At 32.1% G+C, this 44,832-nt stretch carries 37 protein-coding genes, 2 tRNA genes, 3 rRNA genes and 1 pseudogene; 27 read left to right on the forward strand and 16 right to left on the reverse strand.

Annotated elements, in window-relative coordinates:
• Positions 1-568: 568 nt before the first annotated feature.
• The 11 genes from AJ887_RS02240 (at position 569) to AJ887_RS02290 (ending at position 13,166) form a co-directional block, all read left to right on the forward strand.
• Positions 569-2,081: ribosomal RNA gene (locus tag AJ887_RS02240) — 16S ribosomal RNA — on the forward strand.
• A gap of 102 nt (positions 2,082-2,183) precedes the next feature.
• Positions 2,184-2,259 (forward strand) — tRNA-Ala (locus AJ887_RS02245).
• A gap of 8 nt (positions 2,260-2,267) precedes the next feature.
• Positions 2,268-2,344 (forward strand) — tRNA-Ile (locus AJ887_RS02250).
• 726 nt (positions 2,345-3,070) lie between these two features.
• Positions 3,071-6,128: ribosomal RNA gene (locus AJ887_RS02255) — 23S ribosomal RNA — on the forward strand.
• 294 nt (positions 6,129-6,422) lie between these two features.
• Positions 6,423-6,539, forward strand: a 5S ribosomal RNA gene (rrf, locus tag AJ887_RS02260).
• Together the 16S, 23S and 5S rRNA genes with 2 tRNA genes alongside form the textbook arrangement of a ribosomal RNA operon.
• 246 nt (positions 6,540-6,785) lie before the next feature.
• Entirely contained in the window at positions 6,786-7,967 is a 1,182-nt protein-coding gene (locus AJ887_RS02265; protein ID WP_070240439.1) for a hypothetical protein, read from the forward strand.
• 208 nt (positions 7,968-8,175) lie between these two features.
• A complete protein-coding gene (locus AJ887_RS02270; RefSeq protein ID WP_002856966.1) occupies positions 8,176-8,967 on the forward strand; it encodes an HrcA family transcriptional regulator in 792 nt (263 codons plus the stop codon).
• Complete coding sequence (gene grpE / locus AJ887_RS02275) at positions 8,964-9,494, forward strand: nucleotide exchange factor GrpE (protein WP_002790452.1); 531 nt, start codon at positions 8,964-8,966, stop codon at positions 9,492-9,494. Before AJ887_RS02270 ends, grpE begins: the two co-directional genes overlap by 4 nt.
• A 22-nt stretch (positions 9,495-9,516) precedes the next feature.
• Entirely contained in the window at positions 9,517-11,388 is a 1,872-nt protein-coding gene (gene dnaK, locus AJ887_RS02280) for a molecular chaperone DnaK (RefSeq protein WP_002871433.1), read from the forward strand.
• Positions 11,389-11,732: 344 nt separating this feature from the next.
• Positions 11,733-12,743 carry an MBL fold metallo-hydrolase gene (locus AJ887_RS02285; RefSeq protein WP_070284757.1) on the forward strand — a complete coding sequence of 337 codons (1,011 nt, stop codon included), beginning with the start codon at positions 11,733-11,735 and terminating at the stop codon, positions 12,741-12,743.
• A gap of 81 nt (positions 12,744-12,824) precedes the next feature.
• Complete coding sequence (locus AJ887_RS02290; protein ID WP_070284759.1) at positions 12,825-13,166, forward strand: cupin domain-containing protein; 342 nt, start codon at positions 12,825-12,827, stop codon at positions 13,164-13,166.
• Positions 13,167-13,188: 22 nt separating this feature from the next.
• On the opposite strand, the gene AJ887_RS02295 is transcribed toward AJ887_RS02290, so the two are convergent.
• From AJ887_RS02295 to AJ887_RS02365, 15 genes are all read right to left on the reverse strand, one after another.
• On the reverse strand, positions 13,189-14,355 hold the full coding sequence (locus AJ887_RS02295) for a pyridoxal phosphate-dependent aminotransferase (protein ID WP_070284761.1): 1,167 nt from the start codon (positions 14,353-14,355) through the stop codon (positions 13,189-13,191).
• Positions 14,356-14,525: 170 nt separating this feature from the next.
• Positions 14,526-15,164: a serine O-acetyltransferase gene (gene cysE, locus AJ887_RS02300; RefSeq protein WP_070233306.1), complete on the reverse strand. Its 639-nt coding sequence runs from the start codon at positions 15,162-15,164 to the stop codon at positions 14,526-14,528.
• Positions 15,165-17,000, reverse strand: coding sequence for a biosynthetic arginine decarboxylase (speA, locus tag AJ887_RS02305; RefSeq protein ID WP_032595244.1), 1,836 nt, complete (start codon positions 16,998-17,000; stop codon positions 15,165-15,167).
• Positions 16,997-18,223, reverse strand: coding sequence for a histidine--tRNA ligase (gene hisS, locus AJ887_RS02310; protein ID WP_070233307.1), 1,227 nt, complete (start codon positions 18,221-18,223; stop codon positions 16,997-16,999). The genes speA and hisS overlap by 4 nt, the downstream gene beginning before the upstream one ends.
• Positions 18,220-18,798, reverse strand: a complete 579-nt coding sequence (gene tmk / locus AJ887_RS02315) for a dTMP kinase (RefSeq protein ID WP_070233308.1) — start codon at positions 18,796-18,798, stop codon at positions 18,220-18,222. The genes hisS and tmk overlap by 4 nt, the downstream gene beginning before the upstream one ends.
• Entirely contained in the window at positions 18,789-19,265 is a 477-nt protein-coding gene (gene coaD, locus AJ887_RS02320; protein ID WP_002852633.1) for a pantetheine-phosphate adenylyltransferase, read from the reverse strand. The genes tmk and coaD overlap by 10 nt, the downstream gene beginning before the upstream one ends.
• A gap of 39 nt (positions 19,266-19,304) precedes the next feature.
• Positions 19,305-19,868: a UbiX family flavin prenyltransferase gene (locus tag AJ887_RS02325; RefSeq protein ID WP_002871446.1), complete on the reverse strand. Its 564-nt coding sequence runs from the start codon at positions 19,866-19,868 to the stop codon at positions 19,305-19,307.
• On the reverse strand, positions 19,865-20,527 hold the full coding sequence (gene flgA, locus AJ887_RS02330; protein ID WP_002852578.1) for a flagellar basal body P-ring formation chaperone FlgA: 663 nt from the start codon (positions 20,525-20,527) through the stop codon (positions 19,865-19,867). The genes AJ887_RS02325 and flgA overlap by 4 nt, the downstream gene beginning before the upstream one ends.
• A gap of 83 nt (positions 20,528-20,610) precedes the next feature.
• Positions 20,611-21,387: a MetQ/NlpA family ABC transporter substrate-binding protein gene (locus AJ887_RS02335; protein WP_070252903.1), complete on the reverse strand. Its 777-nt coding sequence runs from the start codon at positions 21,385-21,387 to the stop codon at positions 20,611-20,613.
• A 9-nt stretch (positions 21,388-21,396) separates the two neighbouring features.
• Positions 21,397-22,167 carry a MetQ/NlpA family ABC transporter substrate-binding protein gene (locus AJ887_RS02340; protein WP_070284762.1) on the reverse strand — a complete coding sequence of 257 codons (771 nt, stop codon included), beginning with the start codon at positions 22,165-22,167 and terminating at the stop codon, positions 21,397-21,399.
• A 47-nt stretch (positions 22,168-22,214) separates the two neighbouring features.
• Positions 22,215-22,988, reverse strand: a complete 774-nt coding sequence (locus AJ887_RS02345) for a MetQ/NlpA family ABC transporter substrate-binding protein (protein ID WP_070284763.1) — start codon at positions 22,986-22,988, stop codon at positions 22,215-22,217.
• A gap of 191 nt (positions 22,989-23,179) precedes the next feature.
• Entirely contained in the window at positions 23,180-24,091 is a 912-nt protein-coding gene (locus AJ887_RS02350) for a methionine ABC transporter permease (protein WP_070240452.1), read from the reverse strand.
• Positions 24,088-25,098, reverse strand: coding sequence for a methionine ABC transporter ATP-binding protein (locus AJ887_RS02355; RefSeq protein ID WP_070275167.1), 1,011 nt, complete (start codon positions 25,096-25,098; stop codon positions 24,088-24,090). The genes AJ887_RS02350 and AJ887_RS02355 overlap by 4 nt, the downstream gene beginning before the upstream one ends.
• 4 nt (positions 25,099-25,102) lie before the next feature.
• Positions 25,103-27,715 (reverse strand): valine--tRNA ligase, encoded by a 2,613-nt coding sequence (locus AJ887_RS02360; RefSeq protein WP_070252905.1) that lies wholly within the window; start codon positions 27,713-27,715, stop codon positions 25,103-25,105.
• Between the two features lie 22 nt (positions 27,716-27,737).
• A complete protein-coding gene (locus AJ887_RS02365) occupies positions 27,738-28,757 on the reverse strand; it encodes a coiled-coil domain-containing protein (protein ID WP_070240456.1) in 1,020 nt (339 codons plus the stop codon).
• Positions 28,758-28,885: 128 nt separating this feature from the next.
• Here AJ887_RS02365 and AJ887_RS02370 point away from each other — a divergent pair, with 128 nt between their 5' ends.
• The 14 genes and pseudogenes from AJ887_RS02370 (at position 28,886) to purU (ending at position 41,546) form a co-directional block, all read left to right on the forward strand.
• Positions 28,886-30,916 (forward strand): ATP-dependent helicase, encoded by a 2,031-nt coding sequence (locus AJ887_RS02370; RefSeq protein ID WP_070275165.1) that lies wholly within the window; start codon positions 28,886-28,888, stop codon positions 30,914-30,916.
• A gap of 23 nt (positions 30,917-30,939) precedes the next feature.
• A pseudogene (gene peb2 / locus AJ887_RS02375) lies at positions 30,940-31,706 on the forward strand (AcfC family adhesin PEB2).
• Between the two features lie 97 nt (positions 31,707-31,803).
• Positions 31,804-32,331 carry a thiol peroxidase gene (tpx, locus tag AJ887_RS02380; protein WP_070276072.1) on the forward strand — a complete coding sequence of 176 codons (528 nt, stop codon included), beginning with the start codon at positions 31,804-31,806 and terminating at the stop codon, positions 32,329-32,331.
• A 223-nt stretch (positions 32,332-32,554) separates the two neighbouring features.
• Positions 32,555-35,329 carry a periplasmic nitrate reductase subunit alpha gene (gene napA / locus AJ887_RS02385; RefSeq protein WP_070275163.1) on the forward strand — a complete coding sequence of 925 codons (2,775 nt, stop codon included), beginning with the start codon at positions 32,555-32,557 and terminating at the stop codon, positions 35,327-35,329.
• A 17-nt stretch (positions 35,330-35,346) separates the two neighbouring features.
• Positions 35,347-36,087 carry a ferredoxin-type protein NapG gene (napG, locus tag AJ887_RS02390; RefSeq protein ID WP_070284764.1) on the forward strand — a complete coding sequence of 247 codons (741 nt, stop codon included), beginning with the start codon at positions 35,347-35,349 and terminating at the stop codon, positions 36,085-36,087.
• Positions 36,084-36,866, forward strand: coding sequence for a quinol dehydrogenase ferredoxin subunit NapH (gene napH / locus AJ887_RS02395; RefSeq protein WP_079264427.1), 783 nt, complete (start codon positions 36,084-36,086; stop codon positions 36,864-36,866). The genes napG and napH overlap by 4 nt, the downstream gene beginning before the upstream one ends.
• Positions 36,863-37,387, forward strand: coding sequence for a nitrate reductase cytochrome c-type subunit (locus AJ887_RS02400; protein ID WP_072227270.1), 525 nt, complete (start codon positions 36,863-36,865; stop codon positions 37,385-37,387). The genes napH and AJ887_RS02400 overlap by 4 nt, the downstream gene beginning before the upstream one ends.
• A 4-nt stretch (positions 37,388-37,391) precedes the next feature.
• The gene (locus AJ887_RS02405; RefSeq protein WP_052859197.1) at positions 37,392-38,306 is read left to right on the forward strand and encodes a WD40 repeat domain-containing protein; all 915 of its coding nucleotides are present in this window, start codon (positions 37,392-37,394) and stop codon (positions 38,304-38,306) included.
• Complete coding sequence (locus tag AJ887_RS02410; protein ID WP_061210770.1) at positions 38,299-38,637, forward strand: chaperone NapD; 339 nt, start codon at positions 38,299-38,301, stop codon at positions 38,635-38,637. The genes AJ887_RS02405 and AJ887_RS02410 overlap by 8 nt, the downstream gene beginning before the upstream one ends.
• Before the next feature lie 12 nt (positions 38,638-38,649).
• Entirely contained in the window at positions 38,650-38,823 is a 174-nt protein-coding gene (tatA2, locus tag AJ887_RS02415) for a Sec-independent protein translocase subunit TatA2 (RefSeq protein WP_002876097.1), read from the forward strand.
• Between the two features lie 78 nt (positions 38,824-38,901).
• On the forward strand, positions 38,902-39,150 hold the full coding sequence (locus AJ887_RS02420) for a tetratricopeptide repeat protein (protein ID WP_002859818.1): 249 nt from the start codon (positions 38,902-38,904) through the stop codon (positions 39,148-39,150).
• Positions 39,147-39,638 (forward strand): CiaD-like domain-containing protein, encoded by a 492-nt coding sequence (locus AJ887_RS02425; protein ID WP_070209828.1) that lies wholly within the window; start codon positions 39,147-39,149, stop codon positions 39,636-39,638. Before AJ887_RS02420 ends, AJ887_RS02425 begins: the two co-directional genes overlap by 4 nt.
• Positions 39,607-40,725, forward strand: a complete 1,119-nt coding sequence (locus AJ887_RS02430) for a CCA tRNA nucleotidyltransferase (RefSeq protein ID WP_032599965.1) — start codon at positions 39,607-39,609, stop codon at positions 40,723-40,725. The genes AJ887_RS02425 and AJ887_RS02430 overlap by 32 nt, the downstream gene beginning before the upstream one ends.
• Complete coding sequence (gene purU, locus AJ887_RS02435; protein ID WP_070284766.1) at positions 40,722-41,546, forward strand: formyltetrahydrofolate deformylase; 825 nt, start codon at positions 40,722-40,724, stop codon at positions 41,544-41,546. Before AJ887_RS02430 ends, purU begins: the two co-directional genes overlap by 4 nt.
• Here purU and AJ887_RS02440 read toward each other — a convergent pair.
• Positions 41,543-42,817, reverse strand: a complete 1,275-nt coding sequence (locus AJ887_RS02440) for an aminotransferase class V-fold PLP-dependent enzyme (RefSeq protein WP_083262106.1) — start codon at positions 42,815-42,817, stop codon at positions 41,543-41,545. The two genes, purU and AJ887_RS02440, sit on opposite strands and share 4 nt — an antisense overlap.
• A 35-nt stretch (positions 42,818-42,852) precedes the next feature.
• Between AJ887_RS02440 and AJ887_RS02445 the strand changes: the two genes are divergently transcribed.
• Both AJ887_RS02445 and flgS read left to right on the forward strand, forming a co-directional pair.
• Positions 42,853-43,725 (forward strand): DUF234 domain-containing protein, encoded by an 873-nt coding sequence (locus AJ887_RS02445; RefSeq protein WP_070284770.1) that lies wholly within the window; start codon positions 42,853-42,855, stop codon positions 43,723-43,725.
• A 9-nt stretch (positions 43,726-43,734) separates the two neighbouring features.
• Positions 43,735-44,754, forward strand: a complete 1,020-nt coding sequence (gene flgS / locus AJ887_RS02450; RefSeq protein ID WP_044794323.1) for a fla regulon two-component system sensor histidine kinase FlgS — start codon at positions 43,735-43,737, stop codon at positions 44,752-44,754.
• Positions 44,755-44,832 lie beyond the last annotated feature (78 nt).

Genomic DNA, 44,832 nt, shown 5'->3' on the forward strand with positions numbered 1-44,832 from the left:
TTATTTAATCCCCTTTTAAGTTTAATTGGTTATACTTTCATTTCCTTTTTTTGAAAAAAGGACTTAAAATCTTTTAAATTATAAAGTTTCACTAACTGAGTAGATTTTATAAATTAACTTTATTTTAGATTTTTTAAGTTTTTAAATTATTTAAGTTTTTAACTTTCTTAATTTTTTAATTTAAAACTAAAAGCTTTTTTATAAATCTTGTTTTTTAATTTAAAAACTTTTCATTTAAAAATGATTTTTTGTTTTGTTCTTTTAACTTAGTATTGTTATTCAAATCTTATTAGTCAATCTTTGAAATCTAAATAAGTGATCGATTGAGCCAGAAAGATTTAGGCATAAGTAATTATGTAAAATCTATTCAATCTAATTTAAAAAGATTAAAAGCTTTTCTTTTAATCTTTTATAGCTTTTTCTTTGAAGAAAAAGATTAAACTATCTATAAAAGTAATAAGGTTTATCTCTTTAATGTAATCTAAGTAGTTTATCTATATTAGGTTGGCGGGGTAGGCCTTTAGCTTGCTTCTTAGTCAAGGCTTTGCCTTGATGCTAAAGAAGGTTTATTATGGAGAGTTTGATCCTGGCTCAGAGTGAACGCTGGCGGCGTGCCTAATACATGCAAGTCGAACGATGAAGCTTTTAGCTTGCTAGAAGTGGATTAGTGGCGCACGGGTGAGTAAGGTATAGTTAATCTGCCCTACACAAGAGGACAACAGTTGGAAACGACTGCTAATACTCTATACTCCTGCTTAACACAAGTTGAGTAGGGAAAGTTTTTCGGTGTAGGATGAGACTATATAGTATCAGCTAGTTGGTAAGGTAATGGCTTACCAAGGCTATGACGCTTAACTGGTCTGAGAGGATGATCAGTCACACTGGAACTGAGACACGGTCCAGACTCCTACGGGAGGCAGCAGTAGGGAATATTGCGCAATGGGGGAAACCCTGACGCAGCAACGCCGCGTGGAGGATGACACTTTTCGGAGCGTAAACTCCTTTTCTTAGGGAAGAATTCTGACGGTACCTAAGGAATAAGCACCGGCTAACTCCGTGCCAGCAGCCGCGGTAATACGGAGGGTGCAAGCGTTACTCGGAATCACTGGGCGTAAAGGGCGCGTAGGCGGATTATCAAGTCTCTTGTGAAATCTAATGGCTTAACCATTAAACTGCTTGGGAAACTGATAGTCTAGAGTGAGGGAGAGGCAGATGGAATTGGTGGTGTAGGGGTAAAATCCGTAGATATCACCAAGAATACCCATTGCGAAGGCGATCTGCTGGAACTCAACTGACGCTAAGGCGCGAAAGCGTGGGGAGCAAACAGGATTAGATACCCTGGTAGTCCACGCCCTAAACGATGTACACTAGTTGTTGGGATGCTAGTCATCTCAGTAATGCAGCTAACGCATTAAGTGTACCGCCTGGGGAGTACGGTCGCAAGATTAAAACTCAAAGGAATAGACGGGGACCCGCACAAGCGGTGGAGCATGTGGTTTAATTCGAAGATACGCGAAGAACCTTACCTGGGCTTGATATCCTAAGAACCTTATAGAGATATGAGGGTGCTAGCTTGCTAGAACTTAGAGACAGGTGCTGCACGGCTGTCGTCAGCTCGTGTCGTGAGATGTTGGGTTAAGTCCCGCAACGAGCGCAACCCACGTATTTAGTTGCTAACGGTTCGGCCGAGCACTCTAAATAGACTGCCTTCGTAAGGAGGAGGAAGGTGTGGACGACGTCAAGTCATCATGGCCCTTATGCCCAGGGCGACACACGTGCTACAATGGCATATACAATGAGACGCAATACCGCGAGGTGGAGCAAATCTATAAAATATGTCCCAGTTCGGATTGTTCTCTGCAACTCGAGAGCATGAAGCCGGAATCGCTAGTAATCGTAGATCAGCCATGCTACGGTGAATACGTTCCCGGGTCTTGTACTCACCGCCCGTCACACCATGGGAGTTGATTTCACTCGAAGCCGGAATACTAAACTAGTTACCGTCCACAGTGGAATCAGCGACTGGGGTGAAGTCGTAACAAGGTAACCGTAGGAGAACCTGCGGTTGGATCACCTCCTTTCTAGAGTACAAAGTAATAAGTCTCACCACTATTACTTCAATATATAAACTCAATTGATTCTTGTTTAGATTTCAAAGATTGATGATAAAGCTAATTGTTTATGGGGAATTAGCTCAGCTGGGAGAGCGCCTGCTTTGCACGCAGGAGGTCAGCGGTTCGATCCCGCTATTCTCCACCATTTATTAAGGGCCTATAGCTCAGCTGGTTAGAGTGCACCCCTGATAAGGGTGAGGTCACAAGTTCAAGTCTTGTTAGGCCCACCATAAAAAAGATTTGAATAAAAAAGCTTTAAAATCTAAAGCAAGTATATAAAGTAGATTAAATATAAAATATAAACTCTATACTTAGATTTATTTTTTTATCTTTAACTATAAAAGAATATACTTTAATAGATATAAATAGCATATACATTATGTATTTATATTTATAATGATTATATTAATATATATACTTCCTTTAGGTTTTAAACCTAAATGTTCTTTTTAATTATCATTGTTAAGAGTCACAAGCAAGTTTTAATAAAAACAATTTTACAGGACTTGTTAAAGGATAAAACCTATTTATCTTTTCTTTGGTTTAACTTATATCTTTTAATTATCTTTATCTTTAAAATAAAGAGAATATTAGATTTAAGATTTATAAATTAAAGACAAGTTTCAAACTCACAGCTTAGTTAAGACTAAATCATTTAGTTTCTATATTAAGGTTTGAATGCTTTCCGTCTTAAGATAAAGAAGTCTTATCATAAAAACTTTAACAAGGAAGTGATGCGTTTTAGAATCAATAAAAAAGGTAGAAGTTAGGTTATATCTAACTTTTATGCAAATTGTTTTTTTAGTGATTAAGAATTGAAGCTTTATCTACATTAATTTTTTAATGAATGTTTAGTTTATTTCGTTTTAAGCCTAATATCTTTTAGGTTGGCGGGGTAGGCCTTTAGCTTTGGTTCTTTAAGATGAGCTTTGCTCATCTGCTAAAAGAACATCAAAAGGTAAGCTACTAAGAGCGAATGGTGGATGCCTTGACTGGTAAAGGCGATGAAGGACGTACTAGACTGCGATAAGCTACGGGGAGCTGTCAAGAAGCTTTGATCCGTAGATTTCCGAATGGGGCAACCCAATGTATAGAGATATACATTACCTATATAGGAGCGAACGAGGGGAATTGAAACATCTTAGTACCCTCAGGAAAAGAAATCAATAGAGATTGCGTCAGTAGCGGCGAGCGAAAGCGCAAGAGGGCAAACCCAGTGCTTGCACTGGGGGTTGTAGGACTGCAATGTGCAAGAGCTGAGTTTAGCAGAACATTCTGGAAAGTATAGCCATAGAGGGTGATAGTCCCGTATGCGAAAAACAAAGCTTAGCTAGCAGTATCCTGAGTAGGGCGGGACACGAGGAATCCTGTCTGAATCTGGGTCGACCACGATCCAACCCTAAATACTAATACCAGATCGATAGTGCACAAGTACCGTGAGGGAAAGGTGAAAAGAACTGAGGTGATCAGAGTGAAATAGAACCTGAAACCATTTGCTTACAATCATTCAGAGCACTATGTAGCAATACAGTGTGATGGACTGCCTTTTGCATAATGAGCCTGCGAGTTGTGGTGTCTGGCAAGGTTAAGCAAACGCGAAGCCGTAGCGAAAGCGAGTCTGAATAGGGCGCTTAGTCAGATGCTGCAGACCCGAAACGAAGTGATCTATCCATGAGCAAGTTGAAGCTAGTGTAAGAACTAGTGGAGGACTGAACCCATAGGCGTTGAAAAGCCCCGGGATGACTTGTGGATAGGGGTGAAAGGCCAATCAAACTTCGTGATAGCTGGTTCTCTCCGAAATATATTTAGGTATAGCGTTGTGTCGTAATATAAGGGGGTAGAGCACTGAATGGGCTAGGGCATACACCAATGTACCAAACCCTATCAAACTCCGAATACCTTATATGTAATCACAGCAGTCAGGCGGCGAGTGATAAAATCCGTCGTCAAGAGGGAAACAACCCAGACTACCAGCTAAGGTCCCTAAATCTTACTTAAGTGGAAAACGATGTGAAGTTACTTAAACAACCAGGAGGTTGGCTTAGAAGCAGCCATCCTTTAAAGAAAGCGTAATAGCTCACTGGTCTAGTGATTTTGCGCGGAAAATATAACGGGGCTAAAGTAAGTACCGAAGCTGTAGACTTGCACACAACTTAGATTATTTAAGTTGAGAATATAAAAAACTAAGTTATATGTTTTAAGTTATATTTTTACTGATTTTTATAGAGTAAAGATAGAAATAAAACTTAGTAAAATCAATAAAAATATTCTTAGGCTAAAGTTAAGTAGTTTAAGTTGTGTGCAAGTGGTAGGAGAGCGTTCTATTTGCGTCGAAGGTATACCGGTAAGGAGTGCTGGAGCGAATAGAAGTGAGCATGCAGGCATGAGTAGCGATAATTAATGTGAGAATCATTAACGCCGTAAACCCAAGGTTTCCTACGCGATGCTCGTCATCGTAGGGTTAGTCGGGTCCTAAGTCGAGTCCGAAAGGGGTAGACGATGGCAAATTGGTTAATATTCCAATACCAACATTAGTGTGCGATGGAAGGACGCTTAGGGCTAAGGGGGCTAGCGGATGGAAGTGCTAGTCTAAGGTTGTAGGAGCTTATACAGGCAAATCCGTATAAGAACACTCCGAGAACTGAAAGGCTTTTTGAAGTCTTCGGATGGATAGAAGAACCCCTGATGCCGTCGAGCCAAGAAAAGTTTCTAAGTTTAGCTAATGTTGCCCGTACCGTAAACCGACACAGGTGGGTGGGATGAGTATTCTAAGGCGCGTGGAAGAACTCTCTTTAAGGAACTCTGCAAAATAGCACCGTATCTTCGGTATAAGGTGTGGTTAGCTTTGTATTAGGATTTACTCCGAAAGCAAGGAAACTTACAACAAAGAGTCCCTCCCGACTGTTTACCAAAAACACAGCACTCTGCTAACTCGTAAGAGGATGTATAGGGTGTGACGCCTGCCCGGTGCTCGAAGGTTAATTGATGGGGTTAGCATTAGCGAAGCTCTTGATCGAAGCCCGAGTAAACGGCGGCCGTAACTATAACGGTCCTAAGGTAGCGAAATTCCTTGTCGGTTAAATACCGACCTGCATGAATGGCGTAACGAGATGGGAGCTGTCTCAAAGAGGGATCCAGTGAAATTGTAGTGGAGGTGAAAATTCCTCCTACCCGCGGCAAGACGGAAAGACCCCGTGGACCTTTACTACAGCTTGACACTGCTACTTGGATAAGAATGTGCAGGATAGGTGGGAGGCTTTGAGTATATGACGCCAGTTGTATATGAGCCATTGTTGAGATACCACTCTTTCTTATTTGGGTAGCTAACCAGCTTGAGTTATCCTCAAGTGGGACAATGTCTGGTGGGTAGTTTGACTGGGGCGGTCGCCTCCCAAATAATAACGGAGGCTTACAAAGGTTGGCTCAGAACGGTTGGAAATCGTTCGTAGAGTATAAAGGTATAAGCCAGCTTAACTGCAAGACATACAAGTCAAGCAGAGACGAAAGTCGGTCTTAGTGATCCGGTGGTTCTGTGTGGAAGGGCCATCGCTCAAAGGATAAAAGGTACCCCGGGGATAACAGGCTGATCTCCCCCAAGAGCTCACATCGACGGGGAGGTTTGGCACCTCGATGTCGGCTCATCGCATCCTGGGGCTGGAGCAGGTCCCAAGGGTATGGCTGTTCGCCATTTAAAGCGGTACGCGAGCTGGGTTCAGAACGTCGTGAGACAGTTCGGTCCCTATCTGCCGTGGGCGTAAGAAGATTGAAGAGATTTGACCCTAGTACGAGAGGACCGGGTTGAACAAACCACTGGTGTAGCTGTTGTTCTGCCAAGAGCATCGCAGCGTAGCTAAGTTTGGAAAGGATAAACGCTGAAAGCATCTAAGCGTGAAGCCAACTCTAAGATGAATCTTCTCTAAGCTCTCTAGAAGACTACTAGTTTGATAGGCTGGGTGTGTAATGGATGAAAGTCCTTTAGCTGACCAGTACTAATAGAGCGTTTGGCTTATCTTTAATAAAGCATCACTTCCTTGTTAAGGTTTTTATAAAGCTTTGAATGTTTTATATGAAATATTTATATAAACATTATGTTTTTAAGCTAATAAAATCTTTCAAGTAGAGTTTGTATTAGAACTTGCTCTTAACATTGTTTTTTAAGTATTCTATATAAAAACTTATCAAAGATAAAAGATAAGTAAAGAAGAAAGAAAAACAAAAGAAGAAAGAGAATAAAGAAAAAAGTAAAGAAATGAAAGATTAAGCTTTATTTTTTAAATTCAATCTTTCAAAGAATATTTAAATAACAATGTCCGTGATTATACAGATGTGGAAACGCCTTGCTCCATCCCGAACCAAGAAGCTAAGCACATCGTGGGTGATGATACTACGCCTTACTGGCAGGGGGAAAGTAGCTCATTGCGGACTTGTTAAATATCTTCATTACTTACTTTATATATAAATCCTATGTTTATTTTTATTGTTGTTTTAGATGATGCTTAGAATTGTGTTTAAAAAAGAGTTTGTTGCTGGTTAGGGTTTTTAAGAGAATAGGGTGTTTTTAGGGGTTTGGAAGGTAATAGAGGATAAAAATTTAAAATTTTCTAAGTTAAAATTACGTAAAATATATTAGCAATATTTTTGAAAAGATGTCGAAAATTTGAAGGCATCAAAATGGATTTTATAAAATTTCTTAATCATTTTCAACCCATATCTAAATCTTCTCAGCAAGCTAGTGTATATAAATCTTTTAAGTTGAATTTAAAACCAAAGATTCTTAATGAAAAAGACGAAAATTCCTCTTCATTTCAAGATCAAAAAACAGATGTAGCTCAAACTATGCTTCAAAGATTAGAAGATGAAAAAGTTTTCAATCAAAAGGTAAGTGATAAAGTGAAAAAAGCTGAAAGAGGTATGACTACTATATATTTTAGAGATCCTATTACAAATAAACTCGTTCGTAGTGCTTTAAGTTCAACAGCCATCAATAAAATGGGGATTGAATTTGACAAAGAAGATATGACTAAAAGACTTGATGGATCATATATATTAAGTGGAAAAGCTGAAAATTTCGTGGCTGGATGGTATGCTGATATAGCATATACTAGAGCTTATGTGGCTAGCGATAGAAATAATGATGGATATTTAGAAGATTATGAGCTTGAAGATACGAAAAGTGGTTTTGTAGCACAGGAAACAAATTTAGGACTTTTTGTGCAATCTTATACACAATTAAATGGTAGCGTGGATACTCTATTTGGTTTTGAAAAAGATTTTAGAGAAATGCGTCCAGATGATACTAAAGATACAGATTATGCTGGTAGAACTATAGGTTTAGAGCTTGATAAAATGATAAGACAAGATGGAGATTTTAATGGAGAGCTTAGTTTTAGCGAAACTGGCATGCAAGCAGTAAAAACCAAAGCTCCAAATTCTGGATGGACTGAAAGCGTAGGTATGTTAACTTTAACTAAATTTAATCAAACCAATACAATAGAAATTAAAGATATCTTGGATAAATTAGGTAAAGGTGTAAAATATGATGATTTAAGTGAAGATGAAAAATCTTTACTTAAAATGCAATTATCTGATAAAATTTTTGATGAAGTTAAAGATAAAGAAACTGGGGGTAAAAAACTTGTTTTTAATCCGGATAAATTTAAAATTTTCTATGAAGGTTTTGTGGATTTATTCAAACAAAGAAGTGCAAAAATGCTAGGTTTAAAACCTGAAGATGCAACTAAACTTAATTATGACAATCTTGGTGAAATTGTCAACGAAATGAAGCAAACTTATTTTGATACAAATTCTACAAGTTATGGAAAAATATCTGATTTGATTAAAATTTGGGCTTAGTTTTTATAATTATCTTATAAAGTGTATTGTTATTTTTATTTTGATATATTGTATTCTTATAAAAAAGTAACTAATAAAAGTTTAGTCATATAGACTAAATAAAATTAAGTATATTTTTTTATATTTATACTTGACAAAATAACACTCAATGTTGTATAATACTTCTAGCAATCAAAAAATAGAGTGCTAAAAATTTAAGGAAAGAGCTATGAAAAGCCGAGATAAAAAGGATTTGATTTTAGATTCCATCATCCAAACTTATCTTTTAGATAATGTTCCTATTGGTTCAAATGAATTGAATTTAAATCTTTGCATCCCTGCTTCAACTATACGCGTTTATCTTAAAAGGCTTAGCGACGAGGGTTTGATCACTCAGCTTCATATAAGTAGTGGTAGAATTCCTACTATTTTGACAATGCAAAATTACTGGCAAAGTTTTTGGAAAAAAGAACAAGATCAAGATATCAATATCAAAAGTGAGAATTTTTTAAAAGAGTTGAGCAAAGAATTTGAAATTTATTGTCTTGTTTATGGTGGTAGAAGCTTAGTACTTAAAGAAGTGCTTGATCTAAATGCTAAGTTTATAGTGCTTGATTTTAAAGAAGAAGAGCTCGTTTTAAAATATGAAAAAGAAGCATGGAATTTTTTACAAAGTCTTATAGGATTAGATCTTTTTAGTATAGAAAAAATAGCTTTGAGAGTTCATTTTATGGATCTTGTAGAAAAAATAGCTAGCTTAAGACAAAATTTGATTTGCTATAGAAGTAATGAAGAAAGAGCTTATCAAATTTATCAAAATGATGAATTTGTTAAGCTCTTAGATTGTGGAGTTCATCGTTATTTTAAAGAAAGTCTTGAATTTGAACCTTTATTTAAAGAAGGTTTTATGGGGCTTAAGGTGGATGCGCAGTTTTTGGGCGAAGATGTAAATATTATCTTAGCAGGTAGTGTTTATACGGATTATAAAAAAATATTACAATACATAAAGGAGGCGGCGTGAGCGAGCAAAAGCAAGAATTTGAAAACGAAAACGCAGAAAATTCTGAACATTTGCAAGATGAGAATTTGCAAAATATCGAAGATGTTGAGCAAAACAAATTGCAAAAAGACTATGATGAATTAAAAGACAAATATATGCGTGCAAACGCTGAATTTGAAAATATTAAAAAAAGAATGGAAAAAGAAAAGCTAAGCGCTATGGCTTATGCAAATGAAAGTTTTGCAAAGGATTTGCTTGATGTTTTAGATGCTTTAGAAGCAGCTATCAATGTCGAATGCCATGATGAAATTAGCTTAAAAATCAAAGAAGGAGTGCAAAACACTTTAGATTTGTTTCTTAAAAAACTTGAAAAGCATGGAGTGGCTCTTATTAAAGAAGAAAAAGAGTTTGATCCAAATTTACATGAGGCAATGTTTCATGTAGATAGTGAAAATCATCAAAGTGGTGAAGTGGTTACCGTGCTTCAAAAAGGCTATAAAATAGCCGATCGCGTAATCCGCCCAACTAAAGTTAGTGTAGCAAAATAAATTTCAATAAAAAGGATAAAAAATGAGTAAAGTTATAGGTATAGATTTAGGAACAACCAATTCTTGTGTTGCTGTGTATGAACGCGGCGAGAGTAAAGTAATCCCAAATAAAGAAGGTAAAAATACAACTCCTTCTGTGGTAGCTTTTACAGATAAAGGCGAGGTTTTAGTAGGAGATAGTGCAAAACGCCAAGCGGTGACTAACCCTGAAAAAACTATTTATTCTATTAAAAGAATTATGGGTTTGATGATCAATGAAGACGCGGCTAAAGAAGCTAAAAACAGACTTCCTTATCATATCACTGAAAGAAATGGCGCTTGTGCTATTGAGATCGCAGGTAAAATTTATACTCCGCAAGAAATTTCAGCAAAAGTTTTAATGAAACTAAAAGAAGATGCTGAGGCTTTCTTAGGCGAGAGTGTTGTAGATGCGGTTATTACTGTACCTGCATATTTTAACGATGCGCAAAGAAAAGCGACAAAAGAAGCAGGAACGATAGCAGGACTTAATGTATTAAGAATTATCAATGAACCTACTTCAGCAGCTCTAGCTTATGGACTTGATAAAAAAGATAGTGAAAAAATCGTGGTTTATGATCTAGGTGGGGGAACTTTTGACGTTACTGTGCTTGAAACGGGCGATAATGTAGTAGAAGTTTTAGCAACAGGTGGTAACGCTTTCTTAGGTGGTGATGATTTTGATAATAAACTTATAGATTTTCTAGCTAATGAATTTAAAGATGAAACAGGCATAGATCTTAAAAATGATGTTATGGCTTTGCAACGCTTGAAAGAAGCAGCAGAAAATGCTAAAAAAGAATTAAGCTCAGCTAATGAAACTGAAATTAATTTACCATTTATCACAGCAGATGCAAGTGGGCCAAAACATTTGGTTAAAAAACTTACTAGAGCTAAATTTGAAGGTATGATTGATTCTTTAGTGGCTGAAACCATCACTAAAATCAATGAAGTAGTAAGCGATGCAGGGCTTAAAAAAGATGAGATCAAAGAAATCGTTATGGTAGGGGGTTCTACTCGTGTTCCTTTAGTGCAAGAAGAAGTGAAAAAAGCCTTTAATAAAGATCTTAATAAGTCTGTAAATCCTGATGAAGTTGTGGCTATCGGTGCGGCGATTCAAGGTGCGGTTATAAAAGGTGATGTAAAAGATGTGCTTTTACTTGATGTTACTCCGCTCTCTTTGGGTATAGAAACTCTAGGCGGGGTAATGACTAAGATTATCGAAAAAGGTACAACTATTCCAACTAAAAAAGAGCAAGTTTTCTCAACCGCTGAAGATAATCAAAGTGCTGTAACTATCAATGTTTTACAAGGGGAAAGAGAATTTAGTCGTGATAATAAATCTTTAGGAAATTTTAATCTTGAAGGAATTCCACCAGCACCACGCGGTATGCCACAAATCGAAGTTACTTTTGATATCGATGCAAATGGTATTTTAACTGTTAGTGCAAAAGATAAAGCAACAGGTAAGGCTCAAGAGATCAAAATCACAGGTTCAAGCGGACTTAGCGAAGAAGAAATTAACAACATGGTAAAAGATGCTGAACTTCACAAAGAAGAAGATAAAAAACGCAAAGAAGCTGTAGATGCTAGAAATGCAGCTGATAGCTTGGCTCATCAAGTAGAAAAATCTTTAAGTGAGTTGGGTGAAAAAGTTGCCACTGCTGATAAAGAAAATATCCAAAAGGCTCTTGATGATTTGCGCGAGACCTTGAAAAATCAAAATGCAAGCAAAGAAGAGATTGAAAGCAAAATGAAAGCTTTAAGTGAAGTTTCTCATAAGTTAGCTGAAAATATGTATAAAAAAGATGAGCCAAATGCAGCGAACGATAAAAAGAAAAAAGATGACGATGTAATCGACGCTGAAGTTGAGTAATCTTTCAAAATCTTCATTCAAGCCTTTTTAAAAGGCTTGAAAATTTTTTAAAAATTTTTAGGAAATGACAAAATCTGTAAAATATAAGCTTGCTACCTAATTTTTTATTGATTTTTTAACCAATTCTTTTTGAAGTTTTAGTTTAAAATCAGACAATTCATTTTCTTGTATTTCTTTTGCTAAAATGGTTTGAATAATGTAGGTGAAATTTTTGTAAAATCTTCTAAAGAAAATTTGATTTCATCCAAGTCATTTTAGTGTAAGCAAACTAAAAACTTAGCAATAAAATAAAATTAGTCTAAAAACTTTTTAGATATAATCTTGATAAACATAAAAGGAAAAATTTGAATTTATCATTTAAAACCTTTGATATTTCAAATAATGAAAGATTAAAAGCTAAAAAAATACAGGGTAAAAAATATGAAATTTTTCTTAATGAAAATGAGCAAAGTCTTATAACTCCTAAAGTGTCTTTTAAAGAAATTTTGAGGTATTATTATCTTTATCCAAAAAATGCCATTCCTTCTTTTAAATTACCTTTTTTCAAGCCTGATTTGAGTGGTTTTAGCACCCCGCATATTACTTGGCTTGGACATTCTTCGCTTTTTATAAGTTTTAAAGAATATAAAATTTTGATTGATCCTGTTTTTAACACTCATGCTTCGCCTATTTCTTTTATCAATAAGGCTTTTAAAAATGCTCCTGTTTATAATGTAAATGATTTTAATGAAATTTTTGCTGTGATTATCACGCATTCGCATTTTGATCATTTAGATGCTAAGAGTGTAAAAGCTTTAAAAGATAAGGCTAAATTTTTTATTACACCTTTAAAAGTGGGAAATTATCTAAAAAGCTATGGGGTGAGTGAGAAAAAAATCATAGAGCTTGATTGGTGGAGTGGAATAGAATTTGATGATTTAAAAATCATTGCAACACCTGCACAACACAGTTCAAGTAGGGGAGATGGTAAAAACAAAACCCTTTGGGCTTCTTTTGTGATGGAATTTTTAAGTGTAGGTAAGAGAGTGTTTTTTAGTGCAGATGGAGGGTATTTTACACATTTTAAAAAAATAGGTGAGTATTTTGGAGGTTTTGACTTAGCTTGTCTTGAAAGTGGACAGTTTAATATCGCTTGGCCATATTCGCACTCTTTTCCTGAGCAAATTTTAAAAGAAGCAAAAGATCTTAATGCAAAAGCTGTCATGCCTATACATTGGGGGAGATTTTTAGCAGGAACTCACGCGTGGAATGAAGTAGTAAAATTTCTTTATAAAAATTTAGATTTACCCCTTATCACACCAAAAATGGGCGAGGCTTATGAAATAAGGGCTAAATTTAAACAGGATTTTTGGTGAAAAGAAGGATAAATTAACACAAGTTTATAATCTATATTTTGGTTTTTGCTATAGTTTTATAAAACTAAAAAAGGAGATTTTGTGAAAATTATTCAATGGAATAGGGCGGAATTTAGCCCAAAAGAAGTAAAAATCAATGTTTTAATTGACAATGAAAAAGGTAAAGAAATTCAAATTTTATTAGCTAAAGATAGTGTGATGAAAGAGCATAAAGCTCCTTTTGCTATACATATTCAAGTTTTAAGCGGTAAAATTTGGTTTGAAGTGGAAAAGGAAAAATTTGAATTAAATGCTTTAGATATGATAAACCTAGAGGCAAATGTAGCGCATTCTTTAGGTGGATTAGAAAATTCTATAATAAGATTGAGTTTAAATAAATCAGATAGTATTCAAAGAGTAAATGCTGTGCTTAAAAAGCCTTAAAGTAATTTTAAGGCTTTAGGGCTTAATAAGAAGCAATGAAATTTGCTATTCTTTCTAAACCTTTTTCGATGAGTTCATCGCTTGTGGCATAAGAAAGTCTAAAGTATCCATCCGTGCCAAAACCTATACCTGGAATAACGGCAACTTTTTCTTGTTCAAGTAATTTTTGGCAAAATTTCATAGAATCTTTTTCTATTTTTTGTATATTTACAAAAAGATAAAAAGCACCTTCTGGTTTATAAACACTGATATTTGGGATTTGTTTAAGCATATCTAAGGCTAAGTTACGGCGTTTTTCAAAAGCTTGACGCATTTTTTCTATATCTTCATCACATTCTCCATTTAAAGCAGGAATGGCTGCATGTTGAGTGATGGAACAAATATTTGAAGTGCTTTGTCCTTGAAGTCTTTTAACGGCTGAAATTAGGGCTTTATTTTTGCTTGCCATATAGCCAAAACGCCATCCTGGCATAGCTCCACATTTGCTAAGTCCGTTAATACTCACAGTGCGTTTTAAAGCATCTTCGCTTACACTTGCAAAAGCTACAAAATCAAAACCATCATAGCGAAGTTTTTCATACATTTCATCACTTAAAACAGTAATTTGCGTTCCTTCTAAAACTTTAGCAATTTGAGTTAATTCTTCTTTAGAGTAAATCGATCCCACAGGATTTGAAGGAGAATTTAACATCAAAACCTTGGTTTTAGCTGTGATAGCTTTTTTTAGTTGTTCAGTGGTAATTTTAAAGCCATTTTCTTCCAAGCCTTCTATAAATACAGGTTTTCCACCTGCAAATTTTACCATTTCAGGATAGCTTACCCAGTAAGGACTAGGGATAATGACTTCATCATCTTTTTCTACTAAACATTCTATACATTCAAAAAGAGAGTGTTTTGCACCTACATTGGTGATGATTTCATTTGTTTCGTAATCAAGATTATTATCTTTTTTAAATTTGGTTTGAATAGCTTTTAATACTTCAGGAATTCCCGCAACAGCAGTGTATTTTCCACATCCTTTTTCAATAGCACTTATAGCGGCATTTTTGATGGTTTGCGGTGTGTCAAAATCAGGTTCGCCTGCTGAAAAACTAATGATATCCTCGCCTTTAGCTTTAAGTTCATTGGCAAGTGCGGTGATAGCTAAAGTGATAGATTCTTCTAAAACTTGAGATCTTTTTGTAAGCATTTTTCAATCCTTAATAATTTTTGTTTAATTTTAGCAGAAAATTGCATTTTTGTAATAAATTTAATTTAAAAATGAGTTATAAAATTCAATAAATGTGAAAATTTGTATTAATTTTTAGGAAAAATTAATACGCATAATAATACATATAATTTTATGTATTATAAAAATTATTATTTTTGTGATTCAGGTCGTTTTAATATAAGATTTTCAAGTTCTAAAATTTTATTTTCTAGCTTTTCTAATTTATCATCGCAATTTGCATCTATGGCTCTAATGTTTTTATTTTTACGCTCTTCGATAATATAAGCAGGAATTCCAACGGCAGTTAAATTTGCACCTACATCTTTAACCACTACAGCATTTGAGCCTATTTTGGCATTTTCTCCTATGGTGATATTGCCAAGTATTTTTGCGCCTGAACCTATGATCACTCCTTTTTTTATGGTTGGATGACGTTTAGTGCCTTTTTCAAGACTTGTTCCGCCTAAAGTAACGCCTTGATAAATCAAAACATCATCTTCTATGATTGCTGTTTGGCCTATAACCACTCCATTGGCATGATCTATAAAAACACGCCTTCCAAGTTCTGCACCAGGGTGTAAATCTACTCCAGTTAAAAATTGGGAAATTCCGCTAATCATTCTAGCAATGCGTTTAAAATTTCTTATGTAAAAAAAATGTGCAAAGCGGTAATTTACTACAGCCCATACTCCAGGGTAATTAAAAAAAAGTTCTATAGAAGAATTAAAAGCTGGATCTTGCACCTTTGGTTGAGAAAAATCTTCTTTTATAATACCCCAAAAATTCATCTAAACTCCTATGCTTTTTAAATAACCATTATCATTTAAGAAAAGATAAAGTTCACCTAAAATATGCTTTTTTTGCTTGTCATTGACAAGCTTAGAATTACTTATGCGTTCATTAAGTATATCCATGATAGCGTGTATATCATAGTCTAAATCTTCTAAGGCATCAAGTATGGATTGTGCTTCTATAATCCCCTCAACTTCATAGCCTTTTTCATTGATACTTATAATAGCTTCAGTGGGATGAGTAAAAAGATTGTGTTTCATTCCAAGTACTTCTTGATAGGCACCTACAAGAAAAAACCCTAGAAAATAATTTTCTTTTTCTACATCTACATCGTGTAAAAATAAAGGTTTATCTTTAGAATATGAAATTTCTCCATCGCTATCGCAGGTTATATCCCAAATACTTGCACTTCGAGTCGGTTCTTCATCTAAGCGATCAAGGGGCATGATGGGGAAATTCTGTTCTAAGCCCCAAAAATCGGGTATGCTTTGAAAGAGTGAAAAATTTACCAAATACCTTTCTTGCACTTCATCTTGTATGGCAAGTAAATCCGCAGGATTTTGTTTATCGCCTAAAAGCAAGATGGCTTTTTTCGTAATCAAATGAGTTAAAATTTCAGCATTGGAACGATCTTGTAAATCCACATAGCCCAAATCAAAAAGAGTTAGAATACTCTCTAAATGATCTATGCTATCGTGCAAGTATTCTAAAGCATTGGAAGGTTTTATGCTTTTATAAAGATCATAAAGCTCATCGATAAGTTTTGGATTTTGTTTTTTAAGTATGAGTTTGTTTTCTGCGTATTCTTGAGAAAAAAGTTCTAATACAGGAGCGATTAAAACAGCATGATTGGCTGCTACAAAACGTCCGCTTTCTATGAAAATATCAGGCTCTAAATCTTTTTTTTGTTCAGCTATATTTTTTAGGATAAAAACTACATCGTTAGCGTATTCCCTTAAGGTATAATTTCTACTTTTTTCATTTTTAAATTGTGAGTATTCCACAGCTAAACCGCCACCAAGATTGATAGCTTTTAGATTTTTAGCTCCCATTTTTCTAAGTTCTGTGTAAATATTTCCTGCTTCGTTTAAGGCTTTTTTTAAAGGATGAATTTCGGTAATTTGTGAGCCTAGATGAAAGTGAATCATGGTAAATTGTTCTAAAAGTTTGTTTTCTTTGAGTAAATTTACTGCTTCTATGAGTTCAGTGGATGTAAGTCCAAATTTAGAATTAATCCCACCGCTTTTTGCCCAAATTCCAACTCCAGCAGAATGCAAACGCACACGTAAGCCTATATTTGGTTTGGGTTTAAAGCGTTCTTTGGCTATGTCTATGATAGCTTCAAGTTCATTAAGTCCTTCTATGGTTAAAGTGATATTATGTCCCATTTCAGCTGCGATAAAGCCTATATTGATAAGTTCTCTATCTTTAAAGCCATTTACTGTAATAGGTGCACCTTCATTATTATAAGCCATAGCGAGTAAAAGCTCTGCTTTAGAACCTGCTTCAAGTCCGTAGTTATAGTCTTTTCCAAGCTTTACAAGATTTTTTACAAAACCAGGGTATTGATTTACCTTTAAAGGATAAACAGCGTTAAATCCTCCTTTATAGCCAAATTCTTTTCTTGCTTTATTGAAATTTCCGTAAATATTTTCAATTTGTTTTTGAATAAGATGAGGAAATCTTAAAAGTAAAGGTCCCTTGTATCCATCATCTCTTAATTCTTTAACTATATCAATAATAGCAGGTTTTTTCTCATGATTGATACAAACTTTACCATTTTTGATAATGAAATTTTCATTTCCCCAAATATCAATACCATAATCCATTATAAAACCTTCTTTAAGTCTGAAATTTTAATCATTTTTTCTTCTTTTTTTGCTAAATTTTTATAAAACAAACTTTCATTTTGTGCTTCATTTTCTCCCATACAAAGAAAAATTTCAGCATTATTTTTATCCGCGTTTTCAAGATGTTTAGCTAGTTTTCTTGCTTCATAGCTTAAAAGCACTTTATGTTCTTTTCTTAAATTTGTAGCGATATGCAAAAGTTTTTGGATATAAATTTCATCCATAGCACAAAGATAAATTCCTTCTCTTTGAACCTTTTCTTCTTTTTGTTCTAAAATAGCTATAATTCTTTCTATACCCATGGCAAAACCTACACCAAAACCACTTTTTCCATCAAGGTATTCAATAAGTCTATCATATCTTCCGCCCCCAGCAATAGCAGCTTTTGCACCAATTTCATCGCTAATGAATTCAAAAGCCGTTTTAGAGTAGTAATCAAGCCCTCTAACAAGTTTAGAATCCACTTCAAAATCCACTCCGTTTTCTTTTAAAACGCTTTGTAAAATTTCAAAGTCTTTTTGGCAAGATGAGCATAAATTTTGATTTAAAAGCGGAACATCATTAAGTAAGCTTTGACAATGCTCATTTTTACAGTCTAAAACACGAATGGGATTTAAGTTTTTTCTACGCAAACAATCCTCGCAAAAACCTTTTTTGCTATCTAAAAAATGTATCAAATTTTCACGATATTTTGGCATACATTCTAAACAACCTAAAGAGTTAATCAGTAGTCTAAATTTAATATCTAAGCGTGAAAAAATTTCTACTAACATTAAAATAATACTTGCATCTTCATAAACGCTTGCGTTTCCAAAACTTTCAACGCCAAATTGATGAAATTCTCTTAAGCGTCCCTTTTGGGGTCTTTCATAGCGGAACATGGAACCATGATAAAACCATCTTTTCACACTAGTGTTTTTATCGAGTTTTTTTTCTATATAGGCACGCACCACCCCAGCAGTTCCTTCAGGACGCATGCAAACATGATTTTCGCCTTTATCGATAAATTCATACATTTCTTTGCCTACTATATCAGAACTTTCTCCTACGCTTCTTTTAAAAAGGGTGCAAAGTTCTAAATGCGGTGTGTTGATAAAAGTAAAGCTATAGTTTTTAGCTACTTCTTCACAGATTTTAATCACTTTTTCATAATAATATGCATCTTTATCTAATAAATCTTTCATTCCTTTTAAAGCGTTAATCATTGTAAAAATTCCTTTATTTGTTGGTGTAATTTTTCTTTACTTTCCTTTGCGTCAAGTGTTAAAATTTCTATAGAAATTTTTTCTTTTAAAAAATAAAGCACTTTTTCGAGTTTATCTTGTATGCTTAAAAAATACTCAATGCCACGTTTTTCTATGCTATCTAGTTCTTTTTGACTGAGACGTTCTTGGATAAGGTTTACATCTCCTTTTAAAAAGATAATTTTTTGTGGAAAAAAATTTTCTAAAGCAAAACTATTTAAAGCAAAAAGCAAATCGTTTTCAAAATCTTTGGCATAAGCCATGCCTGAAATAAAACTTCTATCGCTAATAATGAGTTTGTTTTGATTGGTTTTTAAGATTTCTTCAAAATGTTGAGCACGATCAGCTAAAAAAAGCAAGAGTTCAGCTCTTTTGCTAATAGGATGAGTTTTATTAAGTAAAATTTCTCTTAAATGTTTTCCAAGTTCTGTTCCGCCAGGTTCGAGTGTGAAAATGGCGTCTTTATAAATTTCTTTTAAAAGTGAAATTTGCGTACTTTTTCCTACGCAGTCAATACCTTCAAAAACTACATACAAGATTGATCCTTTAAAAAAGGTAGAATTTCTTTTGGAACAAGAGAACTTACATCACCCCCATGTGCTACTATAGAGCGAACAATAGAACTTGAAATAAAAGCATGTTTTAGACTTGGCATAAGATAAATGGTTTCCATATCTTCCCAAAGTGCGTGATTTGCATAGCCAATTTGCAATTCGTATTCAAAATCACTCACCGCTCTAAGTCCACGGATTATAGTATTAACTTTTAATTCTTTGGCTAAATCTACAAGTAAATTATCAAAAGCAATGATTTTAACATTTTTTAAATTTTGTGTTGCAAGCAGGGCTAGTTCTTTGCGTTTTTCTAAATCATAGCAAGGTTTTTTATGTTCACTTTTTGCTATGGCAACGATGACTTCATCAAAAATTTTTAAAGCTCGTTTGATAACATCCAAATGTCCGTTGGTAATAGGATCAAAAGTCCCAGGATATAAACAAGTCATTTTTGCTCCAATTTTTTTTAAAAATATAACAAATTTAAACTAAAAATTTTGCCATTTTTCATATAAATTGTGTTTTATTTCTAAAAGATCTAGCCATTTACCTACGATAAAATTTTCCATTTGTTCTAGATTGTTTGCTTTAGAATAACTTGCGATAATAGGAGGTGCGATAATAACTCCCATTTGGCTAAGTTTTAACATATGTTCTAAATTTAAAGTAGAAAAAGGCATTTCACGTACGCCTAAGATGAGTTTTTTTCTTTCTTTTAAGGCCACTGCTGCAGCACGCATTAAAAGAGTGTCTGCAAAACCAGCGTGAATTTTTGCTAAACTTGAAATCGAACAAGGAGCAATGATAGTTTTTTCTATTCCAAAAGATCCACTTGCTACACTTAGACTTAAATTTTTATCATCTAAAAAATGAGTGTATTTAAAATTTTCTTGACAAATTTCTTCTAAATTTGCTTCATTTTCAGCTTTGAAACTAAGTTTTGCACCTTGAGTTAAAATACAATAAAGTTCGCATTGATTTTCTAAATTTTTTAATAATTTTAAGCCTAAATTGACACTGCTTGAACCAGAAATTCCTAATAAAACCTTCATTGTATAATCATCCTATTTTTACCCACTACGATGCCTTGCATAACTTTACCTTCTTTGTTTTTTGCACGAATCCTTTCGCCCATATTTGCACTTTGCAAAGCCACAAGTTCGATTAAAACATCAACATTTGCTTCACTTAAAACTCCGATTATAGGATCATTTCGGCGTATTAAAGCTGTGGTTTTAAACATATTTGCTCTTAAAATGGCGTTTTTGTTAATATTGCTTTTAGCTACAAGATTATCTACATCATCTAAGGTTAAGGCATTTAAAGGAACTTTATCAAAATCAATCAATACGCTTTTATAGTCAAAAGCTCCAAGTTTATCTCCTCTTTTTATAGCGCGTTCGCTTTTTAAAACTTCTAAATTTGCTTGAATGAAATATCTAAAAAATACATTTTTTTGTATATTTTGCGGAGTTTTAAATTCAGCCCTTAAAAAGCCTTGTGCTTGATTAAAACGCCCATTAGCGATTCTTAGAAATTCATATTGATCAAAATCTTTAGGCAATGATGTTATTTTTAAATCAATTTGAGAAATTATAATTTTAGGAAAATTATTTCTAAATTCTTTAGCTAGTGCTGTTTTGATTTCTTCTAAACTAGCTGCTTGGATATAATTTATCACAATAAAAAAAGTTAAAAAAATAATTTTCATTTTTATCCTAAGAATTATAATGCAATAAATAGTATTTTAGCTTTTATAAGTTTAACAAAGCCTTTAGAAGGCTTTGTATAGAGTTAAAAAGTAGGGATAACAGAGCCTTTATATTTTTCTATGATAAAATTTTTAATTTTATCGCTTGTTAAAATTTCTTTAATAACAAGACTTTTTTGACTTGTTTCTTCACCTTTTCTTGCAGCTAAAACAATAGCATATAAACTATCTTTATCTTCTATAAAAATACCATCTTTTAAAGGGTTTAAACCTGCTCCAAGAGCATAGTTTGTGGTAATAACAGCCAAATCAGTATCATTTAGGGCTCTTGGAAGTTGTGCGGCTTTAAGCTCTATAAATTTAAGTTTTTTTGGATTTTTACTTATGTCAATAGGGGTTTTAAGGGTGTTTTGACTTTTAAATTCTATTAAATTTGCTTTAGCTAGTAAATCAAGGGCTCTGCTTTCATTGGTAGCATCATTAGGTATAGCGATTTTAGCACCATTAGGAATGTCTTTTATATCTTTTATGGAGTTAGAATATATAGCCATAGGAACTAAAACAATAGCACCTAAAGAACTTAAATTTGTTCCTTTGTGGGTATTAAAATCATCTAAAAAAGGTTTATGCTGATATAAATTTGCATCTAAATCTTTCTCATTTAAAGCGATATTAGGTATATTATAGTCATTAAATTCCTTAACTATTAACTTCCAACCTTTTTCTTGAAATAAGGGTTTAGAGAAATTTAAAATTTCAGCATAAGGCGTTGGTGTTGCACCTATGATTATGGTTTTATCTGCCCCAAAACTAAGGCTAATTGTAAATAAAACACTTAAAAATATTTTTTTAATATTCATGCTATACTCCTAAAAAGCTGGGATTAATATATCTTTATAATGTTCATTAATGATGGCTTTAAATTTATCGCTTCTTAAAATTTCATCAATTACTTTGGTTTTTTCGCTATTTTTATCTTCTGAGCGTACCACAACATAATTTACATAAGGGCTATTTTTATCTTCCCTAAAAATAGTATCTTTACTTGGATTCAGACCGGCTCCAAGTGCGAAATTAGAATTAATTATAGCAATATCAACATCATCTAAAGCTCTTGGAAGTTGTGCGGCTTTAAGCTCTATAAATTTAAATTTTTTTGGATTTTTGTTTATGTCCAATGCGGTTTTTAGAGTATTTTTGTTAAGCTCTATTAATTTTGCTTTCTCTAAAAGCTCTAAAGCTCTACTTTCATTGGTGGCATCATTAGGTATAGCAACTCTAGCACCTTCTTTAAGATTTTCTAAATTTTTGATTTTTTTACTATAAACTCCTACTGGAGCTATAAGTACAGGCGTTGTTGCAATTAAATTTGAACCTTTCTTTAGGTTGTATTCTTCTAAAAAAGGTTTGTGTTGATATAAATTTGCATCAAGTTCTTTTTCCTCTAATGCACGATTGGGCAAAATATAGTCTGAAAATTCTACTATTTTAAGCTCATACCCTTTGTTTTTAAAATCATCTTTCATTAGTTCTAGTAAGCTACCAAAAGGATTTGGAGTGGCTCCTATAGTAATGTTTTGTGCAAATAGGCTAGATAAATTTAGAATGCAAGCGAGTATAATAATTTTAAATAAATTCATAAAAACTCCTTTGTATTTAAAAAAAAGTCCCTAGGCAAGGGACAAAATTAAAAAGCAGGTAAAACAGATCCGTTGTATTTTTCTATGATAAATTGTTTGATTTTATCACTTTGTAGAGCTTGGATTAAGGCTTTGATTTTTGGATCGTTTTCATGTCCCACTCTTACAACAAGAATGTTTGCATACGGGCTTTCTTTATCTTCGATAAATACGCTATCTTTTGCAGGATTTAGATTTGCAGAGAGAGCGTAGTTGGAATTAATTACAGCAAAATCAACATCATCCAAAGCTCTTGGAAGTTGTGCGGGCTTTAATTCTACAAATTTAATTTTTTTAGGATTGTCTATAATATCAAGAGGTGTTTTTAAAGCCTTATCTTTAAATTTTACCAAACCTTTTTTTGCAATAATATCCAAAGCTCTACTTTCATTGGTTGGATCATTTGGAATGGCGATTTTAACCCCTTCTTTAATATCATCTAGACTTTTATATTTCTTGGAGTAAACAGCCATAGGTTCTATATGTATGGCAGCTACTTTGATAAGTTTGGTGCCTTTGTTTTTATTAAATTCTTCCAAATAAGGAGTATGTTGGAAAAAATTTGCATCGGCTTCTCCATTATCAACAGCTAGATTAGGTAAAACATAATCCGTAAATTCTTTGATTTCAAGTTTATAGCCTTGTTTTTCTAAATCAGGTTTTACTTGCTCTAGGATTTCAGCATGAGGGACGGGAGTTGCTACAACTGTGATGGTTTCTAATGCATTTGCATTAAGACTTAATGTTAAAATACTTGCTATAAATAAAGATTTGATTTTCATTTTTTTCCTTTTTAGTCATTTTGTGCTTGCTTTAATCTTAATAAATTCACTCTGACTATCAGGAAGAAGCATATATAAACTTGTTGATAGTCAGATTAACGCATCTGATACATCATTTTAATTCCTTTAATTTTTTGTTTAAATTTTACTTAAAAAAACTTATATTTATCTTAAAAGGAGATATAATCTCCTTATTTTTTGAAACCTTTATAAAGCAAACTTCCTAAAAATAAGATAAAAACAATTACTTGCCAAAAGAAATTTTCATCATTGTTTATATTGATAACTATGCTAACTCCAAGTAAAATCAATAGAGTGGCAATGATATATGTAGTTTTACTATTTTTAGCCCAAGTATAAAATAAATTACCTAGAATTTGAACTAACTGAACTAATATAAGTAAAATAACTACAGTTTGAATCATAACTTCTTTGTTAAATCTTTCATAACCATAGCGAATAGCGACATCTCCTAAACCTCCACCACCGACAGTTCCAGCAAGAGCAGAAAAACCAATGGTAAAGATTAAAGTTAGAGTAATTCCGCTAATTATAGCAGGAAGAGCCTCACTAAAGATAACCTTGAAGATAATTTGAATATTGCTAGCGCCATAACTTTTTGCTGCTTCTATGATTCCTTTGTCTATTTCTTTAAAAGCACTTTCAAGCATCTTTGCCAAATAAGGAGCTATTCCGATAGCTAATGGAACTATGGCGGCATTTGTACCTATGCTGGTGCCTACTATGATTTTAGAAAGTGGTAAAAGAACAACTATAAGAATTAAAAATGGAAAGGCACGCAGTATATTTGTAATAAAATCTAAAATGCTATAAGCGATTTTATTTTCTTTAATTCCGTTTTTATCCCAAATAGCAAGTAAAATTCCAGGAATAATAGCCAATAAAAATCCAAATAGTACAGCCATTAAACTCATATAAATTGTTTCATTAAGTGCAGGTTTTAAAATGTTCTCATAATTTTCACTGAAACTTGTGATAGAACTTAAACTCACTTCTTTAATATCCTGCCAAGAAAATTCATTAAAAAATTGAGAAATTCTACCAAAAAAAGCACTGATGATAGAGATGTTTTCTTCATTCATGATGCCACCTCCCATAATACTCCACTTTTTTCTATGTAATCAAGAACCTTGTCTTTATCCTTTTCATTTATATTTATAACTAAATTTCCTAAGGCTTTTCCATTAAGTTTTTCTATTTTACCCCAAACTATGTTAAAGTCTATATTTAGAGTTCTTGCCATATGAGTGATGACGCTATTTTGGGCAACTTCTTTTGGAAAGTAAAGTTTGATATTAAGTCCGTGTTTAGGCAAAAAATCACTTTCTCCTAAAAATTCTTTCATTTTGGCATTAGGCTTTAAAAAAAGCTCATCAATTGCTCCGCTTCCTATGATTTGTCCATGTTCAAGCAATAAAGCTTTTTGAGCTATGTCTTTTACCACATCCATTTCGTGAGTTACTAAAACAACAGTAATCCCAAATTCAGTATTGATTTTAGATATAAGCTCTAAAATATTTTTTGTAGTGTTTGGATCAAGAGCCGAAGTAGCTTCATCACTAAGTAAAATTTTTGGGTTTAAAGCTAAGGCTCTAGCAATAGCAACGCGTTGTTTTTGCCCCCCACTTAGTTCTCTTGGGTAGGATTTGTTTTTATGATCAAGTCCTACGATTTCAAGCAAAGAATTGACTTTTTGGGCAATTTCTTTTTCGCTCATGTATTCTTTATTAAAAAGCTTGGCATGAAATTTACACTGAGTATAGTGTGTTCTTAAAGGCATAGCAACATTTTCAAATACATTTTTGCGCTCCATTAGGGCAAAATTTTGAAAAATCATCCCTATATCTTTTCTAAGCACTCTCAGCTCTTTTGATTTTTTTTGACTTAAATCTTTAATTTCTTGATCAAAGACTTTTAAGCTTCCTTCTTGATAATTCTCAAGTCCATTAATACATCTTAAAAGAGTGGATTTTCCAGCTCCACTATGACCTACTATGGCGTAAATTTCACCCTTTTTAATCTCCAAAGAAACATCGTTTATCACGAGTTCTTTGCCATAATATTTTTTTAAATTTTTTATTTTTATCAAATTTTCAACCTCTTAGATTTTGAAGTTCAACTGATATTTTTTCAAGTTGAATTTTTAAATTTTCTAGAGCTTCTTTATTTTGCTCAACCACCTCTTTAGGTGCGTTAGCGATGAATTTTTCATTTGAAAGCATGGAGTTAAGCTTGAAACTTTCTTTTTCAAGCTTATTTTTTTGATTTTCAAGTCTTGTTAAAATACCACTTAAATCAACATTTTCAAGCGTAATAAAAATTTCTAAATTCTCGCTAACATCACATATTGCCTTTGGTAATTTTTCTTCACTAAATTCTATTTGCTCGCACTTTGCGAGCATCATGATAAAATTCATATAAGCTTTGATTTCATCTTTGATTTTTTTATCGTTAAATTTGATATAAGCTTTTTCTATTTTAGAATTTCCAAGATCGATTAAACTTTTAGCACGGCGGATACCAACTATGCTTTCTATGAGCAAAGAAAAGATTTTTTCTATATTTTTATCTTGTTCTTTAAATTTTGGATATTTGCTTATCATAATAGAAGGGCTTGTTTTAAGTTCTGTATCGCTTAGTTTATGATATAAATATTCACTGATAAAAGGCATAAAAGGATTTAAGAGCTTTAAAGCTTCTTTGAAAATACTACCAAGTTCTTTAACACTCGATTTTTCTGCTTTGCTAAGCTCTATACCCCAATCGCAAAAATCATCCCAAAAGAATTTATATAGAGTATTGGCTGCATCATTAAAGCGATAATTGTCTAAATTTTCTCTTACATCTTTAACACAAGTTTGAAATTTGGCATAGATATATTTTGCTAATTCTGAATGAAGTGTGATATTTTCCAAATCTTCAAATTTACTTTCATTTAAAAGCAGATAATTTGTAGCATTATAAATTTTATTTGTAAAATTTCTAACTTGTAAAAGTTTATCATTACTAAGTTTAATATCGCGTCCTTGTATAGCAAGAAGCGCTAAAGTAAAGCGTAAAATATCAGCACTATATTCTTTAATGCTTTCATTTGGGTCGATAACATTTCCAAGGCTTTTGCTCATTTTTCTACCTTGCTCGTCTTTCACAAGAGCGTGTAAATAAATATCTTTAAAAGGAAGTTTATGTAAGGCATTAGTGCTTTGAAACATCATTCTAGCTACCCAGAAAAATAAAATATCAAAACCTGTAATGAGTAAAGAATTGGGATAAAAATCTTTTAAATCCTTTTCAGACCAAATTTTATCTTTACCCCAGTTTTCATTTCCCCAGCCTAGAGTACTCATAGCCCAAAGCCCCGAAGAAAACCAAGTATCAAGCACATCTTCATCTTGTTTGAAATTTTGACTTTGGCATTTTGGGCAAGTTTTAGGCGTATGTTGGCTTGCCCATTCATGAGAGCATTCGCAATAATACACAGGAATTTGATGTCCCCACCAAAGTTGTCTTGAAATACACCAATCTCTTAAATCTTTCATCCAGGCATTAAAGCTATTTATCCAGTGATTTGGGTAAAATTTACTTTCTCCAAGCGCAACTTTTTCTATACTTTCTTGGGCGATTTCTTTTTTTACAAACCATTGTTTGGAGATATAAGGTTCAACTATATTGTTACAACGATAACAATATCCTATTTGATTGTTATGCTCTTCTATTTTTTCTATAAAACCAAGACTTTCAAGTTTAGCTACGATTCTTTCTCTTGCTTCTAAGCGTTCTAAACCTTGAAACTCTAAACAATGCTCGTTTAAAATTCCTTTTTCATCAAAAACACTTATAAAATCTAAATTATGTCTAAGTCCTACTTCATAATCATTCATGTCATGAGCGGGAGTAACTTTTACAACTCCTGTTCCAAATTCTTTTTCTACATGTTCATCAGCTATAATTTTAATGGCTTTTTTGCTTATAGGCAAAATCACTTCTTTGCCCACAAATTTAGTATAGCGTTCATCATCAGGATGCACCATAACTGCAGTATCGCCAAAAAAAGTTTCAGGACGCGTTGTGGCTACTACTAAAAATTCATCGCTATCTTTTAAAAAGTATTTAATATGATAAAGTTTTCCTTTATTTTCTTTGTATTCAACTTCTATATCACTTAAAGCGCCATCGTGAGTACACCAATTGATCATATAGTTTCCACGTACAATAAGTCTTTTATCATAAAGTTCTACAAAGGCTTTTTTTACGGCATTAACCAAACCTTCATCCATAGTAAAACGCAAGCGACTCCATGCAGGAGTGATGCCTAGTGTTCTCATTTGGTCTAAAATTTTTCCACCGCTTTGCTCTTTCCACTCCCAGACTTTTTCTATAAATTTTTCTCTACCTAGTTCTTCTTTTTTAATGCCTTGAGCAAGGAGTTGTTTTTCTACAACATTTTGAGTAGCAATACCTGCGTGATCAAGCCCTGGTTGATAAAGAACCTTATAGCCATCCATTCTTTTGTAACGCGTCATAATGTCTTGTAGAGTAAAGGTTAAAGCATGTCCTATGTGTAAAACTCCAGTGACATTAGGAGGAGGCATCATAATGCAGAAATTTTTATCTTTTTCTTGTATGGTTTTATTGCCATCGATCTCAAAATATCCGCGTTCTTCGCAAATTTGATAATACTCTTTTTCTAAATTTTTATCATACATTATTTGCCTTTATTGTTTTAGCTTATTTAATAGAGCTAATTTCTATAATTTCACAAAACGGGAAGAAATATTGTGCTGTATTAAGTCCAGTTTTCAAACTTTTGATATGTTTAGAAAAATCACTTCCTTTGCCATCTTTTTTAATTTGAAGTTTAAGTCTTTCTAAAATTTCTTCACGTGCTACATGTTCATTTAATTCTTTTGGATTGTTTAAATATGGGCTTAATCTATCTAAGTTAATATATTTATAAGCTTTTTTCATATCTGAAAAGATAATTTCTTTGTTATAGATAGTTAATTTCATTTCCCCTTTTGGTAGCATTTTAACAAAAATACTTAGATAATAATCTTTTGCATTATCTTGTATAACGCTTAGCATATCTTTTAACAGATTGATTCTATATTGGCTTAAAAATTTTCCATCTAAAATATAAACTTTCATATTTTCTGTACTAAGTTCAGGTTCTAAACGACTGTTTTTTCCTATGCTTAGATACTCTCTAGCGGTATTTAGATATTTATTTTTGTTTGACTTGTTTGATTGAAGTTCTTTTTTTACGGCTCTCTCTCTTTCTAAGATCTTTTGTTGTTTGCTGATTTCTTTTTTAAGAGCTTCTATTTTGGCTTGTTTATTTTCTTGTTTTAATTTTTCTTTATCTGTATCTAAAATTTGTTTATTTTCATTTGTATTGATACTATTGCTTATGTTGGTGTCATTATTTAAGCTTTGATTGTTTTCACTTATTGGTGTATTAAATGTATTGTTATTTAAGCTTTGATTTTCATCTAATGGGTTTGTTTCTTGCTTTTGGATGGTATTGTTATTAATATTTATATCTGATGAACTATTGTTGGTTTGGATCGAGGGCGAATAGGAATTATCGTAGTTATTGGTATACGATTTTTGCTCGGTGTAAGTGTTGGTGTTTAAGGTGTAATTCTTTGGTTTTGAATATTCGAAAAGATAATAATAGGTTCCACCTAATATCACAATAACAGCAATTAATATGCCAACAATAATAGAAAAAATTTTCAAATTCATTTGCTATCCCTTAAAAACAGAAAGTTAAATAATTTTAGCATTGTACTATAATCTAATATAAAGTAATTTTAAATTTTTATATTTTTAAGTAATTTTTTTTTATAATTTTAACTTTTATAAGGAAAATAATGCCACTTTCAAAATTAAATAATGAACAATATCTTGCTGCTACTGCTGATTTTGGACACAATCTTGTTATTGCAAGTGCAGGGACGGGAAAAACTTCTACTATTGTTGCAAGAATTTCTTATCTTTTAAGCAAGGGAGTGGCACCTCAAAAAATCATGCTTTTAACTTTCACAAACAAAGCCAGCAAAGAAATGATAGGGCGTTTAGGGAAATTTTTTGATAAAAATATTACCAGTAAAATACTTGCAGGAACTTTTCATAGTACGGCTTATACCTTACTTAGAAATGCGGATAAAAATATAATTTTAAAGCAAGCAAGCGAGTTAAAAACTCTACTTAAAAGTGTCTATGAAAAAAGAACCTTTAGGCATTTAAGTGATATAAAACCTTATCAATCAAGTTATTTATATGATCTTTATTCTTTGTTTCAAAACAAAGCACACAATCAAGATTTTTATACTTGGTTTTGTCAAAACTATGAAGAACAAAGTATTTATGCTGAAATTTATGAAGATATTTTAAAAGAATATGATAATGAAAAAAAGCGTTTTAATTATGTAGATTTTAATGACTTACTTATCAATCTAAAAGAGCTTTTAAAAGAAGAAAAATATGAATTTGATGAAATTTTAGTGGATGAATATCAAGACACAAATACTTTGCAAAGTTCCTTAATAGAGGCTTTTCATAGTAAAAGTTTGTTTTGCGTAGGGGATTATGATCAAAGTATTTATGCTTTTAATGGAGCGGATATTAATATCATAGGTGGGTTTAAAGATCGTTTTAAAGATGCAAAAATTTTTTCTTTAAATAAAAACTACCGTTCATCAAGAAGTATTTTAGCTTTGGCTAATAAAGTGATTTTAAATAACGAAAGATTATATCCAAAAGAACTTATTGTTACAAGAAATGATGAGTTTAAAGCCCCATCTTTGCTTACTTTTGAAGAATTATTTGATCAGTATCAAAATATAGCCAAAATGATACTTACAAGCGGAGTAAGTTTGGAAGAAATTGCCGTGATTTTTCGCAACAACTCAAGTGCTGATGGGGTTGAAGTAGCTTTAAGGGAGCAGGGCATTGCAAGTGTGAGAAAGGGAAGTGGAAGTTTTTTTGAAAGTTTGGAAGTTAAAGCTTTTAGCTCCATGCTTGCGCTTGTGGTAAATCCTAAAGATATCATGGCTTTTATTCATTTGGTTCAATATACCAAAGGTGTGGGTGGAGTTTTAGCAAAAGAAATTTTTGACGCACTTTTAAAATTAGGGCATGGAAATTTAATAAAAGGTTTTTTAGATCCTGATAAAAATGTAAATTTGCAAAATCATCAAAAAAGAAATTATCAACTTGGGCTTTTTGCAGATTTGGAAGAATTAGCCAGCGAAACTCGTTTTAAATTTGAGAGTGAATTTGATGCACATCCTATTTTAAGACTTTCAAAAATCAATGATTTGTGCGCTAGAAATTTGGAAAAAATCTATCTTTTTTTAAAAAAAGCTATGGAAATAAAACATTCTTTGACTTTAGTCAATTTAATTTGTGAAAATTCTTTTTATAGAGAAATTTGCGAAGAACTTGCAACCAAAAGAGCGACAAATAAAGCAGGGCAGGTGGATTTATTAAGAAAGAGTGAAAATTTAGAAAAAATAGAAACAAAATTCAATGTTTTAAAAGAGCTTACAAAAAATTATAGCGATATTTACAAGTATTATAATTTTCTAACTTTAGGTGCAAGCGAAATGAGTAGTGGCAAAGGAGTTAATTTGCTTAGCGTGCATGCAAGTAAGGGCTTGGAATTTGATCTTGTTTTTGTGATTGATCTTGCGCAAGGTCGCTTTCCTAATCAAAAGCTTATGGGAATGGGTGGAAGCTTAGAAGAAGAAAGAAGACTTTTTTATGTTGCGGTAACTAGGGCAAAAAATATACTTTATTTAAGTTATGCTAAATATGATAAAAACAAAAAAACTTCTTTTACTCCTTCTCGTTTTCTTATAGAAGCAGGGCTTTGCAAGGGAGAGTTAACTATAGATTGATAGAATTTTCTTTCAAGTAAGTTATATTATTAAAGAAAGGTTTATTTTATGAAAAAAATATTAATTTTTTAAGTTTAGTAGCAGCAAGTTTTTTAAATGCTGAAATTTTAGTTTATGGTCCAGGTGGTCCTGCTCCTGTACTAAAAGAGCTTGCTTTAAAATTTGAAGAAAAAACAAAAGAAAAGGTGATTGTAACCGCAGGTCCAACTCCAGCTTGGATAGATAAAGCAAAAGAAAATGCAGATTTGATTTTTTCAGGCAATACTTCAATGATGGATGATTTTGCTAAAAAATTCCAAGTTTAAGTTTAGAAAATTTAAGCGTTTTAAATATGCGTCCATCAGGCATTATCGTGCGTCCAAATAATCCAAAAAATATTAAAAATTTTGAAGACATTTTAAAAGATGGCGTAAATGTTATGGTGGTTGATGGTGCAGGACAAGTTGGACTTTATGAAGATATGGCTTTAAAAAGTGTAAAAAGAGAAAATTTGGTAAAATTACGTAAAAATATAAAAATTTATGCTAAAAATTCCAAAGCTGCTGTAGATGAGTGGAATAACAATCCAAATATTGATGCTTTAATCATTTGGTCTCATTGGGCAAAGGCTTTAGGCGATGATAAAGCTTTATTTATCAAAGATAAAAATGCAGTGATTTATCGTGCAGCTGAAATAGCTCCTACAAAAAAAGGTTTAGAAAATAAAAAAGCTTTAGAATTTGTCGATTTTATTAAGAGTAAAGAAGCTCAAAAAGTGTGGAAAAAATATACTTGGAAAGAAGTAAAATAATTTTCAGTGAAATTAAAAATAATTAATGTTTATAGGATATAATCGCTCCTAAAACATTAATTGCAATAATGTTTAAAATATCAAAAAAGGAAATTAAATGAGTACAGTAAATTTTAAAGGAAATTCTGTAAAACTTAAAGGAAATTCAGTAGAAGTTGGAGCAGATGCTCCTAAGGTAAATCTTAAAGCTAAAGATTTAAGCGTGATTGAAATCGGTGCAGCGGGTAAAACTCAAATCATTTTAAGTGTTCCAAGCTTAGATACACCAGTTTGTGCTACAGAAGCTAGAGAATTTAATAAAAAAGTAGCCAGCTACAATGGTGCTGAAGTGATTATAGTAAGTATGGACTTGCCTTTTGCTATGGGAAGATTTTGCAGTACAGAAGGTATTGAAAATTTAAGTGTTGCAAGTGATTTTGTGGCAAAAGAATTTGGTGAAAAATATGGTGTTTTGATAAATGAAGGTGCTTTAGAAGGGCTTTTAGCTCGTGCCGTATTTGTGATTAAAGAGGGTAAAGTGGCATATAAAGAACTTGTAAATGAAATCACAGAAATGCCAGATATTGCAAAACTTGATGCATTTTTTGGTGGTTCTAGCTGCTGCGGTGGTTGTGGTTGCCATTAATTTTGATTAAGCCCATTCTTAGGGCTTAATTTTTACATCTTCATTTTTTTATTATTTTAAGTTGATTATTTTTAATATTTATTTTGTGTAAGAATAATATAAAAAGGACAATAAAACTCCTATAAAATAGAGCTTTAAAATTATTATTTTTATTAAAATTTCAAGAGATTTTTATACTCCATTTTTTATAATAAGATGATTTTTTTATTTTGGAGGAATAAGGATGAATAGAAGGGATTTTATTAAAAATACCGCTATTGCAAGTGCTGCTAGTGTTGCAGGACTCAGTGTTCCAAGCTCTATGCTTGGCGCGCAAGAAGAAGATTGGAAATGGGATAAGGCTGTTTGTAGATTTTGTGGAACTGGCTGTGGAATTATGATAGCCAGAAAAGATGGCAAAATCGTAGCAACAAAAGGTGATCCTGCAGCACCCGTAAATCGCGGACTTAATTGTATCAAAGGTTATTTTAATGCTAAAATCATGTATGGTGAAGATCGCCTTGTTATGCCTTTGCTTCGCATGAATGAAAAAGGCGAATTTGATAAAAAAGGCAAATTTCAACAGGTTTCTTGGCAAAGAGCTTTTGATGAAATGGAAAAACAATTTAAAAAAGCCTACAATGAACTCGGCGTTACAGGTATAGGGATTTTTGGTAGTGGGCAATACACTATCCAAGAAGGTTATGCTGCTTTAAAACTTGCAAAAGCGGGTTTTAGAACAAACAATATCGATCCAAATGCAAGACATTGTATGGCCTCTGCAGTGGTTGGTTTTATGCAAACTTTTGGTGTAGATGAGCCATCAGGCTGTTATGATGATATAGAACTTACAGATACTATCATCACTTGGGGAGCTAATATGGCTGAAATGCACCCAATCCTTTGGTCAAGAGTAAGTGATAGAAAACTAAGTAATCTTGATAAGGTCAAAGTTGTTAATCTAAGCACTTTTTCTAACCGTACTTCAAATATTGCTGATATTGAAATTATTTTTAAACCAAATACAGATTTGGCTATTTGGAACTACATAGCAAGAGAGATTGTTTATAATCATCCAGAGGCTATGGATACGAAATTTATCAAAGAACACTGCGTATTTGCAACTGGTTATGCTGATATTGGTTATGGTATGAGAAATAATCCAAATCATCCAAAATTTAAAGAAAGTGAAAAAGATACAGTTGAAAAAGAAAATGTAATCACTTTAGACGATGAAGAGGCTACTTCTTTATCTTATCTTGGCGTTAAAGCGGGTGATAAATTTGAAATGAAACATCAAGGTGTGGCTGATAAAAACTGGGAAATTTCTTTTGAAGAATTTAAAAAAGGTTTAGCCCCTTATACTTTGGAATACACTGCAAAGGTAGCCAAAGGTGATGATAATGAGTCTTTGGAAGATTTTAAGAAAAAACTTCAAGAATTAGCTAATCTTTACATAGAGAAAAATCGCAAAGTCGTAAGTTTTTGGACTATGGGCTTTAATCAACATACAAGAGGTTCTTGGGTAAATGAACAAGCTTATATGGTGCATTTTTTACTAGGAAAGCAAGCTAAACCAGGTAGTGGAGCCTTTTCTTTAACAGGACAGCCAAGTGCTTGCGGAACGGCTAGGGAAGTAGGGACTTTCTCCCATCGTTTGCCTGCGGATATGGTTGTGGCAAATCCAAAACACAGAGAAATTTCTGAAAAAATTTGGAAAGTTCCTGCAAAGACCATCAACCCAAAACCAGGTTCTCCTTATCTTAATATCATGAGAGATTTAGAAGATGGAAAAATTAAATTTGCATGGGTGCAAGTGAATAATCCATGGCAAAACACTGCAAATGCAAATCACTGGATCGCAGCAGCAAGAGAAATGGATAATTTTATTGTTGTAAGTGATTGTTATCCTGGAATTTCAGCAAAAGTAGCTGATCTTATTTTACCAAGTGCTATGATTTATGAAAAATGGGGTGCTTATGGTAATGCTGAAAGAAGAACTCAACATTGGAAACAACAAGTCTTACCTGTAGGTGCTGCCATGAGTGATACTTGGCAAATTTTAGAATTTGCAAAACGCTTTAAGCTTAAAGAAGTTTGGAAAGAGCAAAAAGTGGATAATAAGCTTACCTTGCCAAGTGTTTTAGAAGAGGCAAAAGCTATGGGTTATAGTGAAGATGATACACTTTTTGATGTACTATTTGCCAATAAAGAAGCAAAAAGCTTTAATCCAAACGATGCTATCGCAAAAGGCTTTGATAATACTGATGTTAAAGGCGATGAGAGAAAAATTCAAGGCAGTGATGGAAAAGAATTTACAGGCTATGGCTTTTTCGTTCAAAAATACCTTTGGGAAGAATATCGTAAATTTGGCTTAGGACACGGCCATGATTTAGCGGATTTTGATACCTATCATAAAGTAAGGGGTTTAAGATGGCCTGTGGTTAATGGCAAGGAAACACAGTGGAGATTTAATACTAAATTTGATTATTATGCTAAAAAAGCGGCTCCAAATTCAGATTTTGCTTTTTATGGTGATTTTAACAAAATGCTTACAAATGGAGATTTAATAGCTCCTAAAGATGAAAAAGAGCACAGTATTAAAAATAAGGCTAAAATTTTCTTTAGACCATTTATGAAAGCACCTGAAAGACCAAGTAAAGAGTATCCATTCTGGCTTGCAACAGGAAGGGTTTTAGAGCATTGGCATAGTGGAACTATGACTATGCGTGTGCCTGAGCTTTACCGTGCTGTCCCTGAAGCGCTTTGCTATATGAGTGAGAAAGATGGAGAGAAATTAGGCTTAAATCAAGGTGATTTGGTTTGGGTGGAATCTCGTCGTGGTAAAGTAAAAGCAAGAGTAGATATGCGTGGAAGAAACAAACCGCCTGTAGGACTTGTGTATGTGCCGTGGTTTGATGAGAATGTATATATCAATAAAGTTACTTTGGATGCGACTTGTCCGCTTTCAAAACAAACTGACTTTAAAAAATGTGCTGTAAAAATTTATAAGGCTTAATTTAGGGTTTTGATTAAATGAAAGGTAGAAGAGAATTTTTCGTTAGCGCCTTTAAGGCTGCATGTTTATGTACAGGAGGTGGATTTTTGGTTAATTTGACTTTAAAAGCCGATGATAATTATGCCTTGCGTCCTCCTGGGGCTGAAGATGAAGCTAGATTTTTAAGCAAATGTATTCGTTGTGGGCTTTGTGTAAAAGCCTGTCCTTATAATACTTTAAAGCTCGCTAGCTTGTTAGATAGTCCAAAAAATGGCACGCCTTTTTTTAGAGCAAGAGAAATTCCTTGTTATCTTTGTAAGGATATTCCTTGCATTAGAGAATGTCCAACTGATGCTTTAGATAAAAAGCATTTAGAGCAGGGTATAGAATCCTTGAAAATGGGTATTGCTATTGTTGATAGTGCTTCTTGTGTGGCACACTGGGGAATTCAATGCGATGCTTGTTATAGAGCTTGTCCTTTGATAGATAGGGCTTTAAAACTTGAGCTTAAACGCAATGAACGCACCGCCAAACATGCTTTTTTACTACCTAGTGTGGATCATGAAGTGTGTGTAGGTTGTGGGCTTTGTGAACTTGCTTGTATTACTGAAAAACCGGCCATTCGTGTTTTACCAAGGGAGTATGTATTGGGAAAAGCAGGATCTCATTATGTAAAAGGCTGGGATGAAAAAGATGAAGGTCGTATAAAAAATGCAGATGCTTCAAAACATTTTAATGCTAAAAAAGCAACCAATTATTTAAATGATGGAGAACTGTGATGAAGTATTTAATTGCTAGACGCATCGTTCAGCTTGGAATTTTAGCGCTTTTTAGTTTTAAAGCTACAGATTTTATCTTGCAGGGAAATTTAAGTTCTTCTAGACTTTTTAATACCATACCTTTAAGCGATCCTTTTGCGGTTTTGCAAATCATTTTAGCAAGCTGGAGTATAGATTTAATGGCTTTAATAGGAGCTTTGATTATATTTTTTATCTATGGTTTGCTTTTAGGAAGGGTTTTTTGCTCTTGGGTTTGTCCTGTTAATTTAATCACAGATTTTGCTGCTTTTGTGCGAAATAAATTAACCCTTAATAATAAATTTTTAATTTTGCCTAAAAATTTACGCTATTTTGTGTTGGTCTTGGTTTTAGTCCTTTCTTTTGTATTTTCATTACCTGTGTTTGAAAGTTTTTCTTATATAGGAATAATACATAGAGGGATTATTTTTACTACAAGTTCTTGGATTTTTGTAGCCTTTATACTTTTTTGTATCGATACTTTTTTAAGTCCTAGGGCAATTTGTTCACATTTTTGTCCATTAGGAGCTTTTTATGCTTTTATTTCTCGTTTTGCTTTGCTTAAAATAAAGCATGATAGTGATAAATGCACTAAATGTTATGAATGTATCCGTATTTGTCCTGAAAAACAGGTTTTGTGGATGGTTGGAAAAGAAAGTACTAGCGTGAAATCAGGAGAGTGTATAAGGTGTGCAAGGTGTATAGAAGTTTGTAATGATGATGCTTTGAATTTTAATATTTTTGATTTAAGGAATAAATAATGAAGAAGAAATTGGTTTTATTAGGAAGTGCTGCAGTGGTATTTTTTGCCGCTTGCGCAATGAATAGTGGGGTAAGTTCGGAACAAATTGGACTTAGAAAAGCAAGTTTAGAAAATGAAAATAAAGTAAATTTAGTGGAAGCAAATTTCACAACTTTACAACCTGGGGAATCTACTCGTTTTGAGCGTTCTTATGAAAATGCACCACCATTAATTCCGCATGCTATTGAAGATTTGTTACCTATAACTAAAGATAACAATATGTGCTTAAGCTGCCATGATAAGGCTATAGCAGCAGATGCTGGTGCAACTCCACTTCCTGCTAGTCATTATTATGATTTTAGACACAATAAAACCACAGGAGATGTGATTAGCGATAGTCGTTTTAATTGCACTCAGTGTCATGTTCCACAAAGCGATGCAAAACCTTTGGTGGGAAATAGCTTTAAACCTGAATTTAAAAATGAACAATTAAAAAGTCGTTCAAATTTAATTGATGTGATTAATGAGGGTGTAAAGTAAATAAATGAAAAAATTTCTTTTTATTTTGAGTCTTTTTTGTGTTTTGTCTTATGCTTATGAGCTGAAATTAAATGCCAATATAACAGCTTTAAAGCTTGATAAGCAAAACTTATATATAGGCACTGATAAAGGTGAAATTTTACAATATAACATTAAAGATAAAAGTTTAAAAGAACTTTTATCTTTGCCAAAGATTAAAAATTATTATGGTGATGATTTTGCTAAAATTTACAACATTGATATTTTTAAACATACACTTTTAATACTTAGCGAGGGTGATTTTGGTGCTAAAAATTTAAGTTTTTATAAGGAAAATTTACAAATCAAAAAGCTCGAAGAAAATAGCATAATAAAAGCATTTTTTATCAATGAAAACACTTATCTTTTGATTTCTATTGGTTCTGAAATAGAATTGATTGATAAAAGTTTAAAAAATATAAAAAAATTTAATTTTTCTCATTCTAGTCTTAATGATGCAGTTTTAAATGAAGATAAAAGTATGCTGGTTGCAGGTTTTGAGAGTGGTGAAGTGGAGCTTTTTGATTTGAAAAATTGGAAGATGTTAAAAAACTATGATAAAATGCATAAAGATAATATCTATCAAGTAGATTTTAAAAATAATGTTATTTTAAGTTGTGGAACGGATAGGCGTATAGGAGTTGTAAAAAATGAAGAGCAAAATTTTTTGCAAAAAGATTTTTTGATATATACTTGCGCTTTAAGTCCTAATGGAGAATTGGCTGTTTATAGTGATAACGAAGCTGGAGTTAGTGAAGTTTTTAGCACAAGTGATTTTAAGCCTGTTAAAACTTTTAATAATGAAAATTTGATGAGTGAGTTTATTATTTTTTTAAACAATAAAGATTTTATTGTTTCAGGCTTTGGTGATAGTATAATGTTTAGGAGTATTGATGAATAATCTTTCTAGTGTTTTGATTTTAGCAAAAGAAGAATATATAAATGATTTAAAAAAGGCTATATCTGAAATTCCTTTTTGTTCTGTAGAACTTTGTAAAAATGAAAAGATTATAGTTGTGATTGAAAGTGAAAATTTAGAAGATGAATTAAACTCTTATAAAATGCTTGAGAAATTGCCAAATATTATCAGTATTAATATGGTTTTTTCTTATCAAGATTTAAATGATGATATCCAAAAAGCAATCAATAGCGGCGCAATAGAAACGATAGAAAAAAATGAAAATGCTGAGAATATTCGCTACTATGGTAGTGTATTTAATCAATTTTCTTAAAGTGTAAAGTATATGGTATTTTTAATCCCATTGCTTATTGTAATTGGTGTTATTTTTGGAATTGATTATGTGTATTTTAAAAATCAAGATTTAAAAGTGCAAGTTAAAAAAGAACAAAAAGAATTAAATTCTAGCTTAGAGAAAGAAAAAAAAGAATATATAGAAAAATTGTTTAAAACAAAATAGACATTAAAAATCATATTATTTTCTTAAAGATAAATTAAAAAGCTTTTTGCTAGAATTAAAGAAAAATTTTAGGAAACAGTGATGAAAAATACAGTCACTGAAGCTTCTATCTATGAGGCTCAAGGGTTAAAAGACGAAGCTTTAGAAATTTATAAAAATATCTTAAAAGAAGATCCAGATAACCAAAACGCTATCGATGCGGTTCGTCGTCTTAGTGGTTTTAGATCCAAGCATAAAGATTTAAACACTCAAATGTTGGATTTTTTTATTAACATGAAAAGCGATGAAGAAATTAATGAATTTAAAAGGTGGTTGATAAAAATATGAATTTGGAAGATTTAGCTAAAAAAACCATTAGTGAAGTTAGCTCTATCATAGAAGAGCAAAGAAGACAAAATGAAATTTTAAAAGAACAAGAATTAAGCAGAAAAACTGAAATAAAAGATGAATTACCACCTATGGAGTTTGTATGCGAAGAACTTGATACTCCGCAAGACTTAGAAGATAAAATTTCTATGGCAAAATTTGAAGAAGAGCAAAAAATACAAAATAATATTGAAATTTCTACTCAGGAAAATAAAGAGTTTAAAAAAGAAGAGCCTTTTTTACAAAGTGAAATTTTAAATCCCAGTGTTATGACAGAGGTTCAAACGCTTAATGAGGATATTTTTTTAAAACATCTTAGAGAGAGAATTTTAGTTCTTTTTGAAGGTTTAAATAGCATAAAAAAAGATGATCTTGAAAATAGGTTAAACTTGACCATAAATTTTTTAGAGTTTTTACTTGCAAATATCGAAGATAAGCTTAAAAAATAATCCCGATTTACAGTTTATCGCTGAGTTTTTAAAGCCTTATACTAAACGAGCGTATTTGGTTGGAGGTAGCGTTAGGGATTTGTTTTTAGGCTTAAAAATTTGTGACTATGATATAGAGCTTTATGATATAAAACCTAAAGATTTTGAAAAGATTATGCAAAAATTGGGCGCACAAGGCCTTGGAAAAAGTTTTTTTGTGCATAAGTTTAAAAATTATGATTTAGCTCTTGCTAGAACCGAAAATAAAATAAGCTATGGACATAAAGGTTTTGAAGTTCAAATTTGTAATGATGAAAAACTTGGCGCCAAAAGACGCGATTTTACCATAAATTCTATGATGATTAATCTTTTTAACGATGAGTTTTTAGATTTTTATGGAGGATTAAAAGATCTAGGAACAGGCTTTTTAAGGCATATTGACAAACAAAGCTTTCAAGAGGATAGTTTAAGAGTGTTAAGAGCGGTAGTATTTGCTTCAAGGTTTAACTTTAAGATAACTAGTGAAAGCTTGAAATTGATGCAAAGTATGGATATAACTGATCTTAGCAAAGATAGGATCAATGCGGAGCTTTATAAATTCTTTAAAAGCCCTAGACTTGATGTTGGCTATAGATATTTGCAAGAACTTGACTTAGAAAAACAGATTTTTGGCTTTGAGAGTGTTTTTAAGAGTTTGGAATTTCAAAATTTACTCAGACAAAGTAGAGAATTTGTAAAAAGCGATGCTTTATTCTTGTATTTGTATTTGAATTTTTTTAATTTAGAAAAAGATATATTTTTTAAAAGAACCAAACTTAAAAAAGAATACCTAAAATACGCAAATCAAGCTTTTTATCTTGATGATATAAGTGATTTTGAACTAGCAAAAATTGCTTTTGAAATGCCTTTGAAGGAATGGCTTGGACTTTGGAGTAAAAAGCGTATTGAGCAAGCTAAAAGATTAAGACTTTATGAGAATAAGTTTGAAAGTAAAATTTTAGCAAAAGATTTCATAAATGCTGGATTTTGTGGTAAAATTCTTGGTTTAAAGATTCAAGAAGCAAGAGAGAATGAATTAAAAGAATATATAAAAGGTTTAGCTAAATGATTTCTGTATTAAAAATTTGCACCAAAGATCAAAAAGGTTTAATCTATAGAATTTCTGATGTTATTTTTAAATATCATATCAATATAGTAAAAAACGATGAATTTGTAGGCGAAGGAATGTTTTTTTTTCGTGCTCTTTTAGAAGGTGAGTTTGATAAAGAAGCTTTTATAGGAACGCTTGAGGCTATGCTTGGACAAGAAGCCTTGATAGAGCTTTGCGAGAAGAGAAAAAAAGATATTGTTGTTTTTGCTACTAAAGAAAGTCATTGTTTGGGAGATTTGCTAATAAAGCATTATAGTAACGAACTTGAAGCAAATATCAAAGCTGTGATTTCAAATCACAACTCTTTAAAGGATTTAGTTGAGAAATTTGAAATTCCTTATCATTTTATCAGTGCTGAAAATTTAGATCGTAAAGAGCAAGAAAATCAGATTTTAAAATGTCTTGAACAATATAAATTTGATTATTTGGTTTTGGCAAAATATATGCGAATTTTATCTCCTGATTTTGTTGGGCATTTTGAAGGTAAGATTATAAATATTCACCATTCTTTTTTACCTGCATTTATAGGAGCAAATCCTTATAAACAAGCCTTTGAAAGAGGGGTTAAAATAATTGGAGCTACGGCACATTTTGTAAATAATAATCTTGATGAAGGTCCTATTATCACTCAAGCTGTTTCGCCTGTAAACCATGAATTTACTTGGCAAGATATGCAACAAGCAGGTAGAAATATAGAAAAAGATGTTCTTTCAAAAGCGCTTGATTTGGCTTTTGAAGATAGAATTTTTATACATAATAATAAAACTATAATATTTTAATGCGATAATTTTACTATAGTTTTATTTAAAGCATCGAAAAAATAATCAATATCCTCTTTTTCATGCGTATAATGCAAGCTTATTCTTAACCAGCCTGGTTTTGTTTTAAGTTTTTGATTATCTTTTAAGCCTAGCAAATCATGACCATAAGGCCCAGCACAAGCACATCCAGCGCGTGTTTCTATGTGGTATTTTTTACTAAGTTCGTAAGCGATATCAAAAGGAGAAATTTCTTTGATATTGAAAGCAAAAATAGGCAATCGGGTTTTTAAATTCTTTGCATATAAAATTAAATTAGGTATAGTTTTTAGTTTTTCAAAAAAATAATCTTTTAAAATTTCTTCTTTTTTTTCTATATTTTTAACCCCTATAGAATCTTTGATTTTAAAAGCTAAGCTAGCGCGAATGAGTTGTAAAATTCCAGGTGTTCCCCCTTCTTCTAAAGCTTCTTCATTACAAAGGTAGCATTGTGAAGTGCGAGAAACATAGCCCACAGTTCCACCTGCTGCAAAGCTAGGCTTGTTTCCACAAAGATCTTTTTTGATGGCCAAAAGTCCAGAACCGCCAATACCACCAATTAATTTATGAGAACTTATAAACAACGCATCATAGTATTGACAAGATATGTTTTTATAAGGAATGAAACTAGATGCATCAAAAGCAACTATCCCTTTAAATTTACGAACCATTTCAGAAATGCGTTTATAATCACTTAATATCCCAGTAACATTTGAAGCTAAAGAAAAGCTAGCGATTATTTTTCTTTTTTTGTTTTTTTGTAAAGTTTTTTCTAGAAAATCAAAATCAATTTCTCCATTTTTATCTAAGGGAATTCTAACACATTCACACAAGCCTTCTCGAAATGAAAGTTCATTAGAATGATGCTCATAAGGCCCTACGATAACTAAAGGTAAGGTATTTTTATCAATTTGCGTAAAATATCTTTCTTTTACAAGAGGGGGAATGTAAATGCCGATCAATTCTTGAAATTTTTTAATAGCACTGCTTGATCCTGTTCCGCAGGCTATAAGGGCAAAATTTTCATCTAATGATAAACTTTTTTTTATATCTTTTCTTGCTTGTTCGTAAATTTGTTGAGTTTTAAAAGAATTCAAAGAGCTATCAGAATGTGTGTTTGCATAGGTTGGGAGAATTTTTGAAATTTCTTTTTCTACACATTTTAGAGCTAAAGCACTTGCTGTGAAGTCAAAATGCAAAATACCTTTTTTTAAGATCAATTCTTTTTTTAAATCTGAAATTTGCAAATACAATCCTTATAAAAATTTGCTAAAATTATACTATAAAAATGCTTTATAAAAGGAAAAATATAAAATTTAAGAACTTTGTAGATTTGCATAAGAATTTATCTTTAAGTAAGCTTTTTGATTTTTATAGTGTGTTTGAAGGTTTTGAAAAATTAAACATTTTAAATTTTAAAGACGATGTATTTACAAATATAGAGCGAATTTTGCTTGATGATTATCTAAAAATCAAAAGTTATTTCGCCTTGGATGAAACAAGTTCTTACGCTCTTACTTTACTAGCTAAAAACAATCGCAAGCGTTTTTCTATCAATAGAAAAATTCAGCATTTTAAAGCTTTATCTACACTTAAATATCTTTTAGAAACAGGTATAATAAAACTTGAGTATAGTAAGGAAGCTAAAAAAATAAAAGATAAAAGACAAAAAATCAAAAAAGAACTAAGATCTTATGTTGTCCAAGATAAGATTATATTTAACAACCATTTTACTCGTTTCTTTTTTTATTTTTTAGAGCCCAATGAAAAGCTTATTTTGCAAAATCGCTATAAAGAAGTTTTAGAATGCATTAAAGAAAAATTTGAACTTTATCAAAGTTTTTGTTTTGAACAGCTTTCTAGAGAATTGCTTGAGAAAAAATTCAATATCAATGGAGTGCAAAGTTACTGGGATAAGAATTTAGAACTTGATCTTTATTATCAAGATGAAAATTTGTGTTTTGTCGGAGAAGTTAAATTTAAAAATAAAAAAATTTGTAAAAATATTTTAAATCTTTTAAAATCAAAAGCAAAGTCTTTAAATTTGGCTCCAAATTATTATATTATAATCTCAAAAAATGGTTTTAGCAAGGAATTTGATAAAATATGCGAACAGAATTTGCTTTTATTTGATTTGAATGATTTTAAGATTTTATTATAGGAATGATAAATGAATGAAAGTATTTTAAAAAGTTTAGACTCAAATGAAAAAGAAACTCTACAAAAAGGCTTAGAAAGTCTCATAGAACAAACTTATGTAATAGAAAATGAATACAAAACTTTAAATGAAAACTATAATTCCTTACGCGCAATGGTTGATGAGATTATAGAGGTGTTGCCTAGTGCGCTTTGGATTTTAGATAAAGAAAAAAATATTATTTTACAAAATCAAGAAGCCTTGAAAAATCCAAAATTACTTAATATCATTAGTCTTGATAAAATTCGCGATGAGCTTGAATTTGAAGGTAGGTTTTATGCGGTAAAAATCATAGCACATAATGAAAAAACTATAGTTTCAGCTACAGATATTAGCGATGAAAAACGCAATGAAAGGCTTGCAAGCATGGGTAGTGTAGCGGCTCATTTGGCACATGAGATAAGAAATCCTATTGGATCTATATCTTTACTTGCTTCAACCCTTTTTGCTCGTAGTGAGCTTAAAAATAAGCATATAGTTCTTGAAATCCAAAAGGCTATTGCCAGAGTAGAGCGTATCGTAAATTCAACTTTACTTTTTACTAAGGGTGTGCACATCAATGCTTTAAATTTTAATCTTTTAGAGTTAAAAGAAGAGTGTGAAAGTGCCATTAACTCTTATAATTTTACTTCTCAAATAGACTTTGAAATATCTTTTTTGGATAAGCAGATTTGTGCCGATAAAGCTCTTCTTGGTTTGGTTTTACAAAATTTGATTTATAATGCTATTGATGCGATAGAAGAAAGCGAATGTGAAAAACCTATGATTAAAATTTTAGCAAGTTGTGATAATGAAAAAATATGCATCAGAGTGTATGATAATGGTTGTGAAATAAAAGATGAGAAATTGGTTTTTGAGGCTTTTAAAACAACAAAACTTAAAGGCAATGGGCTTGGTTTGTCTCTTTCTAAAGAAATCATAAACGCTCATAAGGGAGAGTTAAGTTTTCAAAGCGATCCTAAGAATTTTTATTTTACCTTACCTTTGGTGTGATAAATATTTTCTTTTCACCCCAAAACGGAACAGATTTTGCTTATATTATTTTAATATATTTAGGTTGAAGGCAGAAAA

The organism is Campylobacter sp. BCW_6466 (assembly GCF_001762835.1).
In the GTDB taxonomy this organism is placed as follows: Bacteria; Campylobacterota; Campylobacteria; order Campylobacterales; family Campylobacteraceae; genus Campylobacter_D; species Campylobacter_D jejuni.

What these genes read in the sequence shown, in the direction of transcription:
- AJ887_RS02265 (WP_070240439.1), top strand. Translation starts at nt 6,786, where the DNA reads ATGGATTTTATAAAATTTCTTAATCATTTTCAACCCATATCTAAATCT.
- AJ887_RS02270 (WP_002856966.1), top strand. Translation starts at nt 8,176, where the DNA reads ATGAAAAGCCGAGATAAAAAGGATTTGATTTTAGATTCCATCATCCAA.
- dnaK (WP_002871433.1), top strand. Translation starts at nt 9,517, where the DNA reads ATGAGTAAAGTTATAGGTATAGATTTAGGAACAACCAATTCTTGTGTT.
- AJ887_RS02295 (WP_070284761.1), bottom strand. Translation starts at nt 14,355, where the DNA reads ATGCTTACAAAAAGATCTCAAGTTTTAGAAGAATCTATCACTTTAGCT.
- cysE (WP_070233306.1), bottom strand. Translation starts at nt 15,164, where the DNA reads ATGAATTTTTGGGGTATTATAAAAGAAGATTTTTCTCAACCAAAGGTG.
- hisS (WP_070233307.1), bottom strand. Translation starts at nt 18,223, where the DNA reads ATGATTAACGCTTTAAAAGGAATGAAAGATTTATTAGATAAAGATGCA.
- coaD (WP_002852633.1), bottom strand. Translation starts at nt 19,265, where the DNA reads ATGACTTGTTTATATCCTGGGACTTTTGATCCTATTACCAACGGACAT.
- AJ887_RS02325 (WP_002871446.1), bottom strand. Translation starts at nt 19,868, where the DNA reads ATGAAGGTTTTATTAGGAATTTCTGGTTCAAGCAGTGTCAATTTAGGC.
- flgA (WP_002852578.1), bottom strand. Translation starts at nt 20,527, where the DNA reads ATGAAAATTATTTTTTTAACTTTTTTTATTGTGATAAATTATATCCAA.
- AJ887_RS02335 (WP_070252903.1), bottom strand. Translation starts at nt 21,387, where the DNA reads ATGAATATTAAAAAAATATTTTTAAGTGTTTTATTTACAATTAGCCTT.
- AJ887_RS02340 (WP_070284762.1), bottom strand. Translation starts at nt 22,167, where the DNA reads ATGAATTTATTTAAAATTATTATACTCGCTTGCATTCTAAATTTATCT.
- AJ887_RS02345 (WP_070284763.1), bottom strand. Translation starts at nt 22,988, where the DNA reads ATGAAAATCAAATCTTTATTTATAGCAAGTATTTTAACATTAAGTCTT.
- AJ887_RS02350 (WP_070240452.1), bottom strand. Translation starts at nt 24,091, where the DNA reads ATGAATGAAGAAAACATCTCTATCATCAGTGCTTTTTTTGGTAGAATT.
- AJ887_RS02360 (WP_070252905.1), bottom strand. Translation starts at nt 27,715, where the DNA reads ATGTATGATAAAAATTTAGAAAAAGAGTATTATCAAATTTGCGAAGAA.
- AJ887_RS02365 (WP_070240456.1), bottom strand. Translation starts at nt 28,757, where the DNA reads ATGAATTTGAAAATTTTTTCTATTATTGTTGGCATATTAATTGCTGTT.
- AJ887_RS02370 (WP_070275165.1), top strand. Translation starts at nt 28,886, where the DNA reads ATGCCACTTTCAAAATTAAATAATGAACAATATCTTGCTGCTACTGCT.
- tpx (WP_070276072.1), top strand. Translation starts at nt 31,804, where the DNA reads ATGAGTACAGTAAATTTTAAAGGAAATTCTGTAAAACTTAAAGGAAAT.
- napA (WP_070275163.1), top strand. Translation starts at nt 32,555, where the DNA reads ATGAATAGAAGGGATTTTATTAAAAATACCGCTATTGCAAGTGCTGCT.
- napG (WP_070284764.1), top strand. Translation starts at nt 35,347, where the DNA reads ATGAAAGGTAGAAGAGAATTTTTCGTTAGCGCCTTTAAGGCTGCATGT.
- AJ887_RS02405 (WP_052859197.1), top strand. Translation starts at nt 37,392, where the DNA reads ATGAAAAAATTTCTTTTTATTTTGAGTCTTTTTTGTGTTTTGTCTTAT.
- AJ887_RS02410 (WP_061210770.1), top strand. Translation starts at nt 38,299, where the DNA reads ATGAATAATCTTTCTAGTGTTTTGATTTTAGCAAAAGAAGAATATATA.
- tatA2 (WP_002876097.1), top strand. Translation starts at nt 38,650, where the DNA reads ATGGTATTTTTAATCCCATTGCTTATTGTAATTGGTGTTATTTTTGGA.
- AJ887_RS02425 (WP_070209828.1), top strand. Translation starts at nt 39,147, where the DNA reads ATGAATTTGGAAGATTTAGCTAAAAAAACCATTAGTGAAGTTAGCTCT.
- purU (WP_070284766.1), top strand. Translation starts at nt 40,722, where the DNA reads ATGATTTCTGTATTAAAAATTTGCACCAAAGATCAAAAAGGTTTAATC.
- AJ887_RS02445 (WP_070284770.1), top strand. Translation starts at nt 42,853, where the DNA reads ATGCTTTATAAAAGGAAAAATATAAAATTTAAGAACTTTGTAGATTTG.
- flgS (WP_044794323.1), top strand. Translation starts at nt 43,735, where the DNA reads ATGAATGAAAGTATTTTAAAAAGTTTAGACTCAAATGAAAAAGAAACT.